Origin of the sequence: Streptomyces sp. NPDC049040 (assembly GCF_043197715.1) — a bacterium.
In the GTDB taxonomy this organism is placed as follows: Bacteria; Actinomycetota; Actinomycetes; order Streptomycetales; family Streptomycetaceae; genus Actinacidiphila.
In genome coordinates, this window is record NZ_JBICTO010000021.1 from 1 (window position 1) to 55,377 (window position 55,377).

Consider the following 55,377-nt stretch of genomic DNA (forward strand, 5'->3'; position numbering starts at 1 on the left):
CCTCGGCTCTTCCCGAACGTACCAGCGGGAATCGCGCGCAGGCCTGCGGGGACACCCCCGGATCGTCCCCTCACGCCGAACGCCGACCCACCGGCGGCGGGAGGGCCCAATGTTCCATCCCCCGGGGACGCCGGAAGCCGGTCAGATCGCGAAGGACGGCGCCACTCCCGGCGACTCCCCCCAAAGCCGAGCGCCAACCGCCGGGCGGTGGAAGGGGACCCAATGCCCCAACCCCCGGGAACACCGGAAGACGGCGAGCCCGCGAAAAGCGGTGCCACTCCCGGCGACTCCCCCCAAAGCCGAGCGCCGACCCACCGGCCAGTGGAAAGGGGCCCAATGCCCCAACCCCCCGGGCACACCCGAAGCCGGTCAGATCGCGAAGGACGGCGCCACTCCCGGCGACTCCCCCCAAAGCCGAGCGCCGACCCACCGGCCAGTGGAAGGGGGCCCAATGCCCCAACCCCCGGGCACACCGGAAGCGGGTGGGGACGGCGCGGGATCAGGGCAGCGGCGGGAAGCCGCTGTCCAGGCGTTCACCGGCGAAGGCACGGACGTGCGGGAGTATCGCCGCCGGGCCGCCCGGGAGGAGGTCGAGGCGGGTGAGGGGGCAGGACTGGTGGCCGTCGACCAGGTGGAAGGTCGCGGTCGGGGGGAGGTGGGCGCCCGGGAGCGGCCAGATGACGAGCCAGTCGTGGCCGTCGGGTGAGGACGGGTGCGGGCCGACCGTGAGGGCGGCCACCTGGGCCCAGGAGAAGCGCACTTCGGCGCCGCCCGGCGCCTGGGCGGCTAGGCCGTCGGGGCCGACCGAGAAGCGGCGGGGCCGGTGCCAGCGGCCGTAGAGGCGTGCCGTCGCCCACCACAGTGCGGCGGCGGCCGCGAAGGAGGGGCCGAGGAGGACCACAGGGACCAGGGCCCACCACCACCCGGCGACGGCCGCGACCAGCGGTTCGCTGCACGCCAGCGCGGCGACCAGGCACAGCAGCGCCCAGGGCCCCGCGCTCCCGTGGGCGGTGAAGACCTGGGCGGGCATGCCGGGGACCCGGCGCTCGGGTCCCGAGACGGTCACAGGGGTGGGTGTGCGGACCGAGCGCGGGGCCGTCTCGAAGCGGGCGCCGCCGTGTTCCGCGAGGGCGGCACCGAGCGCCGTCACGCCCTGGTCGAGGTCGTCCGTGTCGAGCAGGGTGTAGCGGGACCGCTCCTCGCGCGGCACCCCGAGCGCCTCGGCGAACCACGCCTCGTACCCCCGGTCCGCCTTGCGCGGCAGTTTGACCCCCGGCGCGGTCCACAGCACGAGCCGCGGCTTCGCGGGTGCGGAGTCCTCGCCGGACTCCCGGTAGTGCAGGGCCACGGCGTCGATCTGCTCCCAGCTCAATTCGGCGTCGTGCAGTGTCATGCCGAATCCGTCGATCCGCAGCCGGAAGGGCTTGCGGGCGCGCCGGAGTTCCGCCGTGCCGCGGATCGCGCACAGGACGGCCAGCCCGAGGACGCACAGCGGCCCCGCGGTGCCTTCCGGCATCCCTCGTGCCGCCACCCACGCGGCGAGTCCCGCGAATCCGGCCACCGCCGCCCACACCAGCCCGGCTCCCCGCCGCCGCAGCCGTCTGCTGATCGTGAACTCCACCGGTCCCACCCCCCTGTTGACGCCCGGATTCCAGGATGCCCGCGCCGCCGCCGGGAGGTCAGGGCCGTGCCCGGTCCGGTGCGAGGACGCGACCGGCATGCGGCGAAACGGTGAAGAAGTGAACGGCGGGCGTCCGCGGAGTGCGTGGAGCATTGACCACAGACTGACCAGTCAGTAACTTCTGCCGAGCAGCGCCGACTTCATCCGATCTCGTCCGATATCAGCCCCAACCGATGCCCGTGCCACGTCGTGTCAAAGGAGACAGCAGATGTCGATGCGCATCCCCGCCCGCGGAAGCCGCAGGTCACGCGGCCCGGCGGCCGTCCTGGCGGCCGTCCTCGCCACCGGCGCCCTGGCCGCACTCGGCCTGAGCGCTCCGACCGCGCAGGCGTCGCCGGGGCAGCGGGCACAGCAGTCGTACGTGGCGATGGGCGACAGCTACAGCGCGGGCTCCGGCATCCTGCCGCTCGACCCGGCCGCCTCGCTGCTGTGCGCGCGGTCCACCGCGAACTACCCGCACGTGCTGGCCGCCCGCACGAGCCTCGCCCTGACCGACGTCACCTGCGGCGGCGCCGAGACCAAGGACTTCACCGAGTCGCAGTACCCGGGGGGGGCACCCCAGGCGGACGCCCTGGGCGCCGGCACCGGGCTGGTCACGATGACGATCGGCGGCAACGACAACAGCACCTTCATCGACGCGATCCTCGCCTGCGGCTCCGCGGGCATCGCGACCCTCGGCTTCGGGCACCCCTGCCGGAGCCTGTACGGCAGCACCTTCGTCGACCAGGTCGACACCGGCACCTACCAGGCGGTGAAGTCGGCGCTCGCGGCCGTACGCGCCAAGGCCCCCAACGCCAGAGTGGCGATCCTCGGCTACCCCTGGATCGTGCCGGCCACCGCCGTCCCCGGCTGCTTCGCCCAGCTGCCGATCGCCGCGGGCGACGTGCCCTACCTGCGCGACCTCCAGACCCACCTGAACGCGGCGGTGCAGCGCGCGGCGGCCGAGACCGGCGCCACGTACGTGGACGTCTCGGGGGTGTCGGACGGCCACGACGCCTGCCGGCCGATCGGCACCCGGTGGATCGAACCGGTGCTCTTCGGCACCAACTTCGTGCCCGTGCACCCCAACGCGCTCGGCGAGTCCCGGCTCGCCGACCGCACCGCGGCCGTACTCGGCCTGAACTGAGCCCCCACAGGAAAGAGCCGCCCAGGGGAGAGGTCCCCTGGGCGGCTCTGTCGCGAAACAAGCCCGCGGCTACCGGCTGTTCAGCCTTCGAGCTTGGAGATGTCGCGCACCGCGCCGCGGTCCGCGCTGGTCGCCATCGCGGCATACGCCCGCAGCGCCGTCGAGACCTTGCGCTCGCGGCCGCGCGGGGCGTAGACGCCGCCGAGCGCCTCCCGGCGGGTCGCCAACTCCTCGTCGGAGACCAGCAGTTCCATGGACCGCCCGGGGATGTCGATCCGGATCCGGTCGCCGTCCTCGACCAGGGCGATGGTGCCGCCGGACGCCGCCTCGGGCGAGGCGTGGCCGATGGACAGGCCCGAAGTCCCCCCGGAGAAGCGGCCGTCGGTGATCAGCGCGCAGGACTTCCCGAGCCCGCGGCCCTTCAGGTACGAGGTCGGGTAGAGCATCTCCTGCATGCCGGGGCCGCCGCGCGGGCCCTCGTAGCGGATGACGATGACGTCGCCGGGGCTGATCTCCTTGCGGAGGATCTTCTCCACGGCCTCCTCCTGCGACTCGCACACGACCGCGGGACCCTCGAAGGTCCAGATCGACTCGTCGACGCCGGCGGTCTTCACCACGGCGCCGTCCACGGCCAGGTTGCCGCGCAGCACCGCGAGGCCGCCGTCCTTGGAGTAGGCGTGCTCGACGTCGCGGATGCAGCCGCCCGCCGCATCGGTGTCCAGCGTGTCCCAGCGCTCCGACTGCGAGAAGGCCTGCGCGGAGCGGACGCAGCCGGGGGCCGCGTGCCACAGCTCGACCGCCTCGTCGGAGGGGGAGCCGCCGCGCACGTCCCAGGTCTCCAGCCACTCCTTGATGGAGCGGGAGTGGACGGTGTGGACGTCCTCGTTCAGCAGCCCGCCCCGGTAGAGCTCGCCGAGGATGGCCGGGATGCCGCCCGCCCTGTGCACGTCCTCCATGTAGTACGTGCCGCCCGGCGCGACGTTCGGCGCGACCTTGGCCAGGCACGGCACCCGGCGCGAGACCGCGTCGATGTCGGTCAGGCCGTAGTCCAGCTCGGCCTCCTGGGCCGCGGCCAGCAGGTGCAGGATGGTGTTGGTCGAGCCGCCCATGGCGATGTCCAGGGCCATGGCGTTCTCGAAGGCCGCCCGGGTCGCGATGGCGCGCGGCAGCACGGACGCGTCGTCCTGCTCGTAGTGGCGCCGGGTCAGCTCCACGACGGTGCGGCCCGCGTTCTCGTACAGCGCCTTGCGTGCGGTGTGCGTGGCCAGCACCGAGCCGTTGCCCGGCAGCGCCAGGCCCATCGCCTCGGTGAGGCAGTTCATCGAGTTCGCGGTGAACATCCCCGAGCAGGAGCCGCACGTGGGGCAGGCGTTCTCCTCGATGCGCAGGATGTCGGCGTCCGAGACCTTCTCGTCGACCGCGTCGGCGATCGCGTTGATCAGGTCGAGCTTGCGGACGGTGCCGTCGACCAGGGTGGCGCGGCCGGCCTCCATCGGACCGCCGGAGACGAAGACCGTCGGGATGTTCAGCCGCAGCGCGGCCATCAGCATGCCCGGGGTGATCTTGTCGCAGTTGGAGATGCAGATCAGCGCGTCCGCGCAGTGCGCCTCGACCATGTACTCGACCGAGTCGGCGATCAGGTCGCGCGACGGCAGGGAGTACAGCATCCCGCCGTGGCCCATGGCGATGCCGTCGTCCACCGCGATGGTGTTGAACTCGCGCGGCACCGCGCCTGCCGCCTTGATCGCCTCGGAGACGATCCTGCCGACCGGCTGGAGGTGGGTGTGCCCGGGTACGAACTCGGTGAAGCTGTTGGCGACCGCGACGATCGGCTTGCCGATGTCCGCGTTGTCGACGCCGGACGCGCGCATCAGCGCACGCGCGCCGGCCATGTTGCGGCCATGGGTGACCGTACGTGACCTCAGCTCGGGCACGGTGTCCACTCCCTTGGTTTCACTCAGCTCGTACGACGGGCCGCGACGCGCGACCGTGCCGTCGAGAGTACGCCCGTCGCCCAGGATCCGGACACCTCGTCCGGATGACGGAACTGCTGTCCCATGCTCCGTACACCCGTCCTATGCCGCGCCCGGCCGGACGTCGGGGTCGGTCAGGTAGCGCTGGATCGTCGGCGCCACCACCGCCACCAGGTCCTCCCCGCGGGCCGAGGCGATCGGCTCCACCTTCACCACGTAGCGCAGCATGACGATCCCCACCAGCTGTGCCGCGGCGAGCTGCACCCGGAATTCCGGGTCCGGGACCCGCAGCTCCCCTGCCACCCGGGCCAGCACCATGCGGCCGACCAGGCCGCGGAAGACGGCCGCGGCCCGCTCGTTGCTGACCGCCGAGCGGACGATCGCCAGCAGCGGCTCCCGGCTGACCGGGTTCTCCCACACGCCGAGCATGAAGCGGGCCACCCGCTCCCCCAAGCCGTCGGGGCCGCCCGCCGCCATCGCCCCCGGCAGTTCGAGCGCCGGGCCGAAGGACAGCTCGATCGCGGCGGCGAAGACCTGCTCCTTGGTGCCGAAGTAGTGGTGGACGAGGGCCGCGTCCACACCGGCCGCCTTGCCGATGGAGCGGACCGAGGTCCTGTCGTAGCCGCGGGCCGAGAACTCCTCGCGCGCCGCCCCGAGGATCCGCTCCCGGGTCCCGGCCGCGGCCCCCGCCGATGTCCCCGCGGGCCGGCCCCTGCGGCGGGGCGCCCCCGCGCCGGAAGGCGGACCCGCACTCGTAGCGCTCATGCGCGGACCGACGGCGTGCGGGAGTCGGACGGCACCGCCAGGTGGCGGCGGGTGAAGGCCAGCGCTTCCGCGAGGTCGCCCTCGCGCTCCGCGGCCGACATCGCCCGCCGGGTGTTGACCTCGATCACCACGTGCCCGCCGTAGCCGGTGGCCACCAGCGACTCCAGCAGCGCCGCGCACGGCTGCGTCCCGCGCCCCGGCACCAGGTGCTCGTCCTTGGCCGAGCCGCTGCCGTCCCCGAGGTGGACGTGCGCCAGCCGGTCGCCCATCCGCCCGACCATCTCCATGGCGGCGGTACGCGACGTCGCCGCGTGCGACAGGTCCACCGTGAAGTGCCGGTAGTCGTCCCTGGTCACGTCCCAGTCCGGCGCGTACGCCAGCATCTCGCGGTCCCGGTAGCGCCACGGGTACATGTTCTCGACCGCGAAGCGCACATCCGTCTCGTCGGCCATGCGCCAGATGCCGCGTACGAAGTCCCGTGCGTAGTTGCGCTGCCACCGGAAGGGCGGGTGCACCACGACGGTCGACGCGCCCAGCCGCAGCGCCGCCTTCCGAGCGCGCTGCAACTTCACCCACGGGTCGGTGGACCACACCCGCTGGGTGATCAGCAGGCACGGCGCGTGGACGGCCAGGATCGGCATCCGGTGGTAGTCGGAGAGCCGCCGCAGCGCGTCCACGTCCTGGCTGACGGGGTCGGTCCACACCATGACCTCGACCCCGTCGTATCCCAGCCGGGCGGCGATCTCGAACGCCGTCGCCGTGGACTCCGGATAGACCGACGCCGTGGACAGCGCGACCTTCACGCCGGATACGCCGCCGGTTCGCTTCCTGGGGTCCGTTGGTTCAGCCACGGGAGCCAGCGTACGGCGGGCCCCATGACTCCAGCCGTCTCAGCCGTACCGGCGGGCCACCGTGGCGGGCGCGGTCCCGTTGCGCGGGGTCGTCCCCGGTGTGGGGTTGACCACACCGCCGTGCGTGTCGCCCGCGAGACCGCCGGCCGACGCGGCGCCCGCGGTGTCCGCCGCCATCACGTCCAGCTTGCGCAGGATCACACCCTCGCGCAGCGCCCACGGACAGATCTCCAGCTCGCTCACGCCGTAGAGGTCCATCGCCCCCTCGGCGACCAGCGCCCCGGCGAGCAGCTGCCGCGCCCTGCCCTCCGAAACCCCCGGCAGCCCGGCCCGCTGCTGCGCGGTCATCGCCGCGAGCCGCGGCACCCACTCCTCCAGCGCGCTGCGCCGCAGCACCCGCTGCACGTAAAGCCCCTCGGCGCTGCGCGCGGCCCCGGCAATCCTGGCCAGCTGCCTGAAGGTCTTCGAGGTGCCGACCACGTGGTCGGCGGGGCCGAGGCGGGCGAACTCGGCGACGGTCTTGGCGATCTCCGCCCGCGCGTGCCGCCGCAGACCCCGTACGTCCTGCGCGGTCGGCGGATCGCCCGGCAGCCAGCCGCCGGTCAGCCGCCCGGCGCCCAGCGGCAGCGACACCGCGGCGTCCGGGTACTCGTCCATCCCGTAGCCGACCTCGAGCGAGCCGCCGCCGATGTCCAGCACCAGCAGCTTCCCCGCCGACCAGCCGAACCAGCGCCTGACCGCGAGGAAGGTGAGACGCGACTCGTCCTCCCCCGACAGCACGGTCAGCCGCACCCCGGTCTCCTGCTCGACCCTGGCCAGCACCGCCTCGCCGTTGGCCGCCTCGCGCACCGCGGACGTCGCGAACGGCAGCACGTCCTCGGCGCCCTTGTCCTCCGCGACCCGCAGCGCGTCCGCGATCGTCCCGACGAGCCGGTCGACGCCGTCGTCGCTGATCGCCCCGTCCTCGTCGAGCAGCTCGGCGAGCCGCAGATCCGCCTTGTGCGAATACGCCGGCAGCGGGCGCGCGCCAGGGTGTGCGTCCACCACCAACAGATGAACGGTGTTGGACCCCACGTCGAGCACTCCCAGTCGCATGGGCAGCACTGTAGTCAGTGGCCGGCGCGGTCAAGCCCCCCGCGCTGCCCGGCTCCCGCACCGGGCGACCGGCCTCCCCGGCCGCCGGCGCCGGGGGCCCCGCCCATGCGGGCCGCCACCCGCCGCGACGCGCGGATCATCAGCGCACACCGCCCGCGAACGCATTCGGCGCATTCCGGTCTTACGCTTGGGCGCGTGGCAAAGGTGAAGGCCCGGAAGGGCGCGCAGCAGACCGGACCGGTGGCAGCGGCTGACGAAGCCGGGCTCGACTTCGCCCGCGCCTGGGTGGAGTTCGTCGACCCGGCGGACGAGGAGCAGGTCTTCAGGTGCGACCTGACCTGGCTCACCTCACGGTGGACCTGCATCTTCGGCAGCGGCTGCCAGGGCATCGTGGCGGGCCGCGCCGACGACGGGTGCTGCTCGCTGGGGGCGCACTTCTCCGACGACGACGACGAGAAGCGGGTCGCGGGGCATGTGGCCCGGCTCACCCCTGACAACTGGCAGTTCCACCACCTCGGCACCGGCGGCGGCTCCTGGGCCGAGGAGAACGAGGACGGCGAGCGGCAGACCCGCGTCGTGGACGGCGCCTGCATCTTCTCCAACCGGGCCGGCTTCGCCGGCGGCCAGGGCTGCGCCCTGCACGCGCTCGCCCTCAGGGAGAACCGCGAACCGCTGGAGACCAAGCCAGACGTGTGCTGGCAGCTCCCCATCCGCCGCACCTTCGACTGGGTCGACCGGCCCGACGACAGCCGCGTGCTCGTCGTCTCGATCGGTGAATACGACCGCAGGGGCTGGGGCCCCGGCGGCCACGACCTGCACTGGTGGTGCACCTCCGCGACCTCCGCGCACGGCGGCGGGGAGCCCGTCTACGTCTCCTACCGCGCCGAGCTGACCGAGCTCATGGGCGAGGCCGGCTACGCCGAACTGGTCGCCGCCTGCGAGGCCCGCCTCGCCACCGCCCTCCCCCTGCTCGCCCCCCACCCGGCCGACCCTTCCTAGGACCCGTCCCAGGACGCGGCCCAGGAACCGTCCCAGGAACCGTCCCAGGCGGTCCGTCCCGCCCACGGCTGGGCGACGGGACAGTCCTCAGGCGGACAGGGCCGCCTCATCCTCCACGTCCTGGGCGCAGGTCGCGGCCAGCTCGTCCAGCGACAGGCCCACGGCCGCGGCCAGTGCCGCCACCGTGAAGAAGGCCGGGGTCGGCGCCCGGCCCGTCTCGATCTTGCGCAGCGTCTCCGCGGACACCCCCGCGGCAGCCGCGACCTCCACCATGCTGCGTTCGCCTCGCGCCTCTCGCAGCAGCGCGCCGAACCGCTCTCCGCGCCGGCGTTCCCACGGGGTCAAAGGAGTTCTCACCATGCCCGTGATACTAATACCGGTATAAGTATTGGAGGAGGCTCACCATGGTGGAAGTCAAAACCGACGCGGCACTGGACGCGATGCGCGAGGCCGGACGGGTCGTCGCCCGCGCGCTGGCCGCCGCCCAGGCGGTGGCGGACGTCGGGGTGTCACTGCGCGAACTCGACGACGCGGCCCGCGCCGTCCTCACCGAGGCCGGGGCCGGCTCCCCCTTCCTCGGCTACCGGCCGCCCTTCGCCCCCACCCCCTTCCCCGCCGTGATCTGCACCTCCGTCAACGACGCCGTCGTGCACGGCATCCCCACCGACTACCGGCTCCGCGACGGCGACCTCGTCAGCGTCGACTGCGGCGCGGAACTCGACGGCTGGACCGGTGACGCCGCGATCAGCTTCACCGTCGGCACCCCCCGCCAGGCCGACCTCGACCTCATCGACGCCACCCGGCAGGCACTCGACGCCGGCATCGCGGCCGCCGTCGCGGGCAACCGGATCGGGGACATCTCGCACGCGATCGGTCAGGTCGCCCGGGACGCGCGGTGCGGCATGCCCGCGGACTTCGGCGGCCACGGGATCGGCCGCCGCATGCACGAGGACCCGCACGTGCCCAACCGGGGGCGGCCCGGGCGCGGCTTCCCCCTGCGCCCGGGGCTGACCCTGGCGATCGAGCCGATGCTGATGTCCGGCGGCAAGGACGCCTATGTCACTGCCGCGGACGGCTGGACCCTCCGCACCGTTGACGGCAGCCGGGCTGCCCACATCGAGCACACGGTCGCCATCACCGCGACCGGCCCCCGCGTCCTGACCCTCCTCTGACCCCGGCCGGCCACACCGGCCAAGCCCCCGGGCGACCCGGCGGTGTCCCCGGGGGGGGTGGAGCATTGGGCGCCCTTCCACCGCCCGGCGGTCGGCACTCGGCCATGGAGGGATGAGCCGGGAGTGGCACCGACCCTCGCGACCCGACCGACTTCCGGCGTCCCCCGGGGGTGGAGCATTGGGGCCCCTTCCACTGGCCGGTGGGTCGGCGCTCGGCCTTGAGGGGATGAGCCGGGAATGGCGCCGACCTCCCCGAGCTCACCGTCTTCCGGCGTCCCCGGGGGTGGAGCATGGGGCCCCCTTCCACCGCCCGGCGGTCGGCACTCGGCCATGGAGGGATGAGCCGGGAATGGCACCGACCTCCCCGAGCTCACCGTCTTCCGGCGTCCCCCGGGGGATGGGGCATTGGGCCCCCTTCCACTGCCCGGTGGGTCGGCGCTCGGCACTGAGATTCGTGCCGGGAGTGGCACCGACCTTCACGAGCTGACCGGCTTCCGGCGTGCCCGGGGGATGGAGCATTGGGCCCTCCCGCCGCCGGTGGTTCGGGGTTCGGCGTGAGGGGACGATCCGGGGGTGTCCCCGCAGGCCTGCGCGCGATTCCCGCTGGAACGTTCGGGAAGAGCCGAGGCGCGCAGGCCGAGGAGATACCCCCGGAGTGGCACCGACCTTCACGAGCTGACCGGCTTCCGGCGTCCCCCGGGGAGTTGGGGCATTGGGCCCCCTCCCGCTGCCGGTGGGTCGGCGTTCGGCGTGAGGGGACGATCCGGGGGTGTCCCCGCAGGCCTGCGCGCGATTCCCGCTGGAACGTTCGGGAAGAGCCGAGGCGCGCAGGCCGAGGAGATACCCCCGGAGTGGCCCCGACCCCCGCACACCCCCGCCCCGCCCCGCGCAGCGCAGCGTCCCGGCACGGGCGAGGCGTCAGCTCGCGGTAGGCGAAGGCGTCGGAGACTCCGACGTCGCCGATTCGGACGGCGTCGGAGTCGACTCGGTGGGAGTCGGCGACGCCGACGAAGGGGACGGCGACGCCGACGCCGAAGCCGGCGGCTCCGTCACCGGAGGCGGCACGGATCGCCGCGACGTCCCCCGCAGGATCACCGTGGCGTCGGCCGGCGCGAACGACACCGAGGCCGTCCACGACCCGCTCGGCGCCAGTGCGCGGACGACGGTGATCGAGACGGTGACCGATTGGCCGGGCCGCAGCACCCCCCGCGTGGCCGAGATCCGCAGCCACCCCACAGCCGTCGAGGCGGACCAGTGCACGTCGCCGGTGCCGCTCGCAGTGAGGGTGACGAGGGTGCGCCCGGCGCCGGGCGCGGCGGTCACCGTGAGGTGGGACTCCCCCGCGGTGCCGGGTGCGTCCGAGGACGCGACGGTCACCGCGGTGACGTCGCCGCTCCCCGGCGCCCCGGGAAGCGGCGCGGCGGGCGGCCCTGACGCCGAAGGCCGGGGGTGCGAACTGCCGGCCTTCTCGTAAGGCAGACCCACCCCGTCGGGCGCCCCGGCGGCGGCCCGCCCGCCCCCGGTGGCGTCGTCGCCGAGCGGGGTGGCCCGGTAGGCGGCCCAGACGGCCAGCACGGGCGCGGCCACGACGGCCGCGACGACCGTGGTCGTGAGGGCCCGGTGCCGCAACTGGGCGCGCCGCGCCGCCCGGTCCTTGAGGTCGAGCGGGAAGCCGCGCCGGTCGAAGCGGGGGGTGCCTTCCCGGCTGCGCCCGGCGCCGGTCTCCATGGCGTGCAGCAGCGCCGCGCTGGAGGCGGCACGCGGCGCCTCGATGAGGGCGAGTACGGCGGTGGCGTCGGCGCCGGGCCACGGCCCTGCGGCGACGGCGCGTTCGGCGGTGCGCCGGCACAGGGTGCACTCGTCCACGTGCCGGACGAGCTCGTCACGGAGCGCGGGACCGAGCAGCACCCTTGTGTCCTGGGCGAGTTGGGAGAGTGAGGCGCAGTGCCCGGTGTCGACGACGGCGAGCGCGGCCCGCGTCCGCTCGACCTCGCACGCGGCGCGGGCCAGCAGCCCGCGCGCGGCGTCCGTTTCGAGGCCGAGGACGGCGGCGACCTCGTGCGGCGGCAGCTGGTGGCGTACGGCCAGTTCCAGGGCTTCGCGCTGCTCGGGCGTGGTGCCCGCGGCCTCGGGCCAGGCGAGGGCGGCGAGTTGGGCGGTCCGCTGGGCGGCGACGGATGTGGCGGCGCGGGCCGGTGCGAGCGGGGTGCCGGCGGCGAGCCTGCGCAGGCAGCTCCAGCGGGCGAGCGCGTAGAGCCAGGGGCGCCGCAGCGCCGGGTCGCGCAGCCGGGCACGCTGCCGTTCCGCGAGGGCGAGGGTTTCGCCGAGCGCACCGGCGGCGGCGTCGTGCTCGCAGAGGATGGACAGGCAGTAGGTGAACAGGCCGTCGAGGTAGGGCTCGTAGTGTGCGGGCGGCACCATCGGCAGCGTGCCGTGCGGGCGGCGCACCGCGCCGGGGTCCCGCTCGCGTGCGGCCGAGCGCTCCCGCGCGGCCGGCCGCTCGCGTGCGGACGAACGCCCTGGCGCCGCCGCCCGGTGCCTGCGGTGCGCACCTGTCGGCTGGGAGGTGGGGGTGGGGGTCTCCTGCCTGCTCATCACCGGCTGACGGTAGGCCCGCGACCGCCCCGGCTTCAGCCGTCCCCGCGGCCATTAATCCTTATGGGTAGTGATGCGGCCCGAAATGGGACGGTCCCGTCATTCGTCCGGGTGAAGAAGCGTGCGCACACTCGAAGCCCGCGCCGCACGCCCCTCTTCGCGCCCCCGCCGGCACCAGGGGCCGGAAGGCGGCCGGAGCGGGTTGTCGTACCCGACCGCTACGGTGGCGGCATGGCCACCCGTAAGCCCGCCGCGAAGGACCGTCCCTCCTACCGATGCACCGAGTGCGGCTGGACCACGGTCAAGTGGCTCGGCAGGTGCGGTGAGTGCCAGGCGTGGGGGACGGTCGAGCAGTATGGCGGCGTGTCGGCCGTCCGGACCACGGCCCCGGGGCGGGTGAGCTCGCCCGCGCGGCCGATCGGCCAGGTGGACGGGCGGCAGGCGACGGCGCGGTCGACGGGGGTGCCGGAGCTGGACCGGGTGCTCGGCGGCGGCCTGGTGCCGGGAGCGGTGGCGCTGCTCGCGGGCGAGCCCGGGGTCGGCAAGTCGACGCTGCTGCTCGATGTGGCGGCGAAGGCGTCGAGCGCGCAGAGCCCGGTGCTGTACGTCACGGGTGAGGAGTCGGCGTCGCAGGTGCGGCTGCGCGCGGACCGTATCGGCGCGCTCGCCGACCATCTGTATCTGGCGGCGGAGACGGACCTGTCGGCGGTGCTTGGGCATCTGGACGACGTGAAGCCCGCGCTGCTGGTGCTGGACTCGGTGCAGACCGTGGCCTCGCCGGAGATCGACGGGGCCCCCGGCGGGATGGCGCAGATCCGTGAGGTCGCGGGCGCGCTGATCAGGGCGTCCAAGGAGCGCGGGATGGCCACGCTGCTGGTCGGCCATGTCACCAAGGACGGTGCGATCGCCGGGCCGCGGCTGCTCGAGCACCTGGTGGACGTGGTGCTGAGCTTCGAGGGCGACCGGCACGCGCGGCTGCGGCTGATCCGCGGGGTGAAGAACCGCTACGGCGCGACCGACGAGGTCGGCTGCTTCGAGCTGCACGACGAGGGCATCACGGGCCTCGCGGACCCGTCGGGCCTGTTCCTGACCCGCCGCGACGAGCCGGTGCCGGGCACCTGCCTGACGGTGACCCTGGAGGGCAAGCGGCCGCTGGTCGCGGAGGTGCAGGCGCTGACGGTGGACACCCAGATCCCCTCGCCTCGGCGTACGACGTCGGGCCTGGAGACCTCCAGGGTGTCGATGATGCTTGCGGTGCTCGAACAGCGCGGGCGGATCAAGGCGATCGGCAAGCAGGACATCTACACGGCGACGGTGGGCGGGGTGAAGCTGACGGAGCCGGCCGCCGACCTGGCGGTGGCCCTGGCGCTGGCCAGTGCGGCGATCGACACCCCGCTGCCGAAGAATCTGGTGGCGATCGGCGAGGTGGGACTGGCGGGCGAGGTGCGCCGGGTGACCGGTGTGCAGCGCCGCCTGTCGGAGGCGGCCCGGCTCGGCTTCACGCACGCGCTGGTGCCGACGGACCCGGGCAAGGTGCCCGCGGGTATGCGGGTGATCGAGGTCTCGGACATCGGTGACGCGCTGCGTGCCCTGCCGTCCAGGGCTTCCCGGGGCTGAGGCCTGGCCCGTGGCCCCGGGGGGCTCCCCCGGACTCCACCCGGCGGTGCCCCGCGCCGGATTGCCGGACTCGTCCTGATACGCCCCGGTATCCGGGCGATAGCACATGATCCGCCGCTCCCGGCTCCCCGGGCCGTTCCACCGCGGATCACGGGATGTCGCGCGAAGCTGTCCCCGCGGTCCGGGAGGCCGCAGGTCGGGGGGGGCGCACGCCGGCGATCGGCGGCCCGCGGCGCGGACGACGTAAACTCACTCCAAACCGTACCGACCGGAGGAACGCAGTGGCAGCCAACGACCGGGCAGGCGCCGCCCCGGCCCGCAAGGCAGCGGCGGACTCCGCCAGCAGGTCCGGCACCGGCCAGGACGGCGGGCTGATGCGTGCCTCGCTGAGTGCCGTCGCACCCGGCACGGGCCTGCGCGACGGGCTCGAGCGCATCCTGCGCGGCAACACCGGCGGCCTGCTCGTGCTGGGCATGGACAAGACCGTGGAGTCGCTGTGCACCGGCGGCTTCGTCCTCGATGTGGAGTTCACCGCAACCAGGCTGCGCGAGCTGTGCAAGCTGGACGGCGCGCTGATCCTGGACAAGGACATCACCAAGATCCTGCGGGCGGGCGTGCAGTTGGTGCCCGACCCGACGATCCCGACCGAGGAGACCGGCACCCGGCACCGCACCGCGGACCGCGTGAGCAAGCAGGTCAACTTCCCTGTGGTGTCGGTCAGTCAGTCGATGCGGCTGATCGCGCTGTACGTGGACGGGCAGCGCCGGGTCCTCGAGGACTCGGCGGCGATCCTGTCCCGCGCCAACCAGGCGCTGGCCACCCTAGAGCGGTACAAACTGCGGCTCGACGAGGTGGCGGGCACCCTGTCGGCGCTGGAGATCGAGGACCTGGTCACGGTCCGCGATGTCACGGCGGTGGCGCAGCGGTTGGAGATGGTCCGCCGGATCGCCACCGAGATCGCCGAGTACGTGGTGGAGCTGGGCACCGACGGGCGGCTGCTCTCACTCCAGCTGGACGAGCTGATCGCGGGCGTGGAACCGGAACGCGAGCTGGTGGCCAGGGACTACGTGCCGGAGCCGACCGCCAAGCGCAGCCGCACGGTCGGCGAGGCGATGGCCGAGCTGGACGCGCTGCCGCAGAGCGAGCTGATCGAACTCACGACGGTGGCAAGGGCGCTGGGTTACACCGGCTCCCCCGAGTCGCTGGACTCTGCGGTCTCGCCCCGCGGTTACCGGCTGCTGGCGAAGGTGCCGCGGCTGCCGAACACGGTGATCGAGCGGCTGGTCGAGCACTTCGGCGGCCTCCAGAAGCTGCTCGCCGCCAGCGTGGACGACCTCCAGGCGGTCGACGGTGTCGGTGAGGCCCGCGCCCGCTCGGTCCGCGAGGGCCTGTCGCGGCTGGCCGAGTCGTCGATCCTCGAACGGTACGTCTAGGGCCCCGGCGTTCGGCCCGTGGGCCCGCGTCCGGCCGACGGTCCCCCGTACGCCCCGCGCCCCGCGCTCAGTCCTGCGACAGCACGAACGGCACGTTCTTGGTGCCGTATCCCGGCAGCGTGGCCTGCGCCAGGTAGTTGCCAGGAGCGGCCTGCGCACCCTTCGGGGCGGCGCACTTCGGGGAGCTGGTCTTGCCGTTCCAGTGCAGGGTGTAGGTGGTCGTGCCGTGCGCGGGGACCTGGAGCAGGTAGGGCGAGGTGCCGGCGGGGCAGTCGTCGGACGCCCATACGTGGCTGCTGTCCGGGGTCTTGGTGATGGTGAAGACCGCGCTGCGCGGACCGAAGTCCACCTTGCAGGTGACATTGCCCGAGTTGGTGGCCCGCAACCGGAACACCGGGGTCTCGCCCGGCGGGTAGGAGTTCATCGCGCTGGTCAGGGACAGCGAGACGGTGCCGGGCGAGCAGTTCGGCAGCGTCGAGCCGGCCGGGACCTGGTCGCCGGTCGCGCCGGTGCCCGCGCCCGCGCCGCCGCCGGAGGACGAGGAACCGGCGGAGTTGCCCGCCGAGCTGCCGCCCGTGTCGCCCGCGGACGCGCCCGCGGAGGTGCCGGAGGACGCACCGGCGTCCGTACCGGCCGAAGTCCCGTCGCCCGTACCGGCGTCGGTGCCCGTACCCGCGTCGGAGCCGGTGCCGCCGTCCGAGGCGGTGCCGCCGTCGGAAGGGGCCGTGTCACGCCCGCCGGGGCGGCCGGTGATGTGGCTGCCCGAGGGCGCGGGGCCCGCGGTGATCGTCGCCGCGGGGGAGCGCGAACCGGTGGGCGCCGAGGAGCCCTTCCCGCTTCCGCCGCCGCCCGACGTCACCGCCCAGGCGACCAGTACGGCGATCAGCGCGATGAGTGCGAACGCCACAACGCGCCGCCGCCAGTAGATGGACGACGGAAGAGGTCCGACGGGATTGCGCAACGAGCCCACACCCGAACTCTATGGGAGATCACCCGTGTGCCGTCGCAACACCCGCCGCTCGGTGCCTGCTCTTTGCCGATGATCACGTTTACGTCGGCGGACGGTCGCTGTGGGTGGTGTGTGCGAGGATCGCGAGGCGATGAGCACAGACCTCCACCACACCCCCGAGTCCGCGATCGTCACCGCCCCCGGCACCGGCACCGTCAGCGCCTCCGCCGCCGGGCCCTCGTCGACGGCCACGCTGCACGACCTGGTCATCGACTGGTTCGGCGACCATGCCCGCGATCTGCCGTGGCGCCGCCGGGACGCGGGCGCCTGGTCGGTGATGGTCAGCGAGTTCATGCTCCAGCAGACCCCGGTGGTCCGGGTCCTGCCGGTGCACGAGCAGTGGCTGGCCCGCTGGCCGCGCCCCGCCGACCTGGCCGCGGAGTCGCCGGGCGAGGCGGTCAGAGCGTGGGGCCGGCTCGGCTACCCGCGCCGGGCCTTGCGGCTGCATGCCGCGGCCGGTGCGATAGCGCAGCGGCACGGCGGTGAAGTGCCGCGCGAGCACGCCGAGTTGCTGGCGCTGCCCGGTGTCGGGGAGTACACGGCGGCGGCGGTCGCCTCGTTCGCCTACGGGCGGCGGCACATCGTGCTCGACACCAATGTGCGCCGGGTCTTCGCCCGGGTGGTGAACGGGGTGGCGCACCCGCCGAACGCGACGACGGCGGCGGAACGCCGTACGGCCGAGGGCCTGCTGCCCGCCGACGAGGGGACGGCGGCGCGCTGGGCCGCGGCCACCATGGAGCTGGGCGCACTGGTGTGCACCGCCCGCTCCCCGCGGTGCGGGGAGTGCCCGGTGGCGGCGCTGTGCGCCTGGCGGCTGGCCGGTTCGCCGCCGCACGACGGTCCGCCGCGGCGCGGGCAGTCGTACGCCGGGACCGACCGGCAGGTGCGCGGCCGGCTGCTCGCGGTCCTGCGCGCCTCACCGGGACCGGTACCGCAGGCGGCCCTCGACTCGGTGTGGCACGAGCCGGTGCAGCGGGCCAGGGCGCTGGACGGCCTGGTCGAGGACGGCCTGGTCGAACCGCTCGCCAACGGCGTCTACCGGCTGCCCGCCTGACGCTTCACACCGCTTCGCCCCTTTCGCCCGGATTGATCACCGGCCGTTACACAACCGATGGGTTGCTGTGCGCCCGCTGTGCGTTCGTGGTGGCGGAAGCCTGACATCCGTTCCGTAATTTCGTCGCAGTCGGGGGAGACCCCGGCCGCGACGCGGCGCACTGCCGGATCGCGGCGGTACGAGAGCGGATCCGGGGCGGAGGCACCATGGCGGCGAGCGGCGCGGTATTGGAGTTCGAGGAGTACGTCAGGACCCGGCAGGACGCCCTGCTGCGCAGCGCCCGCCGCCTCGTGCCCGACCCGATCGACGCCCAGGACCTGGTGCAGACGGCGCTGGTGCGCACCTACCGGCGCTGGGAGGGCATCACCGACAAGACGCTGGCGGACGCCTACATGCGCCGGGTGATGATCAACACCAGGACCGAGTGGTGGCGCAGCCGCAAGCTCGACGAGGTGCCCACCGGCGACCTGCCCGAGCCCAGCGTGGACGACGGGGCCGAGCAGCGCGCCGACCGGGAGATGCTGCGGGACGTGCTGACCGTGCTCGCGCCCAAGCAGCGGCAGGTCGTCGTGCTGCGCCACTACGGCCAGCTGTCGACCGAGGAGACCGCCAGGGTGCTGGGCATGTCCACCGGTACGGTGAAGAGCACGCTGCACCGGGCACTGGCCCGGCTGCGCCACGAACTGGAGCACGGCAGCTACGGCTACACGCGACCCGAGGCGACCGCGGGTACGGTGCCGGAGCCGAAGGAGGCGATGTGCGCCGCATAAGACCCGCTACCGCCGCGATGGGCGCGCTCACCTGCGCGTGCGTCGTGGTGACGGGCTGCGGTACCACCGGCACCGGTGCCCGCAAGGAGGGGCCCGCGCCGTCCCCCAGCGTCAGGCGGCCGTCCACGGCGATCGCGCCGGCCATAGCCCGCAATCCGCAGGCGCTGGCCACCATGGTCCGCCGGGACAGCAGCGTCAGCCAGGGGGTGCGCGAGGACCTGACGCCGTGCGCGGGCGACGACTACCCGATGGCGACCGACACCGGCGATCTCACCGCGGGCGACGGCCCCGACCTGGTGGTCAACGTCACGACCTGCGGAGACGGCCTCGGAGTCGCCGCGTACGTCTACCGTATGGTGAACGGCAAATACCAGAACGTCTTCGCCGACGAGCGCCCCCCGGTGTACGGCAGCGTCGAGGACGGGCAGCTGCAGATCATCCACGAGGTGTACAAGGTGGACGACCCGGTGTCGTATCCGACCGGGCAGGAGTCGGTGCTCTACACGTGGCGCGACGGCCGCTTCGTGCAGGTCTCGCGCAGCTACGCCGACTTCGGCGCGCAGACGCCGACCGTACGCCCTGAACCGACCTCCACCGAGCCGGCGCCGCGCCCCGACTCCGACCCGCTCGACCCGGACCTGCCGACCGCGTCGGCGGCGGTGTCGGCACCCGGGAGCCGTTGACGCGATGCCGGCCACCCATGTCCTGTTCGTCGAGGACGACGACGTCATCCGCGAGGCCACCACGCTCGCCCTGGAGCGCGACGGCTTCCAGGTCACGGCCGCCCCCGACGGCCTGACCGGCCTCGACGCCTTCCGCGCCCGGCGGCCCGACCTGGCGCTGCTCGACGTCATGGTGCCGGGGCTCGACGGGGTCAGCCTGTGCCGGCGGATCAGGGACGAGTCGACCGTGCCGGTCATCATGGTCTCCGCCCGCGCCGACGCCATCGACGTCGTGCTCGGCCTCGAAGCCGGCGCCGATGACTACGTCACCAAGCCCTTCGACGGGGCGGTGCTGGTCGCCCGCATCCGGGCGGTGCTGCGCCGCTTCCGAGCCAGCGCCGCGGACGGTCCGCCGGACGACGGGGCGCTGCTGTCCTTCGGCGACATCGCGATCGACCCGGAGGGCATGGAGGTCACCCGCTCGGGTGAGCGGCTCGCGCTGACCCCGACCGAGATGCGGCTGCTGCTGGAATTCGCCGCGGCGCCCGGCACCGTGCTGTCCCGCGACCGGCTGCTGACCCGGGTCTGGGACTACGACTGGGGCGGCGACACCCGGGTGGTGGACGTGCACGTCCAGCGGCTGCGGACCAAGGTCGGCCAGGACCGGATCGAGACCGTGCGCGGCTTCGGCTACAAGCTGCGGGCCTGACCGCCGATGCCGCGGCGCTTCCGCCCCACCCTCACCCTGCGCTGGAAGCTCAGCGCCGCCATCGCCCTGGTGTCCGCGCTCGTCGTCGTCGCGCTGAGCCTCGTCGTGCACAACGCCGCCAGGGTCAGCATGATCAACAGCGCCAGGGACGTGCAGGACGAGCGGGTGCAGTCCGCGCTGCGGATCTACGAGACCAACGGCCGGCTGGTCTTCTACGCCGCCCTCGACGACCCGGCGCTGCCGCCCGAGCTCCACGACTACGCCGCCAAGGGCCAGCGCGCCACCTTCGTCCAGCAGACCGCCTCCGGGCTGGTCGTCTGGGCCGAGACGCCCGCCGGGAACGGCAAGGTGCTCTCGCTGAAGACCGGGTTCACCGACCGCTACTCGGTGCTGGTCGACCTGGACAGGACCCTGGTGCTCGGCTCGCTGGCCGTCGTGCTCGGCGGCACCGCCATCGGCGTCCTCGTCGGCGGCCGCATGTCGCGGCGGCTGCGCAAGGCCGCGACCGCCGCCCGCAAGGTCGCCGACGGCGACACGCAGGTCAGGGTGCGCGAGGCCATCGGGGGCCGGGGCCGGGACGAGACCGACGAGCTCGCCAGGGCCGTCGACGCGATGGCCGACGCCCTGCAGCTGCGGCTCGAGGCCGAGCGGCGGGTCACCGCCGACATCGCGCACGAGCTGCGCACACCGGTGACCGGCCTGGTCACCGCCGCGGAACTGCTGCCGCCCGGCCGCCCCTCCGAGCTGGTACGCGACCGGGTGCACGCCTTGCGCACCCTGGTCGAGGACGTCCTGGAGGTCGCCCGGCTGGACGGGGCCGCCGAGCAGGCCGACCTCCAGGAGGTCGCCCTCGCGGAGTTCGTCCGCCACCGGGTGCCGGTGCTGGCCCCCGGGGCGATCCTCACCGTGGCCGAGGAAGCGGTCGTGCAGACCGACCCGCGCCGCCTGGAGCGGATACTCGGCAATCTGCTGGCCAACGCCGGCAGGCACGGCGGCGCCCCCATCGACGTCCTGGTCGACGGCTCATTCCTCCGGGTCCGCGACCACGGCCCCGGCTTCCCCCCCGACCTCCTCCGGGAGGGTCCCAGCCGCTTCCGGACCGGCTCCACCGACCGCGCGGGCGCCGGTCACGGCCTCGGCCTGACCATCGCCACCGGCCAGGCCCGGGTGCTCGGCGCCCGTCTCACCTTCCGCAACGCCCCGGCCGTCGAGGGCGGCGGGGCGGTCGCCCAGCTGCTCCTGCCCCGCTGAGGCCGCCCCGCTGAGCCCGCCGCCCGCGGCCGCGAGGAGGCCGGGCCCGGCGTGCGGTGGGATCAGGAGCCGCTGGGGGCCAGAAATTACGAGGCTCATACCATCGGGGCTTCTCGGTACACCGCTTCCCCGCGACCGGAAGCGATGGGTCCGCCATCCGTGCCCGCCACGGCAACAGGTACCGTCTGCTGATCGCTCGCGTCAGCAGGACCGGAGAGGAAGCACCGTGACCCAGCCGAAGGCGAACGACCGCCCCGAGGCCCTACCGCCCGCCGCGGAGTCCATGACGCTGCTGGCCGCGGCGGTCATCGTGCACGACAGGGCCGCCGGCCGGGTGGTGCTGCTCCAGCGCGGCGAAGGCGCCTCATACGGGCACGGGCTGTGGGATCTGCCGGTCGGCAAGAGCGATCCCGGCGAGCCGGTGACCGTGACGGCGGCACGGGAGCTGCGGGAGGAGACGGGGCTCGTGGTCAGGCCCGAGACGCTGCGGCTCGTCCATCTCGTCCACGGGGCGTGGGGCGTCGAATCGCCCAACGGCTATCTCACCGTCGTCTTCGCCGCCGACGAGTGGGCGGGCGAGCCGGAGAACCGCGAGCCGGCCAAGCACGCCCAGGTCTGCTGGACCCCGATCGACGCGCTGCCCGAGGGCTTCGTCCCCTCCACCGGTGCGGCCCTGAGCGCCTACCTCGCCGGCGACCAGCCCTCCGTCTCCCTCCGCGGCTGGCGCTGACCACCACCCCACCCACTGCCACCCGGCGGCAAGCCCGCCGGGCGGGCCGCAGGGGCCGCGCAGGCGCCCCATCCGGTGCGCGCGGGCAGCGGAAAGCCCCCTCGGGCCGGGGAGGGCCTGAGGGGGCTGCGGTCCGCTGTGGTGACCGGAGGGGGTCAGACGGCGTCGATCAGCACCGGCTCGTCCTCCGCCGCCGCGGCCGGCTTCGCCGCCGCGCCGCGCAGCGGGGTCTCGACGAGGAACCAGGCGGCCAGGAAGCCGAACACGCTCACCACCGCGCCCCACAGGAAGACGACGTGCGTACCGGAGGCCACCGCGTGGAAGTACGCGTCCTTCAGGGCCGGCGGGAACTTGGCGATGGTCGCCGGGTCGAGCTGGGCGCCGCCCTTGGTGACCGCGGCGCCCGCCGCGCTGGCGTCCATGCCGTGCTGGATCCGGTGCGAGAAGAGCGCGCCGAAGAGCGAGACACCGAAGGAGCCGCCGATCGTGCGGAAGAGTGTGGCGGACGACGAGCCCACGCCGATGTCGCGCATCTCGACGCTGTTCTGCGCTATCAGCATGGTGATCTGCATGATGAAGCCCATGCCCGCGCCCAGCACGGCCATGTAGAGGCCGGAGGTGAAGCGGCTGGTGTGGACGTCCATCGTGGACAGCAGCACCAGGCCGACGGTGATCAGGCCGCCGCCGACGATCGGGAAGATCTTGTAGCGCCCGGTGGCGGTGGTGACCCGGCCGGCGACCATGGAGACGGCCATCATCGCGAGCAGCATCGGCAGCAGCAGCAGGCCGGAGTTGGTCGCCGAGGCGCCCTGCACGGTCTGCTGGTAGAGCGGCAGGAAGGTCATCGCGCCGAACATCGTGAAGCCGACGAGGAAGCCGATCAGCGAGATCAGCGAGAAGTTCGCGTTGCGGAAGATCCGCAGCGGCATGATCGGCTCGGGCGCGCGGGTCTCGGCGTAGACGAAGGCGGCGAGCGCGGCCAGGCCGAGCACCAGCAGGCCGATGATCTGCACGGAGCCCCAGGCGTACTGCGTGCCGCCCCAGGTGGTCAGCAGCACCAGCGAGGTGATCGCCACGGTGAGCAGCGAGGCGCCCCAGTAGTCGATACGGCCCTCGCTGCGCTTCTTGGGCAGGTGCAGCACGATGGTCACCATCGCGAGGGCGACGACGCCGATCGGCAGGTTGATGTAGAAGCTCCAGCGCCATCCCCAGTTGTCGGTGATGGAGCCGCCGACCAGCGGGCCGCCGATCATGGCGATGGCCATGACGCCCGCGATCATGCCCTGGTACTTGCCGCGCTCGCGAGGCGGGATCATCTCGCCGATGATCGCCATCACGCCGACCATCAGACCGCCGGCACCCAGGCCCTGGAAGGCGCGGAAGCCGATCAGCTGGTCCATGCTCTGCGCCATGCCGGAGGCGGCGGAGCCGATCAGGAACAGCACGATCGAGGTCAGGAAGATGCCCTTGCGGCCGTACATGTCGCCGAGCTTTCCCCAGATCGGGGTGGAGGCGGCGGTGGCCAGGGTGTAGGCGGTGACGACCCATGACAGGTGGTCGAGCCCGCCCAGCTCGCCGACGATCGTGGGCATCGCGGTGCCGACGATCATGTTGTCGAGCATGGCGAGCAGCATGGCGATCAGCAGACCGGCCATGACCACCCGGACGCTGCGCTGACGCGGTTCCGCCGCGGACGGCTTGACGGTTTCGGTCTTGGACATGACCGGGTTTCCTCCCCCGTGCTCGGGCGGTGATTCAGTGGTACTTACTTGCCGCCCGGCTAGTACGAATGCGTAGCAGCACGGTACGTTGTTCACTAGCCGGGCGTCAAGTAAGTGCGTAGCCTCGGAAGAAGGCCCTACCGTGGGCTTCTGGCCGGTCACACTCCTCGGCGGAGGTGACGTAGTGCAGCAGGAGAGCGACAAGCCAATGGGCACACCGCAGCAGCATCCGCAGGCGCGCAGGGGCGACACGCGACGCCGTATCCAGAAGGTCGCGCTGGAGCTGTTCGCCGAGCAAGGCTACGAGAAGACCTCGCTGCGGGAGATCGCCGAGCGGCTCGACGTGACGAAGGCGGCCCTCTACTACCACTTCAAGACCAAAGAGGACATCCTCAGCAGCATCGCCGAGGACCTGGCACAGCCGCTGCGCGACCTGATCGCCTGGGCCGAGGGCCAGCCGCACTCCCTGGCCACCAAGCAGGAGCTGCTGCGACGCTACAGCGACATCCTGTGGAGCACCGTCGACCTCTTCCGCTTCATCCAGGAGAACCAGGCGACGGTACGCGAGCTGACCGTCGGCGAGAACTTCCGCAACAGCATGAAGGCGCTGGGCGAGCTGCTGAAGGATCCGGCGGCCCCGATCGCGGCGCAGGTCCGCAGCGTCACCGCGCTCTTCGCGATGCACGCCGGCATGTTCGTGACGCAGAACGTCGAGGGCGACCCCGAGGAGAAGCGCGCGGCCATCCTCGAGGTCGCCCTCGATCTCGTCGCCCAGGCCGAGGCGAGTGTCCTTACGGGTTGACTCGCCGGCGGCCGGTTGACGCCTGTCTGCTGGGGATCACGCGTTGACGCCGTGCTCCTTCAGGAAGTGCAGCGGCTCGACGGAGGAGCCGTAGTACGGGGTGGTGCGGACCTCGAAGTGCAGGTGCGGCCCGGTCGAGTTCCCGGTGGAGCCGGACTTGCCTATCTCCTGGCCGGTGATCACGTGCTGGCCGACGTGCACCCCGATGTGGGACAGGTGGCCGTACTGGGTGTACAGGTGCGACCCGTTCTTGATCACGATGTTGTTGCCGTACGCGCCGCCCCAGCCCGCCGTCACGATGGTGCCGGTGTGCGCGGCCCGCACCGAGGTGCCGGACGGCACCACGAAGTCCTGGCCGGAGTGGGTGTTGATCCAGTGGCTGCCGACCTGGTGGTAGCCGGCGCCCAGCACGTAGTGGGCCGCGGGGGTCTCCCAGCCGGCGATCCTGGCCTTGCGGTCGGCGGCGGCCTTCACTGCCGCCCGCTTCTTCGCGTCCGCCGCGGCCTTCGCCTTGGCCTTGGCCTGTGCGGCGGCGTCCTTCTGTGCCGTCGCCTGCTTCTGCAGGACGTCGGCGGCGTTCACCGGTGCAGACGCGGCCGCCGGGGCGGGAGCAGCCTCGTGGCCGCCGCTCGCGGCGAACGCTGCGGTCGAGCCCAGCGCGAGCGCCGCGACCAGTCCTCCGGTCACCACGGCAGCCCGGCGGCGGTTCACGGACTTCAGGGTGCGGTTCTTCATCGTCGAGTTCTTACGCATGCAGAAAATAACCTCACTGGGTGGGGGTATCGAGCCGGTGCGGCCCGTCGCTCCACCTTGGTAACCCGGGCGTCGGCGGCCCGGCAAACACCCCTCCTCCTACCCGGGGTCGTAGGTCCGCGGGTCACACCGCCCCACCGCGGACCCGCCCAAAACTGCCGAATAGTCCGTTTCGCCCGGGTGAAAGAGGGATCCTGCACCCACTAATCCCGTTAGTACGTGGCACGCGTCACGTGCCACGCCTCACTTCCGAGGGGGTTCGGGGGCGGCGCGGAGGCCACGGACAAAGCCCCGGCCCCGGACCTCGATGAGGTCCGGGGCCGGGGCCTGAGCCGGTGGCCGGGAGGGGCTAGCCCTCCTTGGAGAGGTTGGGGGTCTCGACGGGCGGGGCGTCCGCCACCGTGACCTTCTCCTCGCCGCGGAAGGTGAACGTCGCCGTCTCACCCTCGCCCTCGACCTCCACCACCACGATGTGGCCGGGGCGCAGCTCGCCGAACAGGATCTTCTCGGACAGCGAGTCCTCGATCTCCCGCTGGATCGTCCGCCGCAGCGGCCTTGCGCCCATCACCGGGTCGTAGCCGCGCTTGGAGAGCAGTTCCTTGGCCTCCAGGCTGAGCTCGATTCCCATGTCGCGGTCGCGCAGCCGCTCGTCCACCGCGCCGATCATCAGGTCGACGATCTGCAGGATGTCGTCCTGGCTGAGCTGCGGGAAGACGATGACGTCGTCCACACGGTTGAGGAACTCGGGGCGGAAGTGCTGCTTGAGCTCGTCGCTGACCTTGTTCTTCATCCGCTCGTACCCGGACTTCGTGTCGCCCTGGGCCGCGAAGCCCAGGTTGAAGCCCTTGGAGATGTCCCGGGTGCCGAGGTTGGTGGTCATGATGATCACCGTGTTCTTGAAGTCCACGACCCGGCCCTGGGAGTCGGTCAGCCGACCGTCCTCCAGGATCTGCAGCAGGCTGTTGAAGATGTCGGGGTGGGCCTTCTCGACCTCGTCGAAGAGCACGACGGAGAACGGCTTGCGGCGCACCTTCTCGGTGAGCTGCCCGCCCTCCTCGTACCCGACGTATCCGGGCGGGGAGCCGAAGAGCCGCGAGACGGTGTGCTTCTCGCTGAACTCGGACATGTCGAGCGAGATCAGCGCGTCCTCGTCGCCGAAGAGGAACTCGGCGAGCGCCTTGGACAGCTCGGTCTTACCGACACCGGACGGGCCGGCGAAGATGAACGAGCCACCGGGGCGCTTGGGGTCCTTCAGACCCGCGCGGGTACGGCGGATCGCCTTGGAGAGCGCCTTGACGGCGTCCTTCTGCCCGATGATGCGCTTGTGGAGCTCGTCCTCCATGTGCAGCAGCCGGGAGGACTCCTCCTCGGTCAGCTTGAAGACCGGGATGCCGGTGGCGGTGGCGAGGACCTCGGCGATCAGATCGCCGTCGACCTCGGCGACGACGTCCATGTCGCCGGCCTTCCACTCCTTCTCCCGCTTGGCCTTCGCGGCGAGCAGCTGCTTCTCGTTGTCCCGCAGGGACGCGGCCTTCTCGAAGTCCTGCGAGTCGATCGCGGACTCCTTCTCCCTGCGCACCTCGGCGATCTTCTCGTCGAATTCGCGCAGGTCCGGCGGCGCCGTCATCCGGCGGATGCGCATCCGGGAGCCGGCCTCGTCGATCAGGTCGATCGCCTTGTCCGGCAGGAAGCGGTCCGAGATGTAGCGGTCGGCCAGCGTGGCGGCCTGCACCAGGGCCTCGTCCGTGATCGACACCCGGTGGTGGGCCTCGTAGCGGTCGCGCAGGCCCTTGAGGATCTCGATGGTGTGCGGCAGCGACGGCTCGGCGACCTGGATGGGCTGGAAGCGGCGCTCGAGAGCGGCGTCCTTCTCCAGGTACTTGCGGTACTCGTCGAGCGTGGTCGCACCGATGGTCTGCAGCTCGCCGCGGGCCAGCATCGGCTTGAGGATCGAGGCCGCGTCGATCGCGCCCTCGGCGGCGCCGGCGCCGACCAGGGTGTGCAGCTCGTCGATGAACAGGATGATGTCGCCGCGGGTGCGGATCTCCTTGAGCACCTTCTTCAGGCGCTCCTCGAAGTCACCGCGGTAACGGGAGCCGGCCACCAGGGCGCCGAGGTCCAGGGTGTAGAGCTGCTTGTCCTTGAGCGTCTCGGGCACCTCGCCCTTGACGATCGCCTGGGCCAGGCCCTCCACGACGGCGGTCTTGCCGACGCCGGGCTCGCCGATGAGGACCGGGTTGTTCTTGGTGCGGCGGGACAGCACCTGCATGACCCGCTCGATTTCCTTCTCGCGCCCGATGACCGGGTCGAGCTTTGTCTCTCTGGCGGCCTGGGTCAGGTTGCGGCCGAACTGGTCGAGGACGAGCGAGGTCGAGGGGGTGCCCTCGGCCGGCCCGCCGGCCGTGGCCGACTCCTTGCTGCCCGAGTAACCGGACAGCAGCTGGATGACCTGCTGCCTGACCCGGTTCAGATCGGCGCCCAGCTTCACCAGGACCTGGGCGGCGACGCCCTCGCCCTCGCGGATCAGGCCGAGCAGGATGTGCTCGGTGCCGATGTAGTTGTGACCCAGTTGAAGAGCCTCGCGGAGCGACAGCTCCAGGACCTTCTTGGCCCGGGGAGTGAAGGGGATGTGGCCGGACGGGGCCTGCTGCCCCTGGCCGATGATCTCCTCCACCTGCTGGCGGACCGCCTCAAGAGAAATCCCGAGGCTCTCCAGGGCCTTAGCGGCGACACCCTCACCCTCGTGGATCAGGCCCAGGAGGATGTGCTCGGTGCCGATGTAGTTGTGGTTGAGCATCCGGGCTTCTTCCTGAGCCAGGACGACAACCCGCCGCGCGCGGTCGGTGAACCTCTCGAACATCGTTAATCGCTCCTCAGAGCGGTCGGGCAGTGAGGGGTCGGTCCCCTCCCTGTCCTTCCGCATGCTAGTCCCGCACAGCGGCGCCGCTCACGTATCCACCCCCGCTGCCGCGGGGAAAGCTGCGCTACCGGCTGACGTCACTCCCACAACCTCGATGGTGCGAGACGATGTTCCCGCAGGCCAGGCGAATACCTCTTTATCAACTACGCCCGTGGCGAACGCCTGCCGCGCCTGCCGTCACACCAGCCCTTCCCACTAGGTACTTCTTACCCTCCGCGACCGACAGTCCACACCGGATGTCCGGCAGGTGTGCGCTACGGGCGAACAACCTTGCGCCGGGGCGAACAGTTCAAGCCGGGCGGCGCCTCCCCGGAATCGTACATTCCACACACCGTACGTGTTCACTCGTGCGCGATACGTAACCCCGGTGCTGCCCGGCAGTTGCCATGGCATGGGCTGGTACGAGCACGAGCTGGGGTGGCCGCTGTCGGGGGCGCAGCCGCCGGGGCTGGTCACCGGGGTGCGGTTCGACGCGCTCGATGTGCCGGCCGCGGTCGGGTACGCGCTGCTGACCCGCTTCCCGCGGCCCGGCGAGCTGGGGCCCGTGGCGCTCGACGGGCACCGGATCCGGCTGCTGGTCGCGGCGGGCGCCGCGGAGGAGCTGCCGGGGCTGCTCGAATGGCTGGAGTGGGGCGGCATCGCACTGGACGTGGCCGCGCTGGGCGCCGGACAGCAGATGCGGGCACCGGCGCACCCCGAGTGGGGCCGCCGGGAGGCCGCATACGACCGGTCGGCACCGGTGTGGCTGCGACCTCCCCGGCCGGGCGTCGAGGTGGAGGCCACCGTGCCCGCGCTGCGGGTCACCGGAGGAGCCGATGGATCGGGGGTCCCCATCGGCCTGCCGGCCCTGGTCGCCGCGCTGGCGACGGCCTGCCACCGGGTCGCGCTGCGGGCGCGCACCCAGGATCAGCCGTGGGCCTTCTCGTACGCCTCGCGGATCGTGGCGGGCACCCGACCGCGGTCGTTGACCTCGTAACCCTTCTCCTTCGCCCAGGCGCGGATCTTGGCGGTGTCGGGACCCGACGCGCCACCCCCGCGCACTGCCTTGGTACGCCCCCGGCCGACCCGGCCACCGGTCCTGCGACCACTGTCCGTGTACGGGTTGAGCAGCCCGCGCAGCTTGTCGGCATTCGCCGTGGTGAGGTCGATCTCGTACGTCACACCATCGAGTGCGAACGTCACCGTCTCGTCCGCCTCACCACCGTCGAGGTCGTCTACGAGAAGGACCTGAACCTTCTGTGCCACCGGCTTCCCTTTCATCGAAAACGGATTAACGGTAAAAGCAAAGCGCCTTTGCGGGGAAAACACAAACCCCTTGCACGAAGAGGTCCACCCGAGACAGTGCGATCCGGACAAACCGGAACGTCACAGTTGCAGCAGCATGCGGCTGTTGCCCAAGGTGTTCGGTTTCACCCGCTCCAGGTCCAGGAACTCGGCGACTCCCTCGTCATTGGAACGCAGCAGCTCCCCGAAGACATCGCCGTCCACCGGAGTGTCCCCTGTCTCCCTGAAGCCGTGCTTCGCGAAGAAGTCCACTTCGAACGTGAGGCAGAAAATTCGACGCACTCCGAGCCACCGCGCGGTCTGCAGCAACTTCGCCAGCACCTGGTGACCGACACCGGCGCCGCGCAGCACCGGGTCCACCGCGAGCGTCCTGACCTCGGCCAGGTCCTCCCACATCACGTGCAGGGCCCCGCAGGCGACCACCGCCGCGTCCTCGTCCCGTTCCGCCACCCAGAACTCCTGGATGTCCTCATAAAGCGTCACCGTCGCCTTGTCGAGCAGGATGCGGTCGCGCACATAGGAGTCCAGCAACCGCCGTACCGCGGGGACATCGGCGGTACGGGCCCTGCGGATGGTGACATCATTCGACACGAGGGGCATGGACGGACGCTATCGCCCTTCGGCTTCCGTCGGACCCGAGGGGTCGACGGACTGGATGATGCGCATTGCGTCACGGACCGCTTCACGCTGTTCCGGCGACATCATGCCGAAGAAGTGCACGAGGGCCGCGGCGGGGTTGTCGCTCGCGGCCCAGGCTTCGTTCATCAGTGCGGCCGAGTATGCGGCTCTCGTCGATACCGCCTCATAGCGATAAGCGCGGCCATCGGCCTCACGCCGCAGCCACCCCTTCTGGCGCAGGTTGTCCATTACGGTCATCACCGTGGTGTAGGCGATGGTCCTGTCCCGCGCCAGGTCCTCGAGAACCTCACGAACGGTGACCGGCTGGTTCCACTCCCACACCCGGGTCATGACCGCGTCTTCGAGGTCTCCCAATGGCCGGGGCACACTTCGAATACTAGGCGCAGGCGGGGCGGAATGCCCGGAATGCGAACCCGTCGGGGATTCGGCTGCTCAGTGTTCCTCTGCCCTGGTCTGCCGCGCGGCCTCCGCGGAGGCGAAGGCCGCGTCCACCGCGGCGTCCTCCCGGGCCTTGTTGGCGCCACCCTGGTGCTTGATCATCGTGATGATCACACAGGTGAAGAAGATCGCCATGACCAGCGGCGGCACGATCGCGGAAACGTAGTCCATGGCGCCACCCTAACCAGGCCTTCCTGGCGCCATGCGCACGGGTGCCCCGGCGCGGCCGGGGCACCCGTGGAAACGGCGCGGGAATTGGCGCGGTGCTTTAGGTCAGCAGGCCCGGCGCGGACCGACGAGACCGGCCAGCGCCGCCGGTACCGCCCTCTCGTCCTCGTCGTCGCGGCGGGGAGCGGGCCGGCGTCCCGGCGGCCAGATCTCGGCGGGGGTCGGCGTACGGCGGCCGGGGTCGGGCTCCGCGGGCTTGGGCGCGCCGGGCGCGGGCGGCGCGGCGGGCTTGGGCGCGGGCTCGGCGTCGGGCTTCGAGGCGGGCCTTTCCTCTGCGGCGGACGGGCCGGGGAGGGCGAGCAGACGGCGCGGCGCGGGCATATGGGCCTCCAGACACAGTCGTACGTCGTTGTCTGCCAGGTTTTCGCAGTGGCGCAGCAGTGCGGTACGCCGGTGGTGCTCCGGGCTGCCGGTGGCCTGCGCGCGCAGGCGGCGCAGCGCCGCAAGGTCCTCGGCGCCCGGCAGGTACCCGGCCGCCACGGCGTCGGTGAGCCGTTCCAGGTAGCCGGCCGCGGAGCCGGGCAGCGCCTCGCGGTAGCGGCGCAGCTCCGCCAGCAGGAAGGCGCGCAGCCGTCCCGCCTCCTGGACCGCGTCGTCCACCGCCTCGGCGAGCCTGAGGCAGTCCCTGACGTGCTCGGCCGGGCGGGGCACGGCGGCGGCGGTCACCGCGGTACCCGCGAAGGTCCTGCTGGGGTGCAGCACCTCCGCGAGAGCGCGCCGCAGCACTTGCAGCTCGTCCGCGCTGAACGCCATGCCGCCTCGGTTTCCGTGTGGCGTAGGCATGAATGGACTTTAAGTGCTAAGCGGACAAATGCCCGGCAATATCCCCGCCCCGGTGTGTTCGCCCGCGGGCCGCCCGCGAAAAGCGGGTACCGCGCTGCCGCCGCCGCCCCGGAAAGCCTCAGGCGCCCGGCGGCGGACCCGCGGTGAAGGAGGGGACATTGCGCTCGTAGACCAGGCGCAGTCCGATCAGGGTGAGCCACGGCTCGTGGGTGTCGATGATCGACGCCTCGTTCAGCACCAGGGGCGCGAGGCCGCCGGTGGCGATCACCGTCACATCGTCCGGGTCGGCGGCCAGCTCGCGGGCCATCCGCTCGGCGATGCCGTCCGCCTGGCCGGCGAAACCGTAGAGGATGCCGGACTGCATGGCCTCGATCGTGTTCTTGCCGATCACGCTGCGCGGCCTGGCCAGCTCGATCTTGCGCAGCTGGGCGCCGCGCATCCCGAGCGCGTCCACCGAGATCTCGATGCCGGGCGCGATGGCGCCGCCGATGTACTCGCCGCGGGCCGACACCGCGTCGAAGGTCGTGGCGGTGCCGAAGTCCACCACGATGCACGGGCCGCCGTAGAGGTGGACGGCGGCCAACGAGTTGATGATCCGGTCGGAGCCGACCTCCTTGGGGTGGTCCACCAGGATCGGCACCCCGGTCTTGACCCCGGGCTCGACCAGGATCGCCGGCACATCGCCGTAGTAGCGCCTGGTCACCTCGCGCAGCTCGTGCAGCACCGAGGGCACCGTCGAGCAGATCGCGATGCCGTCGATGCCGTCGCCGAGGTCGCCCAGCAGCGGATGCATGCCCATCAGGCCCTGGAGCAGCACCGCCAGCTCGTCCGCGGTGCGCCGCGAGTCGGTGGAGATCCGCCAGTGCTCCACGATCTCCTCGCCGTCGAACAGCCCGAGGACGGTGTGGGTGTTGCCGACGTCGATGGTGAGCAGCATCCGCCTCTACGCTTCCGCTCGCAGGTCGAGGCCGATGTCCAGGATCGGGGAGGAGTGGGTCAGCGCGCCCACCGCCAGGAAGTTGACGCCGGTCTCCGCGTAGGCGCGGGCGGTCTCCAGCGTGAGCCGGCCCGACGACTCCAGGAAGGCGCTGCCGCCCACGATGGCCACCGCCTCAGCGGTCTCGGCCGGCGTGAAGTTGTCCAGCAGGATCAGGTCGGCGCCCGCGTCCAGCACCTCGCGCACCTGGTGCAGGGTGTCGACCTCGACCTCGATCGGGACGTCGGGGAACTCCTCCCGCACCAGCTTGAAGGCCTGGGCGACCCCGCCCGCGGCCACCACGTGGTTGTCCTTGACCAGGGCCGCGTCCGACAGCGACATGCGGTGGTTGGCGCCGCCGCCGCAGCGCACCGCGTACTTCTCCAGCGCCCGCAGGCCCGGGGTGGTCTTGCGGGTGTCGCGCACCTGGGTCCTGGTGCCCTCCAGCAGGTCCGCCCAGGCCCGGGTGGTCGTCGCGATGCCGGACAGCCGGCACAGCAGGTTGAGCGCGCTGCGCTCGGCGGTCAGCAGGTCGCGGGTCCTGGTGCGCACCGTCAGCAGCTTCTGGCCGGCCGCCACCCGGTCGCCGTCCTCGACATGCCGCTCGACCTCGAACTCGTCGGTGCACACCACCGAGAGCACCGCCTCCGCGACCCGCAGGCCCGCGACCGTACCCGCCTCGCGGGCGGTGAAGTCGCCGACCGCGCGGGCGTCCTCCGGCACGGTCGCGACGGTCGTCACGTCCACGCCCTGGTCGAGGTCCTCCTCGATGGCCATGTGCGCGATGTCCTCGACCTGGACCGGGTCGAGCCCCGCGTCGGCGATCAGCTGGGCGAGGTCGGGGTCGAGGCCGCACTCCAGCGGGTCGACCTCGTAGTCGGCGCCCTCCGCGCCGCAGCCGCAGCCGTCACCGCAGCCGCCACCGCCGCCGTACGCCTCGTCCGGCGGGCCGATCTTCGGCAGCGGTAGGGCGACGGGCTGCGGGCGGTCGGGGCTGGTCACTTGTGCTCCTTCTGATGCGGTGCCGGCGGGTCGGCCGGCTGGGTGCTGCGGGCGGTCCTGGTGCTACGGCGGTACATCGGGCGGCGGGCGGTGCTACCCGCGCGCGGCCCGCGCTTCCCCTTCCCCATCATCCCCGACGACGGCCGTCGCCCGCTCGGCACGGACCGGCGGGAAGTCCGGGCCCTGGGTGGTGCGGACGTCGAGCGTGCGGTGCGGGGTGAGGCGTACGACGAGGTGGCGCCGCCAGTCGCGGTCGTCGCGGTCGGGACGGTCCTCGCGCCAGTGGCAGCCGCGGGTCTCCTCGCGGCGCCGGGCGGCGGCGACCAGGACCCGGGCGACCAGACTCAGATTGGTGGACTCCCACGTCTCCACGCAAGGCTCGGCGGTCTTTCCCTCCCGGTCGTACGCCTCCACCGCCGCGGTGTTCAGCCGCTCCAGCGCGCCCGCGGCCACCGTCAGCGACTCGGCGCTGCGCAGCACACCCGCGCCCGCGGTCATGATGCGCTGCACCTCGTAGCGGGCCTCGGACGCCAGCAGCGGCGCGCCGCCGGGCTCCGGTGCCACCGGCTCAGCGGGCGGCAGGCTGCGGTCGGCCAGCACGTCCGCGGCGATCCGCTCGGCGAAGACCAGGCCTTCGAGCAGCGAGTTCGACGCCAGCCGGTTGGCGCCGTGCACCCCGGTGCAGGCGACCTCGCCGCAGGCGTACAGACCGGGCACCGTCGTGCGCCCGTGGAGGTCGGTGCGGACACCGCCGGAGGCGTAGTGCGCGGCGGGGGAGACCGGGATCAGCCCGGTCACCGGGTCGATGCCGTGCGCGCGGCAGGCGGCCAGGATGGTCGGGAAGCGCTCGGCCCACATCGTCGGGCCGAAGTGCCGGCCGTCGAGGTACATGTGCGCGGCGCCCGTCTCCTGCATCCGCCGCATGATGCCCTTGGCCACGATGTCGCGCGGCGCGAGCTCCGCCAGCTCGTGCTGCCCCACCATGAAGCGGACGCCGTCGGCGTCCACGAGATGCGCGCCCTCGCCCCTGACCGCCTCGGACACCAGCGGCTGCTGGCCCTCCGCGTCCGGGCCGAGCCACAGCACGGTCGGGTGGAACTGCACGAACTCGATGTCGCTGACCTCGGCGCCCGCGCGCAGCGCCAGCGCCACACCGTCGCCTGTCGACACCGCGGGGTTGGTGGTCGCGGAGAAGACCTGGCCCATGCCGCCGGTGGCCAGCACCACGGCCCTGGCGTGGACCGCGCCGACGCCGTCGCGGCGGCCCTGGCCCATCACATGCAGGGTGACGCCGGCGGTACGGCCCTCCGCGTCGTTGAGCAGGTCCAGGACCAGGGCGTTCTCGATCAGCTCCAGCCGCTGGCCGCCGGCCTGCGCGCTGCCTGCGGCCCGCACCGCGTCGATCAGCGCGCGGGACACCTCCGCGCCGGTCGCGTCGCCGCCCGCGTGCGCGATACGGCGACGGTGGTGGCCGCCCTCCCGGGTCAGCAGGATCTCGCCGCTCGCCGGGTCGGTGTCGAAGCGGGCGCCGGTGGCGATCAGCCGCCGCACCGCGTCCGGCCCCTCGCCCACCAGCGTGCGGACCGCGTCCTCGTCGCACAGGCCCGCGCCCGCGACCAGGGTGTCGTCCAGGTGCTGCTCGGGGGTGTCGCCGTCGCCGAGTGCGGCGGCGATGCCGCCCTGCGCCCAGCGCGTCGACCCGTCGTCCAGGTGCGCCTTGGTCACCACGGTGACCTTGGCCCCCGCCGCGGCGCAGCGCAGCGCCACGGTGAGACCGGCGACCCCGGAACCGACCACGACCACGTCGGCGCTGATCGCCCAGCCGGGCGCGGGGGCGTGCAGGCGTATGCCGGTGCTGCTGCCGGCTCCAGATGCGTTCATTGCGCGGCTCCGAATTCCAGCGGGATGTTGTCGATCAGCCGGGTGGCACCGACCTTCGCGGCCACCGCGAGGACCGCGGGGCCCGTGTGGTCATGTGCGGCCTCGGTGAAGTCGGCGGGGTCGATGAGGGCGAGGTAGTCGGCCTTCAGGCCCGACGCGGCGGCCTCGGCCCGCGCCGCCGCCCGTACGGCCTCGGGGCCCTCGGCCGCCTTGTCGCGGCCGGCGAACAGCGCCCGGGACAGGGCCAGCGCCTGCCTGCGGTCGGCCGCGGACAGGAAGCGGTTGCGGCTGGACAGCGCCAGGCCGTCCGGCTCGCGGACGGTCGGGACCGCGGCGATGTGCACGGGGAAATTCAGGTCCGTCACCATCCGGCGGACCAGCGCGAGCTGCTGCGCGTCCTTCTGCCCGAAGAGGGCCGCCGCGGGGCGGGTGAGGTGCAGCAGCTTCGCCACGACGGTCAGCATCCCGTCGAAGTGGCCTGGGCGCGACGCGCCCTCGTAGCGCTCCCCCATCGGCCCGGCCGCGATCCGCACCTGCGGCTCGCCGCCGGGGTAGACCTCGTCCGCGTCCGGTGCGAAGACCACGTCGGCGCCGGCCTCCTCGGCGACCGCCAGGTCCGCGTCGAGGGTGCGGGGGTAGCGGGCCAGGTCCTCGTTCGGCCCGAACTGCAGCGGGTTGACGAAGACCGTCACCGTGACCTGGCCGTCCCCGGCCAGGGCGCGGGCCGCGCGGATCAGCGAGGCGTGCCCCTCGTGCAGGGCGCCCATGGTCATGACCACCGCGCTGGCAGGTGCCAGGACCTTGGCGTGGTGGACGATCTCCGTCATGCGATGCCCCCGTCTGGTGAGGTGGGTTCGTCGGACAGGGCGCCGAGCAGCGCCTCGGCGAACTCGGCTTTGAGCATGCCGTTGGCCAGGGCGCGGTCCGCGGTCGCGCGGGCCATCGCCACGTAGGAGGGGACCGTCTCCGGGGCGTGCTCGCGCAGTTCGCGCAGGTGGGCGGCGACCGTACCGGCGTCGCCCCGGGCCACCGGGCCGGTCAGTGCGCCGTCGCCCGAGCGCAGCGCGTTGTCCAGCGCCGCGCCCAGCAGCGGGCCGAGCATCCGGCCGGGCTCGGTCACCCCTGCGGCACTGAGCAGGTCCCTGGCCTGGGCGACCAGCGTCACCAGGTGGTTCGCGCCGATCGCCAGCGCCGCATGGTAGAGCGGGCGGGCCCGCTCCTCGACCCACTCCGGCTCGCCGCCCATCTCGATGACCAGCGCCTCGGCGGCCAGCCGCAACTCCCCCGGGGCCGTCACCCCGAACGAGCACCCGGCCAGCCGCTGCACATCCACCGGCGTGCCCGTGAACGTCATCGCCGGATGCAGCGCCAGCGGCAGGGCACCGGCCCGCAGCGCCGGATCCAGCACGCCGGTGCCGTACCGCCCCGAGGTGTGCACGAGCAACTGGCCAGGACGCACCGCGCCGGTCTCCGCGAGGCCGCTCACCAGATCGGGCAGGGCGTCGTCGGGGACGGTCAGCAGTACGAGGTCGGCGGCGGCCATCACCTGGCCGGGCTCCAGCATCGGTACACCCGGCAGCAGGGCCTCGGCGCGGCGCCTTGACGCCTCCGAGACGCCGGAAGCGGCGACGGGGCGGTGCCCCGCCATTCCCAGGGCCGCGGCCAGAGCGGGTCCCACCCGCCCGGCTCCCACGACCCCCACGGTCAGACGGCCGGGCCGTTCCTCCACCATTACGCCTCCCGCTGAGGGGTTGACGGCCACTTCTCGTCAATCCTACGCGAACTGTTTCGCGCTGCGCCCGTGACGCACCCCACGCCTCTGCGGGTGGCGCCCGCGCGCCCTGGGGCCCCTTGCGGTGGGGCGCCGCGCTTCCCCGGCGCCGTGGCTGGGCGCGCAGTTCCCCGCGCCCCTGAGCGGGGTGCCCCCTGGCGTGGTGATCCCGCCGACCCAGCGCTGTGGCTGGGCGCGCAGTTCCCCGCGCCCCTGAGCGGGGTGCCCCCTGGCGTGGTGATCCCGCCGACCCGGCGCCGTGGCTGGGCGCGCAGTTCCCCGCGCCCCTGAGCGGGGTGCCCCCTGGCGTGGTGATCCCGCCGACCCAGCGCCGTGGCTGGGCGCGCAGTTCCCCGCGCCCCTGAGCGGGGTGCCCCCTGGCGTGGTGATCCCGCCGACCCGGCGTCGTGGCTGGGCGCGCAGTTCCCCGCGCCCCTGGGCGGGGTGCCCCCTGGCGGTGGTGATCCGGCCGACCCGGCGCCGTGGCTGGGCGCGCAGTTCCTCGCGCCCCTGAGCGGGGTGCCCCCTGGCGTGGTGATAGGGCTGACCCGGCGTCGTGGCTGGGCGCGCAGTTCCCCGCACCCCTGGGCGGGGTGCCCCCTGGCGGTGGTGATCCGGCCGACCCGGCGCCGTGGCTGGGCGCGCAGTTCCCCGCGCCCCTAGGCGTGTGCCCCTTGCGGTGGTAATGCGGCCGACCCGGCGTCGTGGCTGGGCGCGCAGTTCCCCGCGCCCCTAGGCATGTGCCCCTTGCGGTGGTGATCCGGCTGACCAGCCGCCGCGTGGGGCGCGGACAGGGGCGTACCGCAAGGGGCTGGATCCCCTCGGTGCGCGGGCGGCGGGGCGCGGGCTCGGGGCGGTGGGGGGTGGGTCGCGGAGGGGGTTGTCCACCTTGGGGCGTAGGGGGAGATCGCTCCCGGGGCTGACCCCGGGACGGGTTCCGGTGCCTACGCTGGGTTATGTGCAGCGCATCTATGAACTTCTCCGCAAACACCCGACGTGGGTCGACAGCTTCTGGGCCGTCGTCCTGCTCGCGGTGTGCGCGGTGTGGATCGCCGCCGACCACTCGTCGGTGGCGGCGCGAGCCGCCGCCGTCCCGGTGTCGCTCGCGCTCGCCGCCGTCGTGGCGATGCGCCGCCGCGCGCCGGAGGACATGCTGCTGCTCGCGATCGGCACGGGCGTGGTCCAGCTCGTGGTGGACGTGCAGGCCCCGAATCCCGGCGACGCCGCGATGCTCGTGATCATCTACACGTGCGCGTCGAACGGCGCCCGCTGGTCCTCGCGGCTGGCGCTGGCCGGAGGCCTGCTGGCCACGCCCGTCGCCATGGTGCGGTGGCCGCCGCACGGCCCGTATTCGACGATCTGGACGACGCTGCTCCAGACCTTCTTCCTGACGGTGATCTTCGCCCTGTCGTGGGTGATCGGCGACCGGCTGCGCACCCGGCGCGCCTATTACGCGCAGTTGGAGGAGCGGGCCGAGCGGCTGCACCGGGAGCGGGAGGCGCAGTCGAAGGCGGCGGTGGCTGCCGAGCGCGCGCGCATAGCGCGGGAGCTGCACGACGTGGTGGCGCACAACGTGTCGGTGATGGTGGTGCAGGCCGACGGCGCCGCCTATGTGCTGGACGTGGATCCGGCCCAGGCCAAGCAGGCGCTCGCCACGATCTCCGGCACCGGCCGCCAGGCGCTGGCCGAGATGCGCAGGCTGCTGGGGCTGCTGCGGGCCGGCGACGACGCGGGCGGGGAGTATGTGCCGCAGCCGGGGGTGGACCAGCTGGCGGATCTGATCGACCAGGTGCGCGGGGCCGGGCTGCCGGTGCGTTTCGAGGTCGCGGGCCAGGCCAGGCCGCTGTCGAGCGGCGTCGAGCTGACGGCCTACCGCATCGTGCAGGAGGCGCTGACGAACGTCCGCAAGCACGGCGGGGACGGGGCGAGCGCCAGCGTCGTGCTGGGCTTCGGGGACGCGGCGCTCGACCTGTTGATAGAGGACGACGGGCGGGGCGGCCGGGACGGGTGGTACGAGCAGGGTGGCAGGGACGGGCTCGGGCAGGGCCTGATCGGCATGCGGGAGCGGATCGGGATGGTCGGCGGCACCCTGGCCGCGGGCCCGCGCCCTGAGGGCGGTTTCCGTATCAGCGCGATGCTCCCGCTGACCGCGGTGGGCAAGTGAACGAGGAGAGGGATCCGATGGCGATCCGCGTCATGCTGGTCGACGACCAGGTGCTGCTGCGTACGGGCTTTCGTATGGTGCTGGCCGCGCAGCCGGACATGGAGGTCGTCGCCGAGGCGGGCGACGGCGCCGAGGCGCTGGACGTGCTGCGCTCCACCGCGGTGGACGTGGTGCTGATGGATGTGCGGATGCCGCGGATGGACGGCGTCGAGGCGACCCGCAGGATCTGCGGCGGTGAGCGGGGCAGCGACGGCGGCGGGCCGCGGGTGCTGATCCTGACGACCTTCGACCTGGACGAGTACGCGTTCGCGGCGCTCAGGGCGGGGGCGGCCGGTTTCATGCTCAAGGACGTGCCGCCCGACGAGCTGCTGGCCGCGATCCGCGCGGTGCACAGCGGTGACGCGGTGGTCGCGCCGAGCACGACCCGGCGGCTGCTCGACCGCTTCACGCCGATGCTGCCCGCGCCGGGCTCGGAGCCGCGGCACAAGGAGCTGGGCAAGCTCACCGACCGGGAGCGCGAGGTGCTGCTGCTGGTGGCGCAGGGCCTGTCGAACGGCGAGATCGCCCGCAAGCTGGTCCTGTCGGAGGCCACGGTGAAGACGCATGTCGGCCGGATCCTGACCAAGCTGGATCTGCGCGACCGGGTGCAGGCCGTGGTGCTGGCCTACGAGTCGGGCCTGGTCAGGGCCGGCGGGGGTGCGCTCTGAGCGGGCGCTTACGCCTCGGGCCCTGGGCCCTGCCCCGCAAGCGGCTCAGGGCGCAGGACGAGGTCGAGCAGCCCGGGGAAGGTCGCGTCGAATTCGGGCCTGCGCAGCCGGTTGAGCCGCTTCGGGCCCTCGTCGCGCTGCTCGACCAGGCCCGCGGCCCGGAGCGTGGCGAAGTGGTGGCTGAGCGCCGCCTTGCCGACGGGCACGTCGAAGGAGCCGCAGGTGCGCTCCCAGTCGGCGGAGCCGGCCAGTTCGCGGAGCAGCCGCAGACGTACGGGGTCGGCGAGTGCACCAAGCGCCGTCAGGAGGGGTACGTGCTCCGGGTGGGTGTGGTCCGGGGCGGCCCGGTGTGCCCGCGTCGCGGTCATGTCGTCCTCCCGGAGGTGGTGGGGCTGCTGCCCCGGGGCGAGGCCCTGGGGGGCGGAATCCGGCCGACTTGCCGAGTGTTCGATCCACATCATACACTCAGCAGTGTTCGCTTTTCATTGAACAACAAGGGGGAAGCGCCATGCGCGCCATGATCTTCGAGGAGCTCGGCGGACCCGAGGTGCTGCATCCGGTGGATCTGCCGGAACCCGTTCCCGGGCCGGGCGAGGTCACCGTCGACGTCGCCTACGCCGGCATCAACTTCGCCGACGTCCTGGCCAGAGCCGAGGGCTACCGGGTCGACTCGCTCCCCTTCCGCCCGGGCCTCGAGGTCTCCGGCCGGATACGGGCCGTCGGCGAGGGGGTCACCGCCTTCTCCCCCGGCCAGGAGGTCACCTCCTTCATCGCCGGCGGCGGCTACTCGCAGACGGCCGTCGCGCCGGCCGCCACCACCTTCCCCGTACCGCACGGCCTCGACCTGCGCACCGCCGCCACGCTGCCCAGCGTGCTGCCCACCGCCTACGCGCTGCTGCACGACATCGCGCGGCTGCGCGAGGGCGACACCGTCCTCGTGCACAGCGCGGCGGGCGGCGTCGGCACGGTCGCCGGACAGCTCGCCAGGCTCGGCGGCGCCAGCGCGGTCTACGGCGTGGTCTCCAGCTTCGACAAGTCCCCGCACGCCCTCAAGTCCGGTTACGACCAGGTCTTCCTGACCCCGACCTTCGACACCGACGTGCTGGCCGCCACGGGTGGCAAGGGCGTCGACATCGCCCTCGACCCGATAGGCGGCGACAACTTCCGGCGCACGCTGGCCGTCACGGCGCGTTTCGGGCGGCTCGTGTCCTTCGGCAACTCCGGTTCGGCCGCGCCCTGGCAGATCGGCCCCTCCGATGTCTACGGCCCCGCGGTCAGCGTCTCCGGCTTCTCCCTGATGGGTCTGGCCGCCGCCGATCCCGACCGCCTGCACACGCTGGCGGACGCGGCCTTCCGCGCGGTGACCGAGGGCGGGGTCGAGCTGCCGGTCACCGCCGAGTTCGACCTCGAGGACGCGGCCGAGGCGCACCGGCTGGTCGAGTCCCGTACGACCACGGGGAAGCTGCTGCTCAGGATCTGAGGCGGCGGGCGAAGGCCGCGGCCGCGTCGTGGACCTCGGACTCCGTCCAGTCCAGCGCCTCGGCCGCGACGGTCACCTCGACCACGGAGAGGCCGGGCAGGCCCGGCTGCCTGAACCGGGACCGGCCGAAGAGCGTCTCGCGCGACTCCTCGGCCTGCGCGAGCGAGGCCTCGTCGAGCACATCGGCCGGGTAGGGCAGCCACAGCTGGAACTGGTGGGTGTGCGGCTCGTCGGGGAAGGTGCGCGGCCAGACCGCGCCGCCCGCCGCCAGGCCCTCCCGCAGGCCGCGCGCCACCGCCTTGGCGTGCGCCACGTACGAGGGCAGCCGGGGCAGTTCGTTGCGCAGTCCCGCGAGCGCGGACAGGGCCGCGGGGAACTGCGCGAACAGCTGGCCGCCGTAGCGGTGCCGCCAGGCCTTCGTCTCGGCCACGAAGTCCGCCGACCCGGCCAGCGCGGCACCCGAGATGCCGCCGAGCGACTTGTAGAAGCTGACGTAGACGCTGTCGGCGAGCCCGGCGATGTCCGCGAGCGAGTGCCCGAAGTGCGGGGCGCACTCCCACAGGCGGGCGCCGTCGAAATGGACCACGGCGTCGCGCTCGCGGGCCGCCTCGACCGTCGCGGTCAGCTCGTCCCACGACGGCAGGACGAAGCCGGCGTCGCGGAGCGGGAGTTCCAGCGCCAGCGTGCCGAAGGGCTCCTCGAAGTCCCGCACTTCCGCCGCGCTCGGCAGCCGGAACGCCGACGTCGGGTGGACCGTGCGCAGCCCGCTGACGACGCCGAGCGCGCCCCGCTCGTGCTGCTCGATGTGGGCCAGCGGGTGCAGCGCGACCGTGGGGTTGCCCGTACGGCCGGCCCAGGAGCGCAGGGCGGCCTGCTGGGCCATGGTGCCGCTCGGGAAGTACGCGGCCGCCTCGGTGCCGAGCACTTCCGCCGTACGGCGCTCGACCTCGCCGACGATGCCGTCCTCGTCGGCGTAGAAGTCGACCGGGCCGCTCACGTCGTAGGCCGCCGCGCCCTCGGTGGCCAGGCGGGCCATCCAGGCCGCGATCGACTCCTTGGGCGGGTTGGCGAGCAGCCGCTCGCACCCGCGCACGGCTGCCGTCCGCCGCGCTTCTTCCTCGCTCTGTGCCATGCCCCCATCCTGCCTTGACCCGCTCGCGACTGTCCCGCGGGCGGCACGGAGGGCAGGAGGGACCCTAGCCCGCGCGGCGGTGGTTGGGCCGGGGGGAAGAGGAGCGGCTGCGCTTCTCGACGTACATGCGCTGGTCCGCCGAGTGCAGGACCTCTTCCGCGGTCATGCCGCAGCCGGCCCAGCCGATGCCGAAGCTCGCGCCGACGCGGACGGCGCGGCCGTCCACCCGGATCGGCGGGATGATCGCGTTGCGCAGCCGCACCGCGAGGTCGGCCGCGTCGGCGGGGGCGAGCCCGTCGGCCAGGACGACGAATTCGTCGCCGCCCAGCCGGGCGACGGTGTCGCCGTCGCGGACGGCGCCGGTGAGCCGGCGGGCGACCTCGATGAGGACCGCGTCACCGGTGTGGTGGCCGAAGCGGTCGTTGATGGACTTGAAGCCGTCCAGGTCGCAGAACAGGACGGCGAGGCCCTTCCCCGGCGCCGCGTCGCTCTCGTCGGGCGCGACCGTGTGGACGTGCGAGTCGTAGCCGATGGCGCCGAGCGGCGCCGCCAGCTCGTCGGGCCCGTAGCCGTAGCTGAAAGCGAATTCGTCGGGTCCTTCGGCCTCCGCCGCGACCGCTGCCGCGTCCTTGTCCTGCGGGCGGGAGCAGAGCCTGGCGGAGAGCCGGGCCCGCAGCTCCGCGCTGTTGGGCAGCCCGGTGAGCGAGTCGTGGCTGGCCCGGTGGGCGAGTTGGAGCTCGCGGCCCTTGCGCTCCTCGATGTCCTCGACGTGGGTGAGCAGGAAGCGCGGCCCGTCCGCGGTGTCGGCGACCACGGAGTTGCGCAGCGAGACCCACACGTAGGAGCCGTCGCGGCGGGCCAGCCGCAGTTCCGCCCTGCCGCCCTCCGCGGAGGTGCGCAGCAGCAGGCCGACGTCCTCGGGGTGGACGAGGTCGGAGAAGGAGTACCTGCGCATGACGGAGGCGGTGCGGCCGAGCAGCCGGCACAGCGCGTCGTTGGCCCGCAGCAGCTTGCCGTGCTGGTCGCCGCCCATCTCGGCGATGGCCATGCCGCTCGGCGCGTACTCGAAGGCCTGCCGGAAGCTCTCCTCGCTGGCCCGCAGCGCCTGCTGGTCGCGTTCCAGCCGGACCAGGGCGCGCTGCATGTTGGCGCGCAGCCGGGCATTGCTGATCGCGATGCCGGCCTGGAAGGCGTACATCTGGAGCGCCTCGCAGCCCCACGGGCCCGGGTGCCGGCCGCTGGAGGGGCGGTCGACGGAGATCACGCCGATGAGTTCGCCGCCGCCGCTCTGCGAGGACTGCATGGGGGCGTAGAGGCGGTCGCCCGGGTGCCATTCGTCGGCGAAGCGCGGCAGCGGGCCCTCGGTGTGCCACTGGGGCACGTCGTCGTCGATGAGGACCCAGCCCTCGGTGTGCGGGATGAAGCGCAGCGAGCCCCAGCGCTGCCCCATGCTGAGCCGCCGCTCCCAGGACGCGCGCGGGCCGACCTTGCCCGACAGGAGCGCCTCGCCCGCGGTGCTGCCGGCGAACGCGGCGACGACCAGGTCGCCGTCGGGACGGACCAGGTTGACGGCGGCAAGGTCGTAGCCCAGCCCGTTGACCACCCCGTCGGCCACGGCCTGCAGGGTGTCGGCAAGGCTGCGTGCGGTGTTGAGGTCCGCCACGACCTGGTGCAGTTGACGCAAGGTCGCGAGGCGGACATAAGGCTCCGACTCGGTATCCATGCCCCTCTCCGCGCCCTCGACAGCAACTCCCCTGATCTTTGCGATACATCCGATGACACCGTTGGCACCGGTCTACACCGGCCACTGAATCACAGCGAGCTGTGCGGTCGGTACACAGGGTCAACAATTACTGCTGCTTGTGACTCAAGTCACATCATCGGGTAAGCACCTGTACACGGAGGGTGCGCCCGTGGTCCTAGGACCAGGCCTCGATATGACTGCGACCACAGCCCGATCCGCATCCTTGTACCGACCCGTAACGTGAGGAGCGTGCTTCACACTTCACCAGACCGGCATCCTGGGACCACCATGGCCCAGACCGTCGACACCGATGCCTTCCGCGCCGCGATGACCCGCCTCACCGCGGGCGTCGTCCTCATCACCGCACACGACCCGGAAGACGGGCCGCGCGGGGAGGACGTCGGCATGACCGCGACCGCCTTCATGTCCGTCTCCCTCGAACCCCCGCTGGTACTGGTGAGCATCCGGGTCGGCTCCCGGATGGACGAACTGCTGGAGAGGCAGCCCCGCTGGGCCGCCTCCGTCCTCAGCGAGAGCCAGCGGCACATCGCCGGGCGTTTCGCGCTGCGCGGGCGGATCAGCGACCGGCTGCTCTTCGAGGACATCTCCTACTACCGCGGTGAGCACTCGGGCGCCCCGATCCTGGGCGGCGCACTGTCGATACTGGAGTGCGAGACGACCCAGCGGGTGCCGGCCGGCGACCACACGCTCGTGGTCGCCCGCGTCCTCGCCGCCCGCACCCCCAGCGCCGACGGCGGCCCCCTGGCCTACTTCCGCGGCCGCTACCGCTTCCTGCGGTAGCCGCCGAGGGCCCCGCCCGGTCCCGGCCGCCCGCGCGACCGCTCAGTCCCAGCCGCCCGCGCGACCACGCTTGGTCTGGCTGCGCTGCTTCTTCACCCGGAGCCTGCGCTCGTTGATCCCGCGCGGGATCTTCGTCGGCCGCCGCACCTTCGGCGGCGGGGCCGTCGCCTCGGCGAGCAGTGCGGCCAGCCGTGCCGTCGCCGCCTCCCGGTTGCGCCACTGCGAGCGGTGCTCGGACGCGCGCACCGAGACCACGCCGTCCACCAGCCGGCCTTCGAGGCGCTCCAGCGCCCGGCGCTTCCACACCGGCGGCAGCGCCTCGGTCGCCGCGAGGTCGAAGCGCAGCTCGACCTGGCTGTCCGTGGTGTTCACATGCTGGCCGCCCGGTCCCGAAGAACGGGAGAAACGCCATTGGAGCTCCGCCTCCGGTACGGAGACGGAACCGCGGATGATCAGTGGCCCGGACATGCCCCCATGATCCCGCGCCGACCGCCCGGACGTCACGGGATTTACCCGGAATGCGGAACCAGCGCATCCCGGGTCCGCGTTCAGTCCGATGAGGGTAGTTTCGACAGCAACACCTACGACCAGACAAAAGGGGACTTCCCATGGCGGTAAGCCTGTCCAAGGGCGGCAACGTCTCGCTGACCAAAGAGGCGCCCGGACTGACGGCAGTGACGGTCGGCCTCGGCTGGGACGTCCGTACCACCACCGGCACGGACTTCGACCTCGACGCGAGTGCCATCGCGGTCAACGCGGGCGGCAAGGTCTACTCCGACGGCCACTTCGTCTTCTTCAACAACAAGCAGACGCCGGACCAGACCATCGTGCACACCGGTGACAACCGCACCGGCCAGGGCGAGGGCGACGACGAGGCCATCAACGTCAACCTTGCCGGGCTGCCCGCCGACATCGAGAAGATCGTCTTCCCGGTGTCCATCTACGACGCCGAGACCCGCAGCCAGAACTTCGGCCAGGTGCGGAACGCGTACATCCGCATCGTCAACCAGGCGGGCGGCACCGAGATCGCCCGCTACGACCTGAGCGAGGACGCCGCCACCGAGACCGCGATGGTCTTCGGCGAGCTGTACCGCAACGGGGCCGAGTGGAAGTTCCGCGCGGTCGGCCAGGGCTACGCGTCCGGCCTCGTCGGCATCGCCACCGACTTCGGCGTCTCGCTCTGACCCACGCCTGGCAGGCCCCCGCGCGACCGGGCACACCGGCCCGCGCGGGGGGCTTCGCGGCATCTGGGACGATCGCCGGGTGATCGACCTCGGCTACGCCCTCTCCCGCCGCTTCCCCGACCCGCCGCAGACGGACTACCGCACGGCGGATGTGCGGGCGCTGCGGCACGACCTCTTCTGCGGCGACGTCTACCTCGCCGAGGGCGAGCGGGAGCTGTCCACCGCCTGGGGGTGGGTGCCGGTGCTGGACTTCGCGTGGGCGCTGTGCGACATCGCCGAGCGGCTGGACCGCGACCCGGCGGGCAGCAGGGCGGCCCGGCCGCAACACGCCGAGTTCGACTTCACCGAGTCCACCGACCGGCTCCGCTTCGTACGCCGCTTCGGCTTCGTGGACGTGACGGCCGACTGGCTCCCCGACGAGCCCCCGCTGCCGGTCCGGCACGCCGAACTGCGGCGCGAGGCCAGGGACTTCCTGCACGACGTGGTCGCCGACCTCACCGACATGCACGACGGCCTCGACGGCAATCCCGCGATCTGGGCCCTGCTCGGCCGATTCCCCCGGGTCTGAGCCCCGGCACGGTCCCGCGCGGACCCCGGTGTGGGGCGCCACGTTCGGCTTGGGAACTCCTTTACGCTCCGGATGAGTTCTCAGACCGTAGCGACGGACCCTGACGACAGACCGTGACGACCGCCCGTGCAAGGAGACCTCCGATGCCCCTGTGGGACCGTTTCAAAGAGTCCGCGAGCAACATGCAGACGCAGCTCAACGCCAAGAAGAACGACCTGAAGAGCGGCGCCTTCCGGGACGCCAGCATGGCGATGTGCGCGCTGGTGTCCGCGGCGGACGGCACCATCGACCCGGCGGAGCGGCAGCGGGTCGCGGCGCTGATCGGCACCAACGATGTGCTGCAGAACTTCCCCGCGCTCGACCTCCAGCGCCGCTTCGAGGACTACCTCGGCAAGCTGACCGCCGACTTCGCCTTCGGCAAGGTGGCGATCCTTCAGGAGATCGCCAAGGTGCAGAAGAAGCCGACCGAGGCCCGTGCGGTGATCCAGATCGGCATCGTCATCGGCGGCGCCGACGGCGACTTCGACAAGACCGAGCAGGCCGTGGTGCGCGAGGCGTGCTTCGCGGTGGGGCTCAACCCGCAGGAGTTCGACCTCTGACCGCTCGCCGGCCATCCGGCCGGCCGCACCGGCGCAGGCACGTGCCCGGGACGCCCGCCCGCGTCCCGGGCGCCGTCGTGCGCAGGCCGGGATCCGGCGACGGCGACCGGTCCGCGCAACCGGTACGGCAAAATATGGTCCGAAACTGGAGCAGGACCTGTCACATGCCGGTCGCACATTGCGGATACCCGGTAGGTTCGGCCTCGTTGGCGGGTAATACTTACGTGACACTCTGTGGCAGGCACAGATACATGAGGTTTTCGGGGAACCTCGGGCGTCCGGGGCGCCCTCCGGTATCCGAGTGACCGCCGGATCACCTATGGAGGAAGGCACACATGCTTCCCGTACCGAGTGAGGAGGCGTGCGCGACGGGGTCGGTGAGCACGTCTGGCGGGGTCAGCACCCAGCGGGACGAGGGCGCGGCACTCGCGCTCTACGAGGAGCTGCGTGCCAAGGGCGGCGTCCCTGGTGAGGACCTGTACGCGGCCGCGGACCTGGACGACGCGCACGGCGGCCGCGGCTGGCGCCGGCTGCACGAACTGGGCCTGATACAGGTGCGCGACGGCGTCGCGGAGGCCATCGACCCGGATGCCGCGCTGGCCCGCGCGATGGACCGCTACCAGGCCAACGCGACCGAGCAGCTGCGCAGCGGGGTCCGCTTGCAGCGGGTCACCGAGGCGCTGCTCTCGGTCTACCGGCCCGCGGTGCAGCGCGAGACCAGCGAGGTCGCGGTGGAGTTCATCAGCGAGCCGCGCCGCAAGCAGCGCACCAGGCTCGACCTGTCGGACGCGGCCCGTGAGACGTGCGACTCGATGCACCCGGGGCCGATGCCGCCGATCGAGGTGCTCGAGGCATCGCTCGAACACGACCGGACGATCATGGCCCGCGGCATCCGCAGCCGGGCGATCTACCCGATGTCCTGCCTGCACTCCCCCAAGTACGCGCGCTACCTGCACGACCTGGCCGACGCGGGGGTGGAGCTGCGGATGGTCGACCACGCGCCCTTCGACATGCTCACCTTCGACCGGAACGCCGCAGTGCTCGCCGCCGACCCCGAGCGCCCCTCCGACTCGGTCATCGTGATCCGCGGCGTGGCCCTGATCCGCTCCTTCCTCGCGGTCTACGAGGACTGCTGGCTGCGCGGCCGCACGCTGGCGCGGGCGTCCGCGGTCAACGCGGAGGAGAGCGAGATCACCACCCAGGAGCGGGTCATCATCCGCCTGATGGCCTCCGGGCTCAGCGACGACCAGATCGCCCGCAAGCTCGGGGTGCACCGCCGCACCGTCCAGCGCGCCATCGCCAAGCTGATGGAGCGGCTGCACGCCACCAGCCGTTTCGAGGCGGGCCTGAAACTCGCCCACGACGCCGAGTTCGCCAAGACGTTCGCCGTCCAGTGAAGGGGGCGGACGTGGTGCCCGCGGACGCCGCCGGGCGGGACGAGGAGGCCGCGCTGGCGCTCTACCGGGAGCTGCGCAGGGACGGGTCCGCCTCCGCCGAGCGGCTGCGGGCGGCCGCCGGCCTGGACGAGGCACGGGCGGCGGCCGGCTGGCGCTGGCTGGAACGGCTGGGCCTGGTGCGGGCCAGGGACGGCGGGGCGGTCAAACCGGTGGAGCCGCACGCGGCGATCGTCGGCGCCATGGCGGCCTACCAGTCCGCGGCGGCGGAGCACGAGCGCGGCGCGCGGGAGATGCAGCGGGTGCTGAGCTCGCTGATGTCGGTCTACGAGCCGGTCGTCGCGCACGACGACGCGGCGGACGTCGCGGTGCGCTTCCTCGGCGGCGACGCGCACAAGAAGCAGATGATGATCGACCTGAACGAGTCGATGCAGTTCAGCTGCGACTCGCTGCACCCGGGGCCGATGCCGCCGATGGAGATCCTGGAGTCCTCCCTCGTCAGGGACCGCGAGATGCTGGCCCGCGGGGTGCGGGTCCGGTCGATCTATCCCGGCTCGTGCCTGCACACCCCGAAGTACGTGCGCTACCTCCAGGAGCTGACGGCCACGGGCGCCGAGGTGCGGCTGATCGACCACGCGCCCTACGATCTGCTGATCTTCGACCGGCACACGGCGCTGCTCGCCGCCGACCCCGAGGACCCCGGCCGCTCCCTCGCGGTGGTCGTCGGCGCGGTCCTGGTGAAGTCGTACATCGCGCTGTTCGAGGACTTCTGGCTGCGCGCGGTGATGCTCGACGGCGCGCAGCCGGCCGCGGAGCGCGGGTCTTCCGACGTCACCGCGCAGGAGCGGGCGGTGATCCGGCTGATGGCGGACGGGCTGAGCGACGACCAGATCGCCCGCAAGCTCGGGGTGCACCGCCGCACCGTGCAGCGGGCCATCGCCAAGCTGATGGAGCGGCTGCACGCCACCAGCCGTTTCGAGGCGGGCATGAAGCTGGCGCACGACGCGGAGTTCGCGGGGCTGTTCACCAGTCTGTGACGCGCTCGCGGCGTGCCGCCGCGGGCAGGTGGTCGGCCAGCCGGCGCAGCAGCGCGGCGATCGGCCCCGGCAGCCCGGGGAAGGTCGCGATCAGCAGGTGCACGAGCGCGAAGCCGAGGGGCGCGGAGGACGGGCCGCCGCCGGTGCGCAGCCACGCAGAGAGCGCCAGGCGCACCATCCGCTCCGCGTCCGCGGAGCCCTGGGCGTGCAGCCGGGCGGCGGCCACGGTGTAGAAGTGCGTGGCCGCCTCCCAGTCGCCGTCGAGCGCCGCGTCCCTTGCCACCTGGACGACCGCCGCGGCGCCCGGCCCCGGTTCCGCGGCGCACACCCCGTGCGCGGGCCCGGCCGGCTCGCCCCAGCAGGGGTCGGGCGGGCACCTTCCCGGCACCGGAAGCAGGGTGCCGTCGACGGGGCTGGCGGTGCCGTCGGCGGCCACCAGGCTGGTCTCGACGCGGCCGTCGGGGTGGCCCACCGCGACCCGGGTGGGACGCCCGCTCTCCCGGGCCTGCCAGGCGGCGGCGGACCAGGCCGGGTGCGTACCGTCCGCGAGGTCGCGGGCCTGCGACATGACGGTGCCCCAGGTGTGCACGGTGCCGCCGGGCAGCACGGCGACGGTCACCGGCATGCCGTGGCCGACCCGGTCGGCGCCGGGCCTGCGGCCGAACCAGTCCCCCGTCCACGGCGATGTCGCCGCCGGGATGACGGGCACCTCCACGGGGAGCAGCCACTCGGGCCCCGTGCCGCATAAGCCGTCGCCGGCGTGCCGCCCGGCCACGTCAGCCGTCCCGCTGGGAAACGGCCGCGGCGGCGGTGAGTCCTGCGCCGGACACGGGACGGTGGACGGGGCCGGGCGGCACCGCGGCCCCCGCGCCCAGGTCGCGGCACAGCGCGTCGACCGTGGCGCGGGTCAGCGGGGGCAGCACGGTGAGCCGGACGTGCGGGCCGTCGGTGGCCAGCCGCCAGCGGGTGCACACGGCCGGGGCCGGGCGGGGGAAGCGCAGGGTCAGGCCGTGCCCGGTGCGGCTGGCGCGGTAGCCGGCCTCGGTGAGGTGGTCCGCGGCGTAGCGGGCGGTGTCGTAGCACTCGTGCACCAGCGAGCGCAGCCCGTCGTAGCCGCGGTCCCGCAGGGCCGCCCAGAGCAGGGCGACGGCCAGCGGGTTGGGGGTGGAGCCCTGGGCCCTGGCGGCGAGGCCGGAACCGACCAGCACCACCCCGCACGGCACGGGCAGGCCGAGCAGCCGGTGTGCGGCCAGCGACAGGCTGTCGGCGCCGTCCCGCAGGTCCCAGGCCACCGGCTGCGGTGAGAAGGGCACCACCAGGCCGTTGTGGGCGGCGTCGACGTGGATGTGGACGGGCCCCGCGGGCGCGGCCGCGGCTCTCATCGCGGCCAGGTCGTCGTCGCCGCCCTCCGCCGCGGTGCCGGCGACGGTGGCCAGGACGACGGCGCCGCCGGGGCGTTCCGCCGCCAGCAGCCGCAGCGCGTCGGTGTCCATGGCGCCGCCCCTGCTGTGCGGCACCTCCACGACGTCCATGCCGAGCCGCCGCGCGTGGCCGCGCACCGCGTGGTGCGCGGCCGCGGAGACGTAGAGCGGGGCGCCGGGCAGCGCGTCCCGCCCGGCGCGCAGGCCGACCAGCAGCCCTTCCGAGCCGCCCGCCGTGACGTAGCCGCGGGTGCGGCGGCGGTCGCCGAGCGCCAGGTCGGTGCAGAAGTCGACGATGGCCCGCTCGAAGGCGAGCAGGGTCGCACCGGCCGCGGCGGCTTCCGGCGCGGCGCCCCCGCGGCGCCGGGCGGCGCCGTCCCCGTCGTCGAGGTCGGTGAGGGTGGCCAGCATCTCCGCGTAGTCGCCGTGGTGGGAGGCGGGGAAGTCGTCGAGCAGGTCGGGTGCGTGCCTTTCCGCCGCCCGCAGCGCAGTCACCAGCGCGGTGAGCTGCCGCCTGGTGTCACCCGGGTCGGACGCCGCGAAGCCGATGAGCTCGCGCGGCTCCGGCGCGACGACGAAGGCCGCGCCACCGCCCGGCGTGCCGGGTGGCGCTTGTACGGGCAGTGCGACGAACGGGTACGCCATGACGGCCTCCGGGGCGGCGGTGCGAGGGGTGGCGGAGGGTCGGCGGGCCAGGCCGACCCTCCGCTCACCGCCGAGGACTCCCCCCGGACCGGGCGGAGCGGACCGGTGCCCTCGGCGGTCCCGTTCGCGACGACTCGGGGTGCCGCGAACGGGAGTTGGTGGAGCCGGTACCCGCCCCGGCGGTTTTCGCCGCGGAGAGTACCGCTGCGAGAATTCGTACCCGACGCCGGGTGCCTCCCGCTACGAACCCAAAGGTGCGTAATCTGGGCTCAGGGCCGCTGTTCCGCGGTACTCGGCGCCTTCCAGCTGGCACTTCGCACATCGGTACCCGCTGTTGTCCAAAATGGGACACGTACCAATGTGGACAGACCCCATTGCGGACAGTGGCGCAAGTACGCCAATTCGGCCCGCTGGCGGAAAGTTCCTGGTCGGTGGCGTGAAGTACCGCCCCGCACACCGGGAGACGGTTTCACGTTCACCTAATCCGGCCCCGAATCCGCAGGTCAAAGGGCGGACCAGGGCATTGGTTGACAGTCGCGAGGCCGAACCAAGACCATCGAATGGCCAGTAATGGAACGGTGACGCGCGTGCGCATCACCTCAGCCGGATCTCGGGGGAGATGCCCATGGCACCACAGCAGGGGGTTTCCCCGCCATTGATCCACGGCTTCCTCCGCCAGGCCCGCAAGCTCCACAGCGGTCCTGCGGAGCATGGCGGCCCCCCGGCAGCGGGAAAGCGCCGCGGGGGGCTGAGCCAGCAGGACGTGGCCCAATGCATGGGCGTGTCAACCCGGCTGTACCAGGACTGGGAAGGAGGCGTCCGGCCGATCCCGCTGCATCGGCTGGACGCGCTCGCCGAAGCGCTCGGCCTCGACTCGGCCCGGCGCGATGAACTGTGGTTCATCGCCAGCGGCGGCTTCCCGCCGCGCGGCCCCGGCCGCCCCGACCCGGAGGCGGTCACCGGCTGGACCAGCTACCTGCGTGCCCTGCCCGTGCCCTCCCTCGCCGTGGACGCCGGGTGGCGGATCGAGGAGAGCAACACCGCCTGGCAGCGGCTCTTCCTGTCGGCGGGCGAGCCCGCGCCCGGCAACCTGCTGCGGTTCGTCCTCTTCAGCCCCTACGCCCGCCGGCTGTGCGGCGAGTGGGAGGACGGCTGGGCCACCTCGTACCTGCGCCAGCTCCGCCTGGAGGCCGAGACCACCAGGAGCGACGAGCTGCGCGGCATCGTCGCCGAGCTCCAGGACCACCCGGAACTGGCAGGCCTGTGGCGGGCGGTGGACGAGTCCAGCCGGATCAGCCTGCACAACGACGGCCAGGTCCGCATCATCGTGCCGCCGGTCGGCGGCCACCCGCAGCACGTCCGCACCCTGGTGTCCTCCCCGGCCCACGACCCGCGCCGCCGCATGGTCACCTTCCTGCCCACCCAGCAGAGCGCCGACGCCGCCTGAGGCCGGTGCGGCCGGGCCGCCGCGGCAGCCGGGTGCCGCGGCGGCGTCAGTGCGCGAAGACCGTGCTGGCCAGCGCCACATGGACGGCGGTGCCCGCCACGATGGACAGCGGTACGTTGCGCCGCCACAGGTGCAGCCCCACCGTGCAGGCCAGCGCGACCGCCGTCGGCCAGGCGCGGTCGGGCACACGGAACGAGAAGTCGCGCAGGGTGTAGACGGCGAGGACGACCATCACGCCGGCCGGCATCGCCGCCCTGAGGTAGCGCACCAGCGCGCTGGAGCGCAGCGGCGCGAGCGCCGCGAAGGGCAGCGCCCGCAGCGCCCAGGTGACCGCCGCGGCGGTGGCCGTGGCTGCGGCCAGGTAACCGGGCTCAGGCATCCGCCGACCTCCCGCGTACGAGCGCGTGGCGGGCCGTCAGCCCGGCGGTGAACAGCCCGAAGGCGACCGGCAGCATCTGCCCGGGCAGCACGGCCCTGGCGGCGAGCGCGCACCCCAGGGCGAGCAGCGGGGCCGGCAGGCCGGGGCGGGCGCGTACGGCGTCGATGGCCAGCACGGTGAAGAGCGCCGTCACCGCGAAGTCCAGGCCGGTGACCCCGGCGGGGATCGCCGCGCCCGCCAGCGCGCCGGTCGTGACGCCGCCGGCCCAGTAGAGGTGGACGAACACCTGGAGCCACAGGATGCGCCGGCTGGTGAAGTCCGCCGCGGCCCCTCCGGCGGTGACCGCGTAGACCTCGTCCGACAGCGCGAAGGTGCTGTACGCCTTCGCCAGCCTGCCGTCGACCCGGTGCAGGGGAAAGGACAGCGCGTAGAAGACATGGCGGACGTTCACCAGGAATGCGGTCACCGCGATCGACAGCAGCGGCGCTCCGGCCAGAACAAGGCCGAGGAAGAGGAATTCGAGCGAGCCCGCGTAAATAAACCCGGAAAAGACACTGGCCCACCACCACGCGAGTCCCGAATGCACCACCAGCACCCCGAAGGCGACGCCCATGGGAAAGGCGCCGAGTCCCACGGAACCCGAGTCGCGGCCCGCCGCGGCGAGGTCGGTGCGCAGCCGCCGCGGGCCTGCCGCGGCGGTCGGCGCGCGGGTGGGCAAGGGCGGTGGGGTGCCGACCCGGTCGGCCGGTGGAGTGGTCATGGGGCAATGCTAGGAAGAAAACCCGCTCATATGGTTTCTAAATATGACCTCATAAGAAGGTTTCACGCAACGGATGTCAGGTTCTGACACCGATGGGCGACATCTTGTGTCTTCCCGCCTCGGCAGGTCCCCCGGGGCGGTCGCGGAGGGCCGCGCCACGGAACCGCGCCCCGGCCTTCCCCGCCGCACCGGGCAGCGGCGGTCGAGATTCCCCAGTCCTCGGGAAGAGTTCCCCTATCGACAGGGAACAGCCGAAATCTAGCCTCATGAGGTCCATCGCCGGGCTTACCGACCGGTGGTCGCACCATCGATGGATCGTGCACCGAAACGGGTTTTTCTCTGTGTGAGCGGGATCACTTCGAGGGAGCCGCGTGCCCGGAAATCCCGGCGAACTCCGCCGCTCCGCCCCTCCTTCTTCGACGATTTGCACGGCACCCCACAGGAAGTCCACACCGCTGCCGAACAAAGGACCGATTGATGGAACGCACGATGGTCATCGCCCCCGGGCCGACCGCGAACGGCGATCTGCACCTGGGGCACCTGGCCGGCCCGTTCCTGAGCGCCGACGTCTGCGCCAGGTACGCCAGGGCCGCCGGTCGCGACGTCCTGTTCGGCACCGGCGTGCACTTCACCCAGAACTACATCGTGACCACCGCAAGGCGGCTGGGCGTGCCGCCGGAGGAGTTGCGGGTCAGGTCGGGTGAGCAGGTCGAGGGGACACTGGCGGCCGTGGGCATCGAGCCGGACGGCTTCGTGCGCTTCGACGACCGCTACGTCGCCGGGGTGCGGCGGCTCTTCGAGCGGCTGCACGCCGCCGGGGCCCTGAAGCTCCGGCCGGTGCCGCTCCCCTACGTGGCGCGCACCGGCGAGTTCCTGACCGACGCCTACGTGCGCGGCACCTGCCCGGTCTGCCTGTCAGAGGGGTGCGCAGGACTGTGCGAGGGCTGCGGGCACTGGATCGGCTCGGGCGAGCTGATCGACCCGCGCTCGACGCTGGACCCCGACGACGTGGTGGAGCTGCGCGAGGCGCAGGTGCTGGTGCTGCCGCTCGAAGAGCACCGGGAGGCGCTGGCCGGCTACTTCGCCGGGCTCGCCGCCACGATGCGGCCGCGACTGGCCCGGCTGATCGAGGAGCTGCTGTCGAGGCCGCTGCCCGACTACCCGGTCACGCTGCCGATCTCCTGGGGCATCCCCGCGCCCTTCCCCGAGGTCGCCGGGCAGGTGA

Annotated in this window: 53 protein-coding genes (1 of these 53 only partly in view); 24 read left to right on the plus strand and 29 right to left on the minus strand. The window is 72.8% G+C overall.

Features of this window, described 5'->3' with window-relative positions; all coding sequences use genetic code 11:
• Positions 1-499: 499 nt before the first annotated feature.
• Entirely contained in the window at positions 500-1,621 is a 1,122-nt protein-coding gene (locus ACGFMP_RS32115) for a hypothetical protein (RefSeq protein WP_393676912.1), read from the minus strand.
• Between the two features lie 268 nt (positions 1,622-1,889).
• On the opposite strand from ACGFMP_RS32115, the gene ACGFMP_RS32120 reads away from it, so the two are divergent.
• On the plus strand, positions 1,890-2,807 hold the full coding sequence (locus ACGFMP_RS32120; RefSeq protein ID WP_393676914.1) for an SGNH/GDSL hydrolase family protein: 918 nt from the start codon (positions 1,890-1,892) through the stop codon (positions 2,805-2,807).
• A gap of 80 nt (positions 2,808-2,887) precedes the next feature.
• Here the strand turns inward: ACGFMP_RS32120 and ilvD are convergent, their stop codons facing one another.
• From ilvD to ACGFMP_RS32140, 4 genes are all read right to left on the minus strand, one after another.
• Positions 2,888-4,741, minus strand: a complete 1,854-nt coding sequence (gene ilvD / locus ACGFMP_RS32125; protein ID WP_393676915.1) for a dihydroxy-acid dehydratase — start codon at positions 4,739-4,741, stop codon at positions 2,888-2,890.
• A gap of 141 nt (positions 4,742-4,882) precedes the next feature.
• Entirely contained in the window at positions 4,883-5,545 is a 663-nt protein-coding gene (locus tag ACGFMP_RS32130; RefSeq protein ID WP_393676917.1) for a TetR family transcriptional regulator, read from the minus strand.
• Entirely contained in the window at positions 5,542-6,405 is an 864-nt protein-coding gene (locus ACGFMP_RS32135; protein WP_393677059.1) for a sugar phosphate isomerase/epimerase family protein, read from the minus strand. The genes ACGFMP_RS32130 and ACGFMP_RS32135 overlap by 4 nt, the downstream gene beginning before the upstream one ends.
• Before the next feature lie 30 nt (positions 6,406-6,435).
• On the minus strand, positions 6,436-7,491 hold the full coding sequence (locus ACGFMP_RS32140; protein ID WP_393676919.1) for a Ppx/GppA family phosphatase: 1,056 nt from the start codon (positions 7,489-7,491) through the stop codon (positions 6,436-6,438).
• A gap of 195 nt (positions 7,492-7,686) precedes the next feature.
• Between ACGFMP_RS32140 and ACGFMP_RS32145 the strand changes: the two genes are divergently transcribed.
• On the plus strand, positions 7,687-8,490 hold the full coding sequence (locus tag ACGFMP_RS32145) for a hypothetical protein (RefSeq protein WP_393676920.1): 804 nt from the start codon (positions 7,687-7,689) through the stop codon (positions 8,488-8,490).
• 87 nt (positions 8,491-8,577) lie between these two features.
• Here ACGFMP_RS32145 and ACGFMP_RS32150 read toward each other — a convergent pair whose 3' ends face one another.
• Positions 8,578-8,850 (minus strand): helix-turn-helix domain-containing protein, encoded by a 273-nt coding sequence (locus ACGFMP_RS32150; protein WP_393676922.1) that lies wholly within the window; start codon positions 8,848-8,850, stop codon positions 8,578-8,580.
• Positions 8,851-8,894: 44 nt separating this feature from the next.
• Here ACGFMP_RS32150 and map point away from each other — a divergent pair, with 44 nt between their 5' ends.
• Positions 8,895-9,662: a type I methionyl aminopeptidase gene (map, locus tag ACGFMP_RS32155; protein ID WP_393676923.1), complete on the plus strand. Its 768-nt coding sequence runs from the start codon at positions 8,895-8,897 to the stop codon at positions 9,660-9,662.
• A gap of 918 nt (positions 9,663-10,580) precedes the next feature.
• Here map and ACGFMP_RS32160 read toward each other — a convergent pair.
• A complete protein-coding gene (locus tag ACGFMP_RS32160; RefSeq protein ID WP_393677061.1) occupies positions 10,581-12,257 on the minus strand; it encodes a hypothetical protein in 1,677 nt (558 codons plus the stop codon).
• 231 nt (positions 12,258-12,488) lie between these two features.
• Here ACGFMP_RS32160 and radA point away from each other — a divergent pair, with 231 nt between their 5' ends.
• Both radA and disA read left to right on the plus strand, forming a co-directional pair.
• On the plus strand, positions 12,489-13,874 hold the full coding sequence (gene radA / locus ACGFMP_RS32165) for a DNA repair protein RadA (protein WP_393676924.1): 1,386 nt from the start codon (positions 12,489-12,491) through the stop codon (positions 13,872-13,874).
• 281 nt (positions 13,875-14,155) lie between these two features.
• Positions 14,156-15,307, plus strand: coding sequence for a DNA integrity scanning diadenylate cyclase DisA (disA, locus tag ACGFMP_RS32170; RefSeq protein WP_393676926.1), 1,152 nt, complete (start codon positions 14,156-14,158; stop codon positions 15,305-15,307).
• 67 nt (positions 15,308-15,374) lie between these two features.
• On the opposite strand, the gene ACGFMP_RS32175 is transcribed toward disA, so the two are convergent.
• A complete protein-coding gene (locus ACGFMP_RS32175; protein WP_393676927.1) occupies positions 15,375-16,277 on the minus strand; it encodes a hypothetical protein in 903 nt (300 codons plus the stop codon).
• A gap of 130 nt (positions 16,278-16,407) precedes the next feature.
• On the opposite strand from ACGFMP_RS32175, the gene ACGFMP_RS32180 reads away from it, so the two are divergent.
• From ACGFMP_RS32180 to ACGFMP_RS32205, 6 genes are all read left to right on the plus strand, one after another.
• Positions 16,408-17,370, plus strand: coding sequence for an A/G-specific adenine glycosylase (locus ACGFMP_RS32180; RefSeq protein WP_393676929.1), 963 nt, complete (start codon positions 16,408-16,410; stop codon positions 17,368-17,370).
• A gap of 206 nt (positions 17,371-17,576) precedes the next feature.
• A complete protein-coding gene (locus tag ACGFMP_RS32185) occupies positions 17,577-18,140 on the plus strand; it encodes a SigE family RNA polymerase sigma factor (protein WP_393676931.1) in 564 nt (187 codons plus the stop codon).
• Positions 18,128-18,823, plus strand: coding sequence for a hypothetical protein (locus ACGFMP_RS32190; protein WP_393676933.1), 696 nt, complete (start codon positions 18,128-18,130; stop codon positions 18,821-18,823). Before ACGFMP_RS32185 ends, ACGFMP_RS32190 begins: the two co-directional genes overlap by 13 nt.
• 4 nt (positions 18,824-18,827) lie before the next feature.
• Complete coding sequence (gene cseB, locus ACGFMP_RS32195; RefSeq protein WP_393676935.1) at positions 18,828-19,511, plus strand: two-component system response regulator CseB; 684 nt, start codon at positions 18,828-18,830, stop codon at positions 19,509-19,511.
• A 6-nt stretch (positions 19,512-19,517) separates the two neighbouring features.
• Entirely contained in the window at positions 19,518-20,762 is a 1,245-nt protein-coding gene (locus ACGFMP_RS32200) for an ATP-binding protein (protein ID WP_393676937.1), read from the plus strand.
• A 283-nt stretch (positions 20,763-21,045) separates the two neighbouring features.
• Positions 21,046-21,492 (plus strand): NUDIX domain-containing protein, encoded by a 447-nt coding sequence (locus ACGFMP_RS32205; RefSeq protein ID WP_393677062.1) that lies wholly within the window; start codon positions 21,046-21,048, stop codon positions 21,490-21,492.
• Positions 21,493-21,647: 155 nt separating this feature from the next.
• On the opposite strand, the gene ACGFMP_RS32210 is transcribed toward ACGFMP_RS32205, so the two are convergent.
• Positions 21,648-23,213, minus strand: a complete 1,566-nt coding sequence (locus tag ACGFMP_RS32210; RefSeq protein WP_393676938.1) for an MDR family MFS transporter — start codon at positions 23,211-23,213, stop codon at positions 21,648-21,650.
• Positions 23,214-23,421: 208 nt separating this feature from the next.
• On the opposite strand from ACGFMP_RS32210, the gene ACGFMP_RS32215 reads away from it, so the two are divergent.
• Complete coding sequence (locus ACGFMP_RS32215; protein ID WP_393676939.1) at positions 23,422-24,015, plus strand: TetR/AcrR family transcriptional regulator; 594 nt, start codon at positions 23,422-23,424, stop codon at positions 24,013-24,015.
• A gap of 36 nt (positions 24,016-24,051) precedes the next feature.
• On the opposite strand, the gene ACGFMP_RS32220 is transcribed toward ACGFMP_RS32215, so the two are convergent.
• A complete protein-coding gene (locus ACGFMP_RS32220) occupies positions 24,052-24,768 on the minus strand; it encodes a M23 family metallopeptidase (RefSeq protein ID WP_393676940.1) in 717 nt (238 codons plus the stop codon).
• A gap of 349 nt (positions 24,769-25,117) precedes the next feature.
• Positions 25,118-27,628 carry an ATP-dependent Clp protease ATP-binding subunit gene (locus ACGFMP_RS32225; protein ID WP_393676942.1) on the minus strand — a complete coding sequence of 837 codons (2,511 nt, stop codon included), beginning with the start codon at positions 27,626-27,628 and terminating at the stop codon, positions 25,118-25,120.
• 427 nt (positions 27,629-28,055) lie between these two features.
• Between ACGFMP_RS32225 and ACGFMP_RS32230 the strand changes: the two genes are divergently transcribed.
• On the plus strand, positions 28,056-28,664 hold the full coding sequence (locus ACGFMP_RS32230; RefSeq protein ID WP_393676944.1) for an SCO3374 family protein: 609 nt from the start codon (positions 28,056-28,058) through the stop codon (positions 28,662-28,664).
• On the opposite strand, the gene ACGFMP_RS32235 is transcribed toward ACGFMP_RS32230, so the two are convergent.
• The 10 genes from ACGFMP_RS32235 to ACGFMP_RS32280 all read right to left on the minus strand — a co-directional run bounded on the left by ACGFMP_RS32235 (position 28,595) and on the right by ACGFMP_RS32280 (position 36,651).
• Positions 28,595-28,933: an Lsr2 family protein gene (locus tag ACGFMP_RS32235; RefSeq protein ID WP_327289400.1), complete on the minus strand. Its 339-nt coding sequence runs from the start codon at positions 28,931-28,933 to the stop codon at positions 28,595-28,597. The two genes, ACGFMP_RS32230 and ACGFMP_RS32235, sit on opposite strands and share 70 nt — an antisense overlap.
• A 120-nt stretch (positions 28,934-29,053) precedes the next feature.
• Complete coding sequence (locus tag ACGFMP_RS32240; protein WP_393676945.1) at positions 29,054-29,572, minus strand: amino-acid N-acetyltransferase; 519 nt, start codon at positions 29,570-29,572, stop codon at positions 29,054-29,056.
• A 9-nt stretch (positions 29,573-29,581) separates the two neighbouring features.
• Entirely contained in the window at positions 29,582-29,977 is a 396-nt protein-coding gene (locus ACGFMP_RS32245) for a BlaI/MecI/CopY family transcriptional regulator (RefSeq protein WP_393676946.1), read from the minus strand.
• Between the two features lie 66 nt (positions 29,978-30,043).
• On the minus strand, positions 30,044-30,220 hold the full coding sequence (locus ACGFMP_RS32250) for a hypothetical protein (RefSeq protein ID WP_393676948.1): 177 nt from the start codon (positions 30,218-30,220) through the stop codon (positions 30,044-30,046).
• Positions 30,221-30,322: 102 nt separating this feature from the next.
• Positions 30,323-31,060 carry a hypothetical protein gene (locus tag ACGFMP_RS32255; protein ID WP_393676950.1) on the minus strand — a complete coding sequence of 246 codons (738 nt, stop codon included), beginning with the start codon at positions 31,058-31,060 and terminating at the stop codon, positions 30,323-30,325.
• A 118-nt stretch (positions 31,061-31,178) separates the two neighbouring features.
• Positions 31,179-31,997: a type III pantothenate kinase gene (locus tag ACGFMP_RS32260; protein ID WP_393676951.1), complete on the minus strand. Its 819-nt coding sequence runs from the start codon at positions 31,995-31,997 to the stop codon at positions 31,179-31,181.
• Between the two features lie 6 nt (positions 31,998-32,003).
• Positions 32,004-32,990 carry a carboxylating nicotinate-nucleotide diphosphorylase gene (gene nadC / locus ACGFMP_RS32265; protein ID WP_393677064.1) on the minus strand — a complete coding sequence of 329 codons (987 nt, stop codon included), beginning with the start codon at positions 32,988-32,990 and terminating at the stop codon, positions 32,004-32,006.
• Positions 32,991-33,131: 141 nt separating this feature from the next.
• A complete protein-coding gene (locus ACGFMP_RS32270; protein WP_393676952.1) occupies positions 33,132-34,919 on the minus strand; it encodes an L-aspartate oxidase in 1,788 nt (595 codons plus the stop codon).
• Complete coding sequence (gene panC / locus ACGFMP_RS32275) at positions 34,916-35,746, minus strand: pantoate--beta-alanine ligase (protein WP_393676953.1); 831 nt, start codon at positions 35,744-35,746, stop codon at positions 34,916-34,918. The genes ACGFMP_RS32270 and panC overlap by 4 nt, the downstream gene beginning before the upstream one ends.
• Complete coding sequence (locus tag ACGFMP_RS32280) at positions 35,743-36,651, minus strand: Rossmann-like and DUF2520 domain-containing protein (protein ID WP_393676955.1); 909 nt, start codon at positions 36,649-36,651, stop codon at positions 35,743-35,745. The genes panC and ACGFMP_RS32280 overlap by 4 nt, the downstream gene beginning before the upstream one ends.
• A gap of 997 nt (positions 36,652-37,648) precedes the next feature.
• Here ACGFMP_RS32280 and ACGFMP_RS32285 point away from each other — a divergent pair.
• Positions 37,649-38,854 carry a sensor histidine kinase gene (locus ACGFMP_RS32285; RefSeq protein ID WP_393676957.1) on the plus strand — a complete coding sequence of 402 codons (1,206 nt, stop codon included), beginning with the start codon at positions 37,649-37,651 and terminating at the stop codon, positions 38,852-38,854.
• A gap of 17 nt (positions 38,855-38,871) precedes the next feature.
• Positions 38,872-39,561 (plus strand): response regulator, encoded by a 690-nt coding sequence (locus tag ACGFMP_RS32290; RefSeq protein ID WP_393676959.1) that lies wholly within the window; start codon positions 38,872-38,874, stop codon positions 39,559-39,561.
• An 8-nt stretch (positions 39,562-39,569) separates the two neighbouring features.
• Here ACGFMP_RS32290 and ACGFMP_RS32295 read toward each other — a convergent pair whose 3' ends face one another.
• Positions 39,570-39,929 (minus strand): ArsR/SmtB family transcription factor, encoded by a 360-nt coding sequence (locus tag ACGFMP_RS32295; protein ID WP_393676961.1) that lies wholly within the window; start codon positions 39,927-39,929, stop codon positions 39,570-39,572.
• Between the two features lie 140 nt (positions 39,930-40,069).
• On the opposite strand from ACGFMP_RS32295, the gene ACGFMP_RS32300 reads away from it, so the two are divergent.
• Positions 40,070-41,041, plus strand: a complete 972-nt coding sequence (locus ACGFMP_RS32300) for a zinc-binding alcohol dehydrogenase family protein (protein ID WP_393676962.1) — start codon at positions 40,070-40,072, stop codon at positions 41,039-41,041.
• Here ACGFMP_RS32300 and ACGFMP_RS32305 read toward each other — a convergent pair.
• Together ACGFMP_RS32305 and cdgB are read right to left on the minus strand one after the other, a co-directional pair.
• Positions 41,031-42,173, minus strand: coding sequence for a threonine aldolase family protein (locus ACGFMP_RS32305; protein WP_393676964.1), 1,143 nt, complete (start codon positions 42,171-42,173; stop codon positions 41,031-41,033). The genes ACGFMP_RS32300 and ACGFMP_RS32305 overlap by 11 nt on opposite strands.
• Positions 42,174-42,237: 64 nt before the next feature.
• Positions 42,238-43,896, minus strand: coding sequence for a diguanylate cyclase CdgB (gene cdgB / locus ACGFMP_RS32310; RefSeq protein ID WP_393676965.1), 1,659 nt, complete (start codon positions 43,894-43,896; stop codon positions 42,238-42,240).
• A gap of 309 nt (positions 43,897-44,205) precedes the next feature.
• On the opposite strand from cdgB, the gene ACGFMP_RS32315 reads away from it, so the two are divergent.
• Positions 44,206-44,718, plus strand: a complete 513-nt coding sequence (locus ACGFMP_RS32315; RefSeq protein ID WP_393676966.1) for a flavin reductase family protein — start codon at positions 44,206-44,208, stop codon at positions 44,716-44,718.
• A gap of 42 nt (positions 44,719-44,760) precedes the next feature.
• Here ACGFMP_RS32315 and arfB read toward each other — a convergent pair whose 3' ends face one another.
• The gene (gene arfB, locus ACGFMP_RS32320) at positions 44,761-45,186 is read right to left on the minus strand and encodes an alternative ribosome rescue aminoacyl-tRNA hydrolase ArfB (protein WP_393676967.1); all 426 of its coding nucleotides are present in this window, start codon (positions 45,184-45,186) and stop codon (positions 44,761-44,763) included.
• A 140-nt stretch (positions 45,187-45,326) separates the two neighbouring features.
• Here arfB and ACGFMP_RS32325 point away from each other — a divergent pair, with 140 nt between their 5' ends.
• The 5 genes from ACGFMP_RS32325 (at position 45,327) to ACGFMP_RS32345 (ending at position 49,500) form a co-directional block, all read left to right on the plus strand.
• Positions 45,327-45,902, plus strand: coding sequence for a TerD family protein (locus tag ACGFMP_RS32325; RefSeq protein ID WP_393676969.1), 576 nt, complete (start codon positions 45,327-45,329; stop codon positions 45,900-45,902).
• A gap of 79 nt (positions 45,903-45,981) precedes the next feature.
• The gene (locus ACGFMP_RS32330; protein WP_393676971.1) at positions 45,982-46,470 is read left to right on the plus strand and encodes a hypothetical protein; all 489 of its coding nucleotides are present in this window, start codon (positions 45,982-45,984) and stop codon (positions 46,468-46,470) included.
• A 143-nt stretch (positions 46,471-46,613) separates the two neighbouring features.
• Positions 46,614-47,069 carry a tellurite resistance TerB family protein gene (locus ACGFMP_RS32335; protein WP_393676972.1) on the plus strand — a complete coding sequence of 152 codons (456 nt, stop codon included), beginning with the start codon at positions 46,614-46,616 and terminating at the stop codon, positions 47,067-47,069.
• Positions 47,070-47,404: 335 nt separating this feature from the next.
• Positions 47,405-48,466, plus strand: coding sequence for a LuxR C-terminal-related transcriptional regulator (locus tag ACGFMP_RS32340; protein WP_393676973.1), 1,062 nt, complete (start codon positions 47,405-47,407; stop codon positions 48,464-48,466).
• Between the two features lie 11 nt (positions 48,467-48,477).
• Positions 48,478-49,500, plus strand: coding sequence for a LuxR C-terminal-related transcriptional regulator (locus ACGFMP_RS32345; protein WP_393676975.1), 1,023 nt, complete (start codon positions 48,478-48,480; stop codon positions 49,498-49,500).
• Here ACGFMP_RS32345 and ACGFMP_RS32350 read toward each other — a convergent pair.
• Entirely contained in the window at positions 49,487-50,215 is a 729-nt protein-coding gene (locus ACGFMP_RS32350) for a hypothetical protein (RefSeq protein ID WP_393676977.1), read from the minus strand. The two genes, ACGFMP_RS32345 and ACGFMP_RS32350, sit on opposite strands and share 14 nt — an antisense overlap.
• A gap of 61 nt (positions 50,216-50,276) precedes the next feature.
• The gene (locus ACGFMP_RS32355; RefSeq protein ID WP_393676978.1) at positions 50,277-51,566 is read right to left on the minus strand and encodes a pyridoxal-dependent decarboxylase; all 1,290 of its coding nucleotides are present in this window, start codon (positions 51,564-51,566) and stop codon (positions 50,277-50,279) included.
• 625 nt (positions 51,567-52,191) lie between these two features.
• On the opposite strand from ACGFMP_RS32355, the gene ACGFMP_RS32360 reads away from it, so the two are divergent.
• Positions 52,192-53,013: a helix-turn-helix transcriptional regulator gene (locus tag ACGFMP_RS32360; protein ID WP_393676980.1), complete on the plus strand. Its 822-nt coding sequence runs from the start codon at positions 52,192-52,194 to the stop codon at positions 53,011-53,013.
• Positions 53,014-53,059: 46 nt separating this feature from the next.
• Here the strand turns inward: ACGFMP_RS32360 and ACGFMP_RS32365 are convergent, their stop codons facing one another.
• Together ACGFMP_RS32365 and ACGFMP_RS32370 are read right to left on the minus strand one after the other, a co-directional pair.
• Positions 53,060-53,392, minus strand: coding sequence for a branched-chain amino acid transporter permease (locus ACGFMP_RS32365; RefSeq protein ID WP_393676982.1), 333 nt, complete (start codon positions 53,390-53,392; stop codon positions 53,060-53,062).
• Positions 53,385-54,152: an AzlC family ABC transporter permease gene (locus ACGFMP_RS32370; protein ID WP_393676984.1), complete on the minus strand. Its 768-nt coding sequence runs from the start codon at positions 54,150-54,152 to the stop codon at positions 53,385-53,387. Before ACGFMP_RS32370 ends, ACGFMP_RS32365 begins: the two co-directional genes overlap by 8 nt.
• A gap of 477 nt (positions 54,153-54,629) precedes the next feature.
• Between ACGFMP_RS32370 and ACGFMP_RS32375 the strand changes: the two genes are divergently transcribed.
• Positions 54,630-55,377, plus strand: partial view of a class I tRNA ligase family protein gene (locus ACGFMP_RS32375; protein WP_393676985.1) — the beginning only. It continues 788 nt past the right edge of the window; only the first 748 of its 1,536 coding nucleotides appear in the window; it begins with the start codon at positions 54,630-54,632; its stop codon lies beyond the right edge, outside the window.

What these genes read in the sequence shown, in the direction of transcription:
- ACGFMP_RS32120 (WP_393676914.1), top strand. Translation starts at nt 1,890, where the DNA reads ATGTCGATGCGCATCCCCGCCCGCGGAAGCCGCAGGTCACGCGGCCCG.
- ACGFMP_RS32130 (WP_393676917.1), bottom strand. Translation starts at nt 5,545, where the DNA reads ATGAGCGCTACGAGTGCGGGTCCGCCTTCCGGCGCGGGGGCGCCCCGC.
- ACGFMP_RS32140 (WP_393676919.1), bottom strand. Translation starts at nt 7,491, where the DNA reads ATGCGACTGGGAGTGCTCGACGTGGGGTCCAACACCGTTCATCTGTTG.
- ACGFMP_RS32150 (WP_393676922.1), bottom strand. Translation starts at nt 8,850, where the DNA reads ATGGTGAGAACTCCTTTGACCCCGTGGGAACGCCGGCGCGGAGAGCGG.
- map (WP_393676923.1), top strand. Translation starts at nt 8,895, where the DNA reads ATGGTGGAAGTCAAAACCGACGCGGCACTGGACGCGATGCGCGAGGCC.
- ACGFMP_RS32160 (WP_393677061.1), bottom strand. Translation starts at nt 12,257, where the DNA reads ATGAGCAGGCAGGAGACCCCCACCCCCACCTCCCAGCCGACAGGTGCG.
- radA (WP_393676924.1), top strand. Translation starts at nt 12,489, where the DNA reads ATGGCCACCCGTAAGCCCGCCGCGAAGGACCGTCCCTCCTACCGATGC.
- ACGFMP_RS32180 (WP_393676929.1), top strand. Translation starts at nt 16,408, where the DNA reads ATGAGCACAGACCTCCACCACACCCCCGAGTCCGCGATCGTCACCGCC.
- ACGFMP_RS32185 (WP_393676931.1), top strand. Translation starts at nt 17,577, where the DNA reads ATGGCGGCGAGCGGCGCGGTATTGGAGTTCGAGGAGTACGTCAGGACC.
- cseB (WP_393676935.1), top strand. Translation starts at nt 18,828, where the DNA reads ATGCCGGCCACCCATGTCCTGTTCGTCGAGGACGACGACGTCATCCGC.
- ACGFMP_RS32200 (WP_393676937.1), top strand. Translation starts at nt 19,518, where the DNA reads ATGCCGCGGCGCTTCCGCCCCACCCTCACCCTGCGCTGGAAGCTCAGC.
- ACGFMP_RS32205 (WP_393677062.1), top strand. Translation starts at nt 21,046, where the DNA reads ATGACGCTGCTGGCCGCGGCGGTCATCGTGCACGACAGGGCCGCCGGC.
- ACGFMP_RS32210 (WP_393676938.1), bottom strand. Translation starts at nt 23,213, where the DNA reads ATGTCCAAGACCGAAACCGTCAAGCCGTCCGCGGCGGAACCGCGTCAG.
- ACGFMP_RS32215 (WP_393676939.1), top strand. Translation starts at nt 23,422, where the DNA reads ATGGGCACACCGCAGCAGCATCCGCAGGCGCGCAGGGGCGACACGCGA.
- ACGFMP_RS32220 (WP_393676940.1), bottom strand. Translation starts at nt 24,768, where the DNA reads ATGCGTAAGAACTCGACGATGAAGAACCGCACCCTGAAGTCCGTGAAC.
- ACGFMP_RS32225 (WP_393676942.1), bottom strand. Translation starts at nt 27,628, where the DNA reads ATGTTCGAGAGGTTCACCGACCGCGCGCGGCGGGTTGTCGTCCTGGCT.
- ACGFMP_RS32240 (WP_393676945.1), bottom strand. Translation starts at nt 29,572, where the DNA reads ATGCCCCTCGTGTCGAATGATGTCACCATCCGCAGGGCCCGTACCGCC.
- ACGFMP_RS32250 (WP_393676948.1), bottom strand. Translation starts at nt 30,220, where the DNA reads ATGGACTACGTTTCCGCGATCGTGCCGCCGCTGGTCATGGCGATCTTC.
- ACGFMP_RS32255 (WP_393676950.1), bottom strand. Translation starts at nt 31,060, where the DNA reads ATGCCTACGCCACACGGAAACCGAGGCGGCATGGCGTTCAGCGCGGAC.
- ACGFMP_RS32260 (WP_393676951.1), bottom strand. Translation starts at nt 31,997, where the DNA reads ATGCTGCTCACCATCGACGTCGGCAACACCCACACCGTCCTCGGGCTG.
- ACGFMP_RS32270 (WP_393676952.1), bottom strand. Translation starts at nt 34,919, where the DNA reads ATGAACGCATCTGGAGCCGGCAGCAGCACCGGCATACGCCTGCACGCC.
- panC (WP_393676953.1), bottom strand. Translation starts at nt 35,746, where the DNA reads ATGACGGAGATCGTCCACCACGCCAAGGTCCTGGCACCTGCCAGCGCG.
- ACGFMP_RS32280 (WP_393676955.1), bottom strand. Translation starts at nt 36,651, where the DNA reads ATGGTGGAGGAACGGCCCGGCCGTCTGACCGTGGGGGTCGTGGGAGCC.
- ACGFMP_RS32290 (WP_393676959.1), top strand. Translation starts at nt 38,872, where the DNA reads ATGGCGATCCGCGTCATGCTGGTCGACGACCAGGTGCTGCTGCGTACG.
- ACGFMP_RS32295 (WP_393676961.1), bottom strand. Translation starts at nt 39,929, where the DNA reads ATGACCGCGACGCGGGCACACCGGGCCGCCCCGGACCACACCCACCCG.
- ACGFMP_RS32300 (WP_393676962.1), top strand. Translation starts at nt 40,070, where the DNA reads ATGCGCGCCATGATCTTCGAGGAGCTCGGCGGACCCGAGGTGCTGCAT.
- ACGFMP_RS32305 (WP_393676964.1), bottom strand. Translation starts at nt 42,173, where the DNA reads ATGGCACAGAGCGAGGAAGAAGCGCGGCGGACGGCAGCCGTGCGCGGG.
- cdgB (WP_393676965.1), bottom strand. Translation starts at nt 43,896, where the DNA reads ATGGATACCGAGTCGGAGCCTTATGTCCGCCTCGCGACCTTGCGTCAA.
- ACGFMP_RS32315 (WP_393676966.1), top strand. Translation starts at nt 44,206, where the DNA reads ATGGCCCAGACCGTCGACACCGATGCCTTCCGCGCCGCGATGACCCGC.
- arfB (WP_393676967.1), bottom strand. Translation starts at nt 45,186, where the DNA reads ATGTCCGGGCCACTGATCATCCGCGGTTCCGTCTCCGTACCGGAGGCG.
- ACGFMP_RS32325 (WP_393676969.1), top strand. Translation starts at nt 45,327, where the DNA reads ATGGCGGTAAGCCTGTCCAAGGGCGGCAACGTCTCGCTGACCAAAGAG.
- ACGFMP_RS32335 (WP_393676972.1), top strand. Translation starts at nt 46,614, where the DNA reads ATGCCCCTGTGGGACCGTTTCAAAGAGTCCGCGAGCAACATGCAGACG.
- ACGFMP_RS32340 (WP_393676973.1), top strand. Translation starts at nt 47,405, where the DNA reads ATGCTTCCCGTACCGAGTGAGGAGGCGTGCGCGACGGGGTCGGTGAGC.
- ACGFMP_RS32355 (WP_393676978.1), bottom strand. Translation starts at nt 51,566, where the DNA reads ATGGCGTACCCGTTCGTCGCACTGCCCGTACAAGCGCCACCCGGCACG.
- ACGFMP_RS32360 (WP_393676980.1), top strand. Translation starts at nt 52,192, where the DNA reads ATGGCACCACAGCAGGGGGTTTCCCCGCCATTGATCCACGGCTTCCTC.
- ACGFMP_RS32365 (WP_393676982.1), bottom strand. Translation starts at nt 53,392, where the DNA reads ATGCCTGAGCCCGGTTACCTGGCCGCAGCCACGGCCACCGCCGCGGCG.
- ACGFMP_RS32370 (WP_393676984.1), bottom strand. Translation starts at nt 54,152, where the DNA reads ATGACCACTCCACCGGCCGACCGGGTCGGCACCCCACCGCCCTTGCCC.